We start from the raw sequence: 56506 nt of genomic DNA, 5'->3' as shown, positions 1-56506 counted from the left end.
GCCGAGCGGGACGTCGTACGCGTGCGCCGGCGTCTGAGGGCCGCCGGTGTCCGGCGCCGGCCCTCGACGTCCGGGGCCGGCGGCGCGTGGCCCGAGCTGACGGTCGCGGAGATACGGGTCGTACGGCTCGTGGCCCGCGGGCTGACCAACCGGCAGGTAGCCGAGCACCTCTCCCTGTCACCGCACACGGTGAGTTCCCACCTGCGCAGGGCCTTCACCAAGCTCGACGTCACCTCGCGCGGGGAGCTGACCCGGCTGGTCGAGCAGCGCGACAGCGGAGAGTAGTGGCTTCGTATCCCATAAGGGTGCCGGGGCAATGGACGATTCGTGGGATGTGCCGGCGTCACCGCTTCCTCAAAATGATCAAGAACCGCGGAACGGAGAAGTCCGCGGGAACCCTGGTCGAAAGAGGAACAACGCATGACCGCACGGCTCGAGCGAGCCCGCCCCGGCAGCCCGGAGCTCCAGGCGCTTGTCGACGAGCTCGCGGAGCGGCTCGGCCGGTCCGTCGCCGTCGACGACCCGCTGGTCCGCATGATCTGCACGAGCCGCCACTTCGGCGACGAGGATCCGGTGCGCATCACCACCCTGTTGCAGGGCCGCGCCGACAACGCGGCCATCCGCCACGTCCTCGCCCAGGGCGTGACCCAGTGGTCCAGGCCCGGATTCATCGACGGCCGCGACGATCTCGGACTGCTTCCCCGCTACGTCGCGCCGCTGCGCCGGCGCGGGCACCTCCTCGGGCTGCTCGTGGTGGTCGCGCCCGAAAAGACGCTGCGGGAGCGGGAGATCGCTGCCATCGCGCAGGCCGCGGATGCCATGGCCGCCCAGATGTACGGGGAGCACGTCGCCGCCGACCACCGGAAGACGGACGAGCGGGACCTGGCCCTCGCACTCGTCGGTGGCGACGTCGCCGCACGCACCACCGCGCGTCGGCGCGGCCAGGAACTGGGGCTGCTCGGGGCGGCGGAGCACGTCCTGGTCACCGTGGCCCAGCTGAGCTGCGCGACCGAACTCGTGCGGCAGTCCGAGGCCGCCCTGGGGGCGGCGTTGGAAGGGTTCCGCCAGACACGCTCCGCTCAGGGACTCATCGCGATCGGCAAGGAGCGGGCGATCCTGCTCCAGCTCCGTGACCGGCCACCGGGCCCGGACGAGGTCGCCGCCCAGTCCGCGCGCATCCTCGCCGACCTGCGCACCTTCCTGGACCCGTCGGCGGACCCCGTGATCGGCGTCGGTGGCCGGCACGCCGGCCTGGACGACGCGTGGACGTCGTACGAACAGGCTCTCGTGGCGGCCCGCGCCGCTCGCAGGCTGCCCTCCCTGAACAGCGTCGGCGACTGGGAACTCCTGGGGGAACTCGCCGTGCTGCTGCAACTGCCCGAACACGCCCTGAACACGTCCCTGGTCCCCAAGCCGCTCCGCACCCTGAGCGAGGCTCATGGCGGCGACCGCCTGCGGGAGACGCTGCGGTGCTTCCTCGACCACGCGGGATCGATCCGCGGGACCGCGGACGCACTGGGCATCCACCGCACCTCGCTCTACTACCGCCTGCGCCAGATCCAGGAGATCACCGGACTGGACCTCGACAACGGAGCCCACCGGCTCACCCTGCACCTCGGCCTGCGGGTCGAGGAACTCCTCGACCCGGGCGCCGACCGCGCCGCCTGAACACGCCCTCGTTTCGACAAAGCGAGGAGGATACGCGGCCCGATTCCTACAGCGCGCGGTAGTGCGGGCGGCGAGCCCCATTCGATGATGTCCCGGACGGCGGGAACGGTATACACCGCCTCTGACCAGGGGAGAGGTCATGGAAGAACTGATCACGACGGATGGCGTACGGCTCGCCTACCAGGACAGCGGCGGCGACGGTGTGCCGCTGGTGATGCTGCACGGCTGGGGGCAGACGCAGGCGATGTTCCGCCACCAGACCGAGGGGCTGGCGCCCGGCCGTCGCGTCGTCACCGTCGACTTCCGCGGCCACGGGAAGTCCGGCAGACCGTCTCACGGATACCGCGTCGCCCGGCTCTCGCGCGACGTGCTCGAACTCGTCGACCACCTCGGCCTGGCCCGTTTCGACGCACTGGGGTGGTCCATGGGCGTCTCGGTGTGGTGGAGCTTCATCGACCAGTACGGGACCGGACGGATCCGGCGCTTCGTCGCCGTCGACCAGCCCGCAGCGGTCGCCGCCGTGCCCTGGATGACCGAGCGGGAACAGCGCGAGTGCGGTGCCATCTTCGACGTGTCGGGGCTGCTGTACCTGGGCGCGGCACTGGCGGGGCCGGAGGGCGACACGGTTCTCGCCGACTTCGTGCGCGGCATGTTCTCCGGCGAGCCCGACCCCGAGGTGCTGGCCTTCGTCGCCGAGGAGGTCAGGGCGACCCCCGCCTACGCGGGCGTACCGCTGCTGTTCGACCACTGCGCGCAGGACTGGCGGGACGTGCTGGCCCGGATCGATGTGCCGACCCTGGTGATCGGCTGCGAGGGAAGCCATGTGCACCCCGATTCACAGCGCTTCGTCGCTGAGCGGATTCCCGTCGCACGCCTGCACGTGTTCGCCTCCGACGTGGCGAGCTCGCACTTCCCCTTCCTGGAGAACGCGCCGGCCTTCAACGCGGTGGTGGAGAAGTTCCTGGCCGAGGAGCCGGCGACGGGGGCGTGAACCCCGTCCCGCTCCGCACCGACCCACGGCTAGGAACCCCCATGACCCCCACACTGATGCCACCCGCGCCCGAACAGGTATCCCGGCACGTGCCCGATCCGACTCCGCCCGCCTCCCGTTCGGGGTGGCTGGTCCAGATGCTTTCCGCCATGCCGGACACCGACGACCCCAACCACGTCTACCTCGGCGTCCACGTCCGTGGCTCCGTCACCGCCGTCCACGGGCGTGCCACGACCCTGCTGGAGCCGAACGACCTGGTCTTCTGCGACCCGGCCCGGCGACACCTCCTGCGGTTCGACGAGGACTGCCAGATGCTCTTCTTCCGGGTGCCCCGCTGCTATCTGGGCGTGACGGAGGCGGAACTGCACCAGGTGCTCGGCGTGCCCGTACGCGGCGGGGAGGGGATCGGAGCGCTGGCGTCCGACTTTCTGACCGCGCTCGCCGCCAGGGCCGAGGTGCGCCGGTCCACGATCGGGGACCGGCGTGCCCGCACGGCCGTGCACCTCCTTTCCGTCCTGGTCATGGAACTCCTCGAAGCGGACACGAAAGACGAGGCCGACGACGCGTCGGCGGCCGGCAAGGAGATGCTGTCCCGCATCCGCGCCCACATCGAAGAACACCTGATGGACCCGGACCTGTCCCCGGAGTCGATCGCGCGCGCCCACCACATCTCCGTCCGGTATCTGCAGAAACTCTTCCAGAACGACGGCAGTACGGTGAGCCACTGGATACGCCGGCGCAGGCTCGAATTCTGCCGGTTCGAGCTGGGCCGCTCCCACCGGAGAACCACCATGGCCGCGGTGGCGAACCGCTGGGGGTTCAGCAGCCCCTCGCACTTCAGCCGCACCTTCCGCGGCGCTTACGGCATGAGCCCCAGCCAATGGCAGGCGCTGGCGGCGTCGGCCTTCGCACCGGCCGACGCCGGTGCCCAGGACGGGCGCAGGAGCCCGATACGGAGAAGAGAACTCGCATGAGCAACCCCACCGTCGTTCTCGTGCACGGTGCCTTCGCCGACGCGACCGGCTGGATAGGCGTCATCTCGGAACTGCGCGGCAGCGGGATCCCCGTGATCGCCCCGTCGAACCCGCTGCGGGGCCTGGCGTCGGACGCCGCCTATCTCGCCTCGGTTCTGGCGCAGATCGAGGGGCCGGCCGTCCTCGTGGGCCATTCGTACGGCGGTGCGCTGATCACCGTGGCCGGCGTCGCGGAGAACGTCGTGGGGCTCGTCTACGTGGCCGCCTACGTGCCCCACGAGGGCGAGAGCCTCGGAGAGCTCGACGGCAGCTTCCCCGAGTCCTTGCTGTCCGGCAGCCTGAAGGAGTGGTCGTACCCGCTCCTGGACGGCGACTTCGGGGTCGAGGTCACCATCGAGCAGGCGGCCTACCCCGGCGTCTTCGCGGCGGACGTGCCCGAGGACGTGGCCGGCGTCCTGGCGACAACCCAACGCCCCCTCGCCGCAGCCGCGTTCACCGAGGGCGCGTCGGCGGCGGCGTGGCGCACGAAACCGTCCTGGGCCCTGGTGGCCGGGGCGGACCGCGCGATCAGCCCCGAGGTCCAGCGCTTCGGCGCCGCACGGGCGGGAGCGGTCGTCGTCGAACTCCCGCACGCCTCCCACGCGGTGGTCCTGTCCGAGCCCACACGGGTCGCCGCTCTGATCAGGGACGCCGTACGGGCGACGAGCTGACCGAGGTCATCGCCCCATGAGGGCGTCGCTTCTCAGGGCGTCGCGCAGGTCCTGCAACCCGGTGACGAGGGCCAGACCGGTTTGGTTGATGGGGGAGAGGCGGTCGATGACGGCGCGGCTGCGGACGGTGTCCTCCGCGTTGATGCGTTCCATGATCTGCGCCAAGGTCGACTTCAGCCGGGCCTGGTGTTGCAGGTGATGGTGCTCGACCGCGTCGATCAGGAGCCGGCCCTGGCTCTGGGCGACGCTGTCGAACGCGCTCCGGGCCTGCTTCACCTGTTCATCGATCATGTCCTTGCGCTCCTGGCGCGCCTTTTGGATCTTGGACTCGCGGTCCTTCAGGACGTCGGTGACTTTGGCGATGGCGATGGCGGTGAGGACGGCCGCTCCCGCCGGGACCGCGATGGTGGCGAGACTGAGGCTGGTCGTGAGCCACACGGCGCCGGCGGCGATGGGGCTGGCGACCCCGAGGGTGTTCGCCGCGGCCTGCACCAGCCCGTACGCCGTCAGGGGCTGGCGGCTATCGGTGTGCATGGGGAAGTAACTCGTGTCGAGCGGTTCGGGAGAGACCAGCTGGGCGCCGGTGTCCACTCCGAGATCCGCCCGGATCAACTGCCGGGCGGACGCGTCGAGCGTCTCCAGCTCGCTCGCCCACAAGGTGGCCGGGCCCGTGGGTGACGTCATCCATTGGCTGAACAGCTGGACCTGGAGCACATCGACCTCATTGGCGTGCTCCGCGCTCAGGTTGCCCCGGTCGATCAGGGGGTCCAGTTGCTGGTGCAGTTCCTCGGACAAGCGGGCGAACGGTCCGCGCGCCGTGCGGATCCTGCGTTGCAGCTCGCGCCCGAGGTCGGTGCGGATGTGATCCAGGGCGCGCTCAGCGCCCCCGATGCGGCGGCGCAGGCTCTGCTGCTGGACCTCCAGGTCCTCCACGGCCAGCTGGTGGGTGTCGAGCATGTCGGCGAGCTGGCGCTGGCGGCGGCGTACGAGCCAGCGGGCCTCGTCGGCGACCTGGCGCAGATGCGTGTGTCCGGCGCCGGACTCCATCAGACCGCGCAGGTGATCGCGCAGGGTTTCCATGCCGCTGAGCCGCGCGAGGGTGCCCCCGTCGTTGCCCTGGGCGTTCTGGAACTCCGCCTCGGCTTCCCAGGCGGCCGACACCGGCAGGAATCCGTCTCCGATGAACTGTCCGCCCGGGGCGCCGAAATGCGTACGGAGGTAGGCGTTGTTCGTGGTCAGCACACTCTTCCAGGCGGCCTGCCCCTGTTCGCGCTGGGTCGCCAGGTCGATCCCCGTCAGGACCCACAACACCTTCTTGTTCGCATTGCTCTGCATGTGGTGGGCGTACAGGTCCCGGATGAGCTGCAACTCGTTCGCGGTGAGGGCCGAGGTCGCGTGACTGACGTAGACGAAGCAGTCGGCCCGGGCCCAGGCTTCCCGCATGATGATCTCGTGCTCTTCGATCGGCGACTCCGAGCCCGGCAGGTCGAAGAGCCTGACCGGGAGCCGGGCATGGGAGATGAGTACCTCGATCGACTCCACACGGCGGTTGATGTGCTCGCGGCGCCGGTTGGTCACATCGCCGTCCACCGCCCCGTACGCGCTGACCACCGCGGGCGGCAGGTCCGTACCGATGTCTTCCGCCCGGCCGTCGGTGAACCGCACACGCAGCGTTGCCCGGCCCGGGACCTGGTCGAGGGAATCCTCTTCCACCGGGATCACCGTGCACGGGCACGCTGTGGTCGGGCGTGCCGAGGACGGAAGGACCCCCAGGAACTCCGCCGAGGGCATGCCGTCCTCGTCGGTGATCGGGATGTACTCAAGGCCGCCCTGCAAACCGCTGATCAGGAAGCTTTTTCCCGAGGACTGCCGTCCCAGCAGAGCCACGTTGAGCATGGACGACAGCACGCGTGTACGGAGGGCTTCCAGCCGTGCGGCGTCGTCGGTGAGCCCGTCCGCGTCGGCGAGGAGGTCACGCACCCCTTCCTCGTCGCACAACCAGCGCTCGCACCGGCTCAACAGGTGCTTCAGTTCGTCCCGGGCTTCCTCGACGGGCATCATGCTGTACTTCTACCGCAGGACGCCGCCGCGCATCTGCGAAACCAGTCGAAGCAGCACCATCGGGCGGGGATACGGCATCCGGTGATCACGCGCGACCGACTGCCCTCCCAGGGGACCGCTCCACTCCGTCAGCGTGCCCGCTCCACGCGGCGCTCGTCCCACACCGCTCAGGCGTCTCGCGTACCCGGCCGTCGCTGCCGAACACCAGGTAGCGGTCGAAGGACCGGGCGAACCAACGGTCGTGGGTGACCGCCAGGACCGTCCCCTCGTACGCCTCCAACCCCTCCTGCAGGGCCTCCGCCGACTCCAGGTCCAGGTTGTCGGTCGGCTCCCGGGCCAGCAGCTCCCGGTCGTGCGAGACGAACAGCCCGGTCTTGCCGGTCTCGCCGAGGCGCTCCTCCAGCCACCGTTTGCCCGGGACGTCCAGGTAGTTGTCGGGCTCGTCCAGCAGGAGCACCTGGTCGGGACCGCGCAGCAGCGCCTCCAGGACGAGCCGCTTCTGCTCACCGCCGGAGAGCGTGCGGATCTGACGCCACTGCGCCTTCTCGTACGGCAATCATTTATGTGGCGGTCGACTCGTCCGGGGCGATCCAGGGAACCGTCGCCACCGGGCCCAAGAAGGGCGACGGATCCAGGGAACCGTCGCCACCGGGCCCAAGAAGGGCGACCCGGTGAAGCTCATGCCGCTGTGCGCCAAGTCGCCCGAAGCGTTCGGCTTCATGCTCGACGAGATCCCCCGCCTCTTCGGCAACCTGGGCCGGAAGCTCTACACACATCTTCCGGCGTCTCCCGCGACCACTGCTCTCATGCAAGGGGGCGGATGGCGGCTCGAAGGGCTGATGCCCGCTGCCTACCATCCGGATCTGGTTCCGAGGCAGGAGGAGGTCCTCGCCACGCTCCGCGCCGCCCTGGGTGTGCGGGAGGGACGGGACTGCCTGGCAAAGGGAAATCCCCATTGCGACATGACAGATCCGAAGCCAGCCGTGAGGTGACACATCATCAGTGACGCCGGCCCGGAGCGCTACGAGCGGATCGCGGCACGGTGGCGTGAGGCGTTCGGGGCCCGTTCGCGTGCGACCGCCTCTACGGGCTTTCACACTTCGAGCCGCAACTCCCAGGTGTCCACCGCGTAGTGCACGCCCATGCCGTGGGACTCGTACAGCCGCAGCGCTCCCGTCACGTTTTCCGTGTCGACGCCCAGGCCGACCGTGTCGCGGCCGCGCCGCGCGTACACGGCGAAGGCATGGCGCAGCAGGTAGCTGCCGAGCCCGCGGCCGCGGGCCTGTTCCAGGACGCCCAGGGTGCGGATCCAGCCCATGCCCTCGCGGTCGTCGCGGGTGATCAGGACCGCCGCGTCCCCGATGCCGTCGACGGCCGCGATCCACACAAGGGACCAGTCCGTACCGGTGTGTGGGGCGATCCGGCCCAGCCACTCCTCGTACCCCTGCGGGCGGAAGTCGAAGTGGCGGGCGAAGGTCTCCTGGTGCAGGCGGTGGGCGGTGCGGCGGTCGGTCTCGTCGGCGCAGGGGCGCAGCCGCACCCCGACGGGCGGCTCCGGGACCGGGTCGTTGTCCGGGGAGACCGGGCGGGTCAGCACGTGGTACCGGCGCACCGTGCGCCAGCCGCGCCCGGCGAGCAGCGCGGTGTCGAGGGTGGGGGCCGCGTTGAGGTGCAGGTGAAGGACGGCCTCACGTGCTCCCGCCTCCCCGGCGAGCTCGCGTGAGCGGGCCTCGGCCAGGTCCAGCAGGTGCAGGCCCGCGTCCTGGTGGTCGGGCAGCACGTAGTGGTCGATGTCGACAGCCCCGTCCGCGCTCACGTCGAGGACCGCCGCGTACGCCACGGTGCGCCCGGCCTCGACGGCCACCCACGCCTCGCGCGCTTTTGCGAGGTCCTCCTCGACCTCCTTCAGCGCGGTCTCGGGCGCACCGATCTCGATCTCGTCGACCGCGTTCAGCAGTGCACATACTGCGGGCGCGTCCTCAATCGTCGCGGCCCTGATCCGACCCCCGTCATCCATCCGCCCACTGTCGGCGCCAGTCGGCCCGCGCCGCAAGGCGTTTACCCGCCCCCACCGGTGAACGGGTGCCTGGCGCGCCGGGCGCTTGCAGGCGGACGGTCGAGAAGGGACGCCGGCCGGAACCGGATGTCGTCGACCGGTTGTTGGGGCCGTCCGAAGTGTTGTCGGTCCCACAGGCCGCAGCCGAGGGGCAGCGTTCGAGGTGATGGCCGCTGACCGGGATCCTTACGGCGGGGGGACGGTTTCCAGGCAGCTAGGCAGCTAGGCAGCTAGGCAGCTAGGCGGCCAGGCGGCACTCACGGTGCTGCCCGAACCGTTCGCGCCACCGCGTCGGGCAGCTTCGTCGCGCTGTCGAGTACCGCCTCGGCGAGTTGCGGCGCCGTCAGGCCGACGGCCGTTGAAAGGTCCGCGTCCACGAGGCGGGTGCCCGCGAAGCAAACGCCCTTCATGGTTGCGCCGCGCAGGTCCGTGCCCCTGACGACGGCGCGTTCCAGATGCGCGCCTTCGAGCCACGCGCCGGTGAGGCAGGAATCGCGCAGCCAGCCCTCCTCCAGATGGGCGCCGGTCAGATCGGCCTTCTCCAGGTGGGCACCGCCGAGGCGGACGCGCTCCAGCCGGGCGTTCTGGAGGTCCGCTCCGCGCAGATCCGTACGCCGCAGGTCGATACGGAACGGCTCCGCCACTTGTGGGCGTCTGCCCAGGACGGTCAGCGCTGCCTGGACGGACTCCTCCGGCCGTGCCCGGTCGGACAGCCGCGCGTGAGGCGGTACCGGTACCTGTTCGCGGATGAACGCGGCCAGCACCTCGACCACTGTGGGGTGGTCCTTGACGGAGTCCCGCATGATCCGCTCCAGCGCGTAGATACCGCCGAGCCGCTCGACGGTACGTTCCGAGGCGAGGAGTTTGATGGCTTCCACGTAGCGGCCGGTGACCTGGCCGTCGCGGGCTATCTCGGCCTGCTCGTGGTCGCGTTCGCGGGTGTGGCGCAGCGTGCGGTCGGTGTAGTAGAGGCCTGCCCCTGCGACCGCGCCGGCGCCCAGAGCGACCAATGTCGTACGGAATCCTGTGACCACCACGCCGTCGGCGGGCTGGAGGTCACGGGTGCGCAGCCGATCGCCGTCCAGCCACCAGGGCCCCTGCCACAGCAGCAGGGCATAGCCGACGAAGACGACAGCCAGCAGCACCAGGACCACGGCGCGCCTCCGGCTCCCTTTCATACGCGAAAGCATGTCCCTGCGGCCGGGACGGCATGCCTGCCGAGCCTTCCGACCAAACGGCACATCGTCACGCGATGCGGCGGCACCCGCCTCAGCGGCACCCCTCGCGGAGGGCACGCGTATCTGCCCAATCTGCGCCGCGAGGCTTCCCGTGGAATTCCTTTCTAGAACCAGCCTCTAGCTGGTCACGCCCCCAAGAACCCTCGACGCACCGGATCACCGACATCTCGCGTGGCGCGAATTCGCCCTTGACTTCGTCGCGACAACGCGGTCACGCTCGACCCGGTGTTCGCTGTGGCCGATGAGTCTCACTGACCGGCAAGGACGGCCGCATCGCATTTTTCGGCTCACCTACGGGGGTTGTTGTGCCGAGCTTATCCGACGCTGCCCGCGCAGCGATTCAATTCACCACCGACCAGCGCATTCTCTTCTCTTCGCCAGAGCTTTCCCTGCTCGGAGTCGAGCAGGTGGCAGACTACGCCGTCCTTCCGAGCCAGGGCGTTTGCGATCTCTTACGGGACGGCGACGGGGTCGGCTTCATCGCATTCCCCTTCCGGCGCGGCGAACCCGTCCGGCTCGCCGTCCCCGAACGTACTCTGCGCCTGGCACCAGGCTGCGACCACCGTGCGCTCCTCAATTCCCTGGGGCCTCCGCCGCAGATCAACCGGGCAGCGCGGTCCTATGCGTTACGGCCGGTCGAGCAGCCCGAGGAGTGGTGCGGGAACGTCGCCGACGTGGCCGGTGCCGTACGGCGGGGAGAGCTGCGCAAGGCGGTGCTCGCCCGGCGGGTGGTGGTCATGAGCGACACCGTCATCCAACCGACGCAGGTCCTCGGACGGCTGGCGCAGACCTTCCCCGGCGCCTATCTCTTCTCCGCGTTCGGCCTGGTCGGAGCCAGTCCCGAGCTGCTGCTCTCCAAGCAGGGGCGGTACGTGGAGTCGAAGGCCCTGGCCGGCACCGTCCGCCGCGGCGGTGACGACGCCTCGGACCGCGAGCTCGCCCGCTGGCTCGTGGAGTCACCCAAGAACCAGCAGGAACACCGCATTCTGCGCGACATGGTGCTCGACACGCTCGCACCCCACGCGGTCAACGTACGCGTGGAGAAGGAACCGCAGATCCTCAAACTCGCCAATGTGCAGCACCTCATGACCCATCTGACGGTCGAACTCAAACCGGACCACCCGTCTTTTCTGGAGTTGGCGGATGCCCTGCATCCGACACCGGCTGTCTGCGGCTGGCCGCGCGACGCCGCGTACGAAATGATCGACCGGGTCGAGGATTGGGATCGCGGCCTCTACGGCGGGGCGCTGGGATGGGTGGACGCACAGGACAACGGTTGTTTGTGCGTGACGATTCGGTGCGCCGAATTGGACGGAGCGAACGCTACGGTCTTCGCCGGGAGCGGAATCGTGGCCGACTCCGATCCAGCCGAAGAGCTGGCGGAGACCCGCGCGAAACTCGACGCCCTTCTGCCCGCTCTCATCGCGCCCTGACCGGAGGTGTGCGTCATGGCATCGACCATTGCCGAATTCTCCGGCGTACACGCGCCGGATATCCCGTTCCCGGCCGATAAGCGCACCCCTCTGGACTGGTCCGTCGCTCCCGTCGCGACGCATTCCCAAGGCGGCCCCACCCTGCTGGAGCCGACCCTGCTGGAGCGGCCCCCGCTGGAGCCGCCCCAGCGGGCGGCAGCCGCAACCGGGCGTCTGCGGCTGTTCGTCGCCTGTGACCTGCGAGGAGCCGTGCGCCTGCACGCACACTCCGCCAAGACGCACCAGCGGCTCACGACGTACGACATCCGCTACCCCGACTGCCACCAGCCCTACGACGCGCCCCTGGACCGGGACGCGACACGGCTCGCCCTGGCTGAGGGGGTGTCGCTCAGCCTGTCCGAACCGCCTCCTGACGACAGTGACTTCACCGACGGACCTCCGACACTGTGGATATTCGCGGGCCCGAAGGCACCCCCGGAGCGCCGTCCCGTACTGCTCCTCGACGGCCTCGGCGGTCTCGGCGGTGCCACGTCGGCTCCGACCCCGGCCGCAGACGCAGCAGACCGCGCGGCCGCGCTCCACCGCACCCTCACCGGGATCGGCAGCCTGCAGCCGTTCGGCTGGATGGAGGGGTGTGTACTCGATGCGCTGTATGACCTGACCGTCACGTTTCCCGGTGACGGCCGTGCGCGCACCGCACTCGCGGACCATCTGGCCGTCTACTTCCCCGACGGCACCCTGCGGTACGAGGATCCGCGCGGGCGTCCGGCCGATGACCGCCTCTACGGCATCGAGGCCACACTCCCGTACGCAGTCCTCGCCAAGCTCGATCCCCGCAATCCCGCTCGGGAGCGGGCCGTCGAGGCCTGGCGGGTCCGGGCCGACGACGAGGGTTGCGTCAAGGACGCACCGACGACCGCCGAAGGCTCGTACACCGTCGCCTATCCCATGGCGGCCATCGCGGCGACGGCCGATCCCTCCCTGCGCGAGCCGGCCCTACGGCAACTGCGGCTGCGGCGCGCCAGGTTGTGCACAGGAGACGATCTGCATCTGCGCCTGCTCCCGGACGGCACCCACCTCTACCGCAACTGGGCCCGCGCCTACGCCTGGTACCTGCTGGGCCTGGTGCGGACGCTGACGGAGCTCGGCGAGGGGGCCGATACCGCCGGGCTGTGGGACGAGGCCCGGCGGGTCGCCGCCCTCGCCCTGTCCCGGCGCAACGCCGCGGGCATCTGGGACAGCTACCTCGGCGAGCCGGAGACCGGCGCCGAGACCTGCGGATCCGCGGGCATCGCCGCGGCCCTGGCCCTGGGCACCGAGCAGGGTCAGTTCGAGGCGCGCCGCGAGGGTGCGGCGGCGCTGCGGGCGTGGGAGGTGCTGGCCGGGGATCATCTCACCGAGGACGGCTGGCTGTCGGGCGGTTCACCGTCGAACAAGGGCGGGGAGGAGTTGCAGCGCAGTGGCTACCGCATGCTCTCCGGGGTCGGCAACGGCCTGATGGGGCAGCTCGGCGCCGCACTGGTGCGGCTCGGCACCGTCAAGGACTGGACCCGGCCATGAAGACTCCCCAGACCGCTTCCGAGGGCCGTGCGGGGCTCCGGCGGAGCGCCACCGAGCAGTCGGCCGACAGCGCGAGCGCGTCCCGCGCGGCGGCGGACGCCGGACGCGTCCAGGCCACCTTCGCCGCCACCCTGGTCGACGAGTGGGCACGGTTCGGGGTCACCGACGCGGTGATCTCCCCCGGTTCCCGTTCGACACCGCTCGCGCTGGCCCTCGCCGCCGACGGCAGGCTGCGGCTGCACATCCGGCTCGACGAGCGCTCGGCGGGGTTCTTCGCCCTGGGCATCGCCCGCCGCACCGGGCGGGTCACGCTGGTCGTGACGACCAGCGGTACGGCGGCCGCCGAGCTGCACCCGGCCGTCGCCGAGGCCGACCTCGGCGGTGTGGCGCTGCTGGTGTGCACGGCGGACCGGCCGCCGGAGCTCCAACAGGTGGCTGCTCCGCAGACGATGAGGCAGCCGGGCCTGTACGGATCCGCCGTACGCTGGGCGGCCGAAGCCGGGGTGCCCGAGCCGGACCAGGGGGTGTTCTGGCGGTCGCTGGCCGCGAGGGCGGTCGCCGAAGCCGCCTACGGTCCCGTGGGGCCCGGCCCGGTCCATCTCAACCTCGCCTTCCGCGATCCCCTCGTCGCGGAGCCGGGACCACTCCCGCCTGCCCGGGCCCACGGGCCGTGGCACCGTGTCGTACGCGGTGTGCGTGCCCCGTCCCCGGAGGCCGTCAGCGATCTGGCGGGGCGGGCCGGGCAGCGCGGTGTCATCGTCGCGGGCAGCGGCGCGGGCGACCCGGAGGCGATCCGGGCGCTGGCGGACGCGCTCGGCTGGCCGGTGCTCGCCGACCCGCGCTCGGGCGCCCGTACACCCCACTCCACCACCGTGGCCGCGGCCGACGCCATCCTGCGTGCTCCCGCCGCCCGCGACCGGCTGCGTCCGTCGGCCGTGCTCCACCTGGGCGAGCGCTGGGCCTCGCGCGTCATGGCCGAGTGGCTCGCCCATCCGGCCATCGAGCACCTGACCGTCGACCCCGACTGGCGGTGGCGGGATCCGCAGCGCAGGGCCGACACGGTGTTGTGCGCCGACCCGACCGCGCTCTGCCGCGCCGCCGCCGAGGCCGTGCCGCACCCCGTCCCGTCCGGCTGGCGTGATGCCTGGGCCGACGCCGAGGCTGCCGCACAGCAAGCCCTGGACGCCGTCCTCAACAGCTACAGCGACTGGACCGAGCCACGCGTGGCGCGCCAACTGTGGTCGGCCCTGCCGCCGCACACGGCCCTGGTCGTCGGATCGTCGATGCCGATCCGCCACCTGGAATGGTTCACCGCGCCCCGGCACCGGCCGCCGACCGTCCTGTCCAACCGAGGTGTCAACGGCATCGACGGTGTCGTCTCCACCGCGCTCGGCGCGGCGGCGGCAACCACTGACCCCGTGGTCGCACTGATCGGGGACCTCACCTTCCTGCATGACGCCGGTGCCCTGCTCGGCGCGGCGGACGCCGGGCTCAGCTGCACGTTCGTCGTGGTCGACAACAACGGCGGCGGCATCTTCTCGTTCCTCCCACCCGCCCGGCGGCTGCCCCCAGCCACCTTCGAGGCGCTCTTCGGCACGCCGCAGTCCGCCGACATACCCGCCATCGCGGCCGCGTACGGCGTCACCGTCCGCTCCGCCGGCGACCACCGTCAGCTGGACGCGGTCCTGGCCGAACTCGTCGAAAAACAAGGGGTGTCGGTGATCCACGTCCGCACCGACCGGGAGGCGAACGTCACCGTGCACGAGCGTGTCCACGCGGCCGTGGCCGAAGCGGTCGACGCCGTCCTCGAAGGCGAACGGCTCGGGTGACCGCGTGATCCAGGTTGTGGATGTTGTCGATGGGGTCGATGGTTTGGTGCTGGGCGTGCGGGTCCTCCTGCTCGACCGCCCCGAGTCCCGCAACGCACTGACGACGTCGATGGCCGGGCTGGTCGCCGACGCCGTGGCGGACGCGGCAGCGGACTCCGGCGTACGCGCCCTGGTCATCGCCACCACCGGAGAGGACTTCGGCGTGGGTGCGGACCGGCACGAACAACTGGACGCGGCCGGGCGGGCGCGCAGGATGCGGGCCTTCTCCCGGCTGCACCAGGCGGTGACCGCCGCGCCGAAGCCGGTCGTCGCGGCCGTCGAGGGGCGGTGCGTCGCCGTCGCGGCGGAGCTGGCGGCGGCGTGCGACATCCGGGTCGGCGCCGAAGGCAGCTCCTTCCGCTTCCCGGGCGCCGAGATGGGCATCCCCATCGGAGCCGCCCGGCTGGTGGGTGTCGTCGGACCGGCGGCCGCCAGGGACATCCTCCTGACGTCCCGTTGGGTACCGGCCGACGAGGCGCTCCGCGTCGGCCTGCTGCAGCGCCTGGTCCCACGGGGCGAGGCACGCGCGGCCGCTGTCGAGGTGGCCGCGCAGACCGCTCGCGCGGACCCGTCCACCTCCGCATACCTGAAGCGCCAACTACAGGCACAGGGCGGGGACGTGGAGCGCATGGAATTCGAGCGACGCACGCTGGACGCCTTTTTCGGACCGGGGGAGGGGCAGGACGGGACATGCGACTGACCGGCATCGCGGGGACCACCGCCCTCATCACCGGCGCGGTCGGCGGCATCGGCTCAGCCATCGCCTCCTGCCTGGCCACGGCGGGAGCGTCCGTGGTGGCGGCCGACATCGACGACACGGGTGCCACCGCACTGGCGCGGTCGCTGCGCGGCCAGGGCGCATCGGCTCTCGGGATGCGTCTGGACGTCACCGACACCGCCGAGGTGGAACGGGTCGTGGAGACGGTCGAGCGTACGGTCGGCCCGATCGGCGTTCTGGTCAACGCGGCGGGGGTGCTGGGCCGGGTCGCCGCGCTCACCGCGTACGACGACGCGGAGTGGGAACGGGTCTTCGCCGTCAACGCCCACGGACCGTTCAACTGCATGCGAGCGGTGGGGCGGCGCATGGCTGACCGCCGCGCGGGCCGCATCATCACCATCGGGTCGAACAGCGCCACCATCGTCAAGACCGGCCAGGGGCTGTACGGCGCCTCCAAGGCCGCGGCCCACTACCTCACCAACTGCCTGGGCCTGGAACTCGCCGGGCTCGGAGTGCGCTGCGTCGTCGTGGCGCCGGGCACCACCGAGACCGCGATGTCCCGCGCCAACTGGCATGTCTCCGGGCGCCGCGAGGCACTGCTGCACGGGGAGCCGGACCGCTATCGCGTCGGCATCCCGCGCGGGCGGTTCGCGGATCCGGAGGAGATCGCCTCCGTCGTGGGGTTCCTCGCCTCCGACCAGGCGGCACACCTCACGGTCACCACGGTGACGGTGGACGGGGGTTCGTCCCTCAGACCATGAGACAGCCTGCGACCCCGACACGTACCACCCGACACCTACCGCCCGACACCAGACATCTGTCACCCCACCAAGCGGGAGTATCCGCATGCGCGTCGACCGGATCGATCTGTACGTCATCGAGCTGCGCCTCAACCATGCCTTCCGAGCCAGCACCCACGGCGCCGGCACACTGCGCCACGTGGTGGTGCGAGCGAGTGCCGAGGGGTTGGTGGGCTGGGGAGAAGCGCCGACGCCCGTGGACCCGTACTACACGGGTGAGACCACGGACACGGTGTGGTCCGTCATGCACGACTTCCTCGCGCCCGCAGTCCTGGGACGTGTCTGGGACACCATCGAGGAGTTCGTCGCGCTGTACTCCCGGGTCAAGGCCAACAACTTCGCCCGCAGCGGCATCGAGATGGCCGCCTGGAACCTGCTGGCCGCCGCGACCGGCCGTCCGCTGCCCGACCTCCTCGGCGGCGCCGCCCGCAGTACCGTGGAATCGGGCGTCAGCCTGGGTATGGACCGTGATCTCGGGCGGCTGTGCGACACCGTCCAGCGCCACGTGGACCAGGGCTACCGCCGGGTGAAGCTCAAGATCGGCGTCGGCGCGGACGTGAGCGTGCTGGAGGCGGTACGCGAACGGTTCCCCACCCTGCCGCTGATGGTCGACGCGAACTGCGCCTATACCCTCCAGGACGTCCCCCACCTCCAGGTACTCGACGCCTTCGACCTGATGATGATCGAACAGCCCCTCGCCTGGGACGACTTGACGGACCACGCCGTACTGCAACAGAACCTGCGCACACCGCTCTGTCTCGACGAGAGCCTCAACTCCGCGAAGCGGACGCGCCGGGCCCTGAAACTCGGCAGTTGCCGGGTCGTCAACATCAAACCGGTCCGGCTGGGCGGCTTGCTGGAGGCCAAGCTGGCTCACGACGCCTGTCTGGCGGCCGGGACGCCGGTCTGGTGCGGTGGCATGCACGATTTCGGGGTCAGTCGCGCGGCCAACATCGCGCTGTCCTCGCTGCCCGGCTTCACCCTGCCCGGCGACAACTCCGGCTCGGACAAGTACTTCGACCGGGACATCGTCACCCCCGAGACCCGGGCCAAGGACGGTTTGATCGACGTCCCCGATCAACCTGTCCCGTACGAGGTCGACATGGGTTTCTTGGCGGCGCACACACGGAGGCACGCGCGGCTGACGGCAGACGGTTGATCGAGGAGGGGTTTGACGATGCGGTGATCGTGGAGGGGGCCGACATCTGGCCATGGAGAGGAGTATCGGCGGAGCGCGGTCAGAGACGGCCGCCGCCGTCTTCGAAGAGCTCCCGGACGGCCCTCCGGTCCGGCTTCCCCACCCCCCGCAGGGGCAGCTCGGCCAGCACGCGTACGGCCTTCGGCGCGGCCGCGGCCCCTAGCCGTGCCCGTACCGCACCCGCCAGTTCATCCTCTGCGCCCGCCCCGAGGGCACCCGGCTCCTCGGGCACGACGGCCGCGGCCACGATCTGCCCCCAGTGGCCGTCGGCCAGGCCCACGACGCAGGCGTCGCCCACCCCGGGCTGCTCGCGCAGGACCGCTTCCACCACTGACGGGGAAACCTTCACCCCGCCCGTGATGACCACGTCGTCGGCCCTGCCGAGCACGTCCAGATGGCCGTCCGCACGCCACCGGCCGAGGTCGTCCGTACGGAACCAGCCGTCCGAGAAGGCCCGTGCCGTCAGCTCCGGCTCGCCCAGATATCCGGAGGCCAAAGTCGGTCCGCCGAGGAGTATCGTCCCTCGATTGTCCCCTTCTGCGGGGCCTTCGGCGCCGGCGTGCCGCAGATCGTCGACGACCCGCACGCGTACACCGTCGAGTGGCACCCCGTCGTAGACACACCCTCCGGCGGTCTCGCTCATGCCGTACGTGGTCACTACCCGCACCCCGGCCTCCCGGGCGCGGTCGACGAGCTCGGGCGGCACGCCGGCGCCGCCCAGCAGAACCGCGTCGAAGGCACCCAGGGCGTCGACGGCCGCCCCGCCCGCTCGTAACAGACGTACGAGCTGGGTGGGCACGAGGGCGGTGTACCGGCAGTCGGCCGCACGGAAACGCTCGGCGCGGAACCCGCCGCGCGAATCGTGGACGACAGGTGCGCTTCCCGCCAGCAGCGACCTCACCACCACCTGCAGTCCCGCGACATGGTAGGACGGCAACGCCAGCAGCCAACGTCCCGGCCCGCCCAGCCTGGTGTGCGTCGCCTGCGCGGACGCGCGCAAGGCGTCGGCCGACAGCAGCACGCCTTTGGGGTGGCTCGTCGAGCCGGACGTCCCGACGACGGCCGCCGTTCCGTCGGGCACAGCGGCGGTGACGTCGAACGACGGTGGCGCGGCAGCGGCCGCCACGGGCAGGACCGCCGGACCGTCGCCCTCCAACGCGGCGCCGACCGCCGCGACCAAGGCCGCCGCCGACTCCGGCGACCCGTCACAAGGCAGTGTCACCAACATGCTCGCCGCCCCCACTCGTCGAGCGCCCGAGGTACGCCCCCGGGCCTACCGTACGTGCCGCAGGTCCTGCCACCACCAGTCTAACGGCCCTATGAAATACGGGAGTTGACGGTACGGATGGCACTGTTCAGGATAAGACTTTCGCTTGAGAATACGAGAATATTAATGCCGAGAAGACCGGAAGTGGTGGGCGTCGATGGGTTTACTGATCGCCCTGATTTGGCGGCTGACCGTTGATGAGCCGTTGGGCATCGCCAGTGATCGGTTGGTGTGGCCTCTTCGTCCGAGTGTGACGGATCAGCGCTGGCCGGAGGTGCCTTAAAGCCAAGTTAAGCGCACTGTCACGTTAGCTGTGCGCATCCCGTGTCGCGTCGCCTAATTTCGTAAGTGCGTGTCCGGGACCAATGTCCGGCCCGGAATTCCTCGGCACAGGGAGGCCAATCAATGAGCCCTCAGGACGTCGCCCAGCTCCTCGACCGCAAGCTCGACGTGTGCTTCGGACACGGCGATCAGAACGGCGACGGTGTCCTCGAAAGCGCCGACGCTCTGGCGCTGGCGGCCCGGATCGTCGCGTATATCGGCGAGCCGTTCGGCTCCGACAAGGCACAGGCTCTCTTCAAGGCGTTCGGGCTGTTCTGGCAGCACGTCAGCGCGGCCGTCGACTTCAACCAGGACGGCCGGATCACCCCGCTGGAATGGCGGACGGGGCTGCGCCGCGCGTTCGCTGAGGACGAGGCCGGCTTCACCGAAGGGTTCCGGCCGCTGGCCGAAGCCCTGTGGTCGATCTGTGACCGGGACGACGACGGGACGGTGGACGCAGGGGAGTTCGCCTGCTTCCAGAAGGCGTTCGGCACCTCCGCGGAGAACAGCCGGATCGCCTTCGAGAAGCTCGACCGCGACGGCGACGGCAGCCTGTCCGTCGATGAACTGCTGTCCGCCTGGAAGGAGTACTACACCAGCCCGGACCCGGACGCCCCGGGCAACTGGCTGTTCGGCGACATCTGGCAGAAGGACATCTGGGAGGGCACGCGCGTCAAGCTCTGACGCCGCCCTGTTCGGGCCGACCGCACCGCAGCCCATGCGGTCGGCCGGCCCGTGGGTACGGTCCACGCCCCCTGGACGTCCGATACCAGTCGGTTCACGCGACCCGTCGACACCGCCGTACACCGAGGAGGTTCCGCGGCTCATGCCCAACGTCCCGGCCTGTCCGCCACACGAGCCCGTCGCGGTGATCGGCATCGCGTGCCGTCTCCCGGGCGGCATCGACTCACCGGAGCAGCTGTGGGAACGGCTGTCGAGCGGTGAACCCGTGGTGGGGGACATCCCCGCCGACCGGTGGGCGGAGGCCGCTGCCCGGGGTGGCGGCGCCGCCCGGCGCGTTCTGCACAGCACACCGTCGCGCGGCGCGTACCGGGCCGACATCGCCGGTTTCGACGCCGGATTCTTCGGCATCCCGGCCGACGAGGCGGCGATGATGGACCCGCAGCACCGCATCGCCCTGGAAGTGGCCTGGGAGGCACTGGAGCACGCGGGCGTCCCGGCCCGCGGCCTGGCAGGGTCGGACACCGGCGTCTACGTGGGCGTCGGGGCCGACGACTACGGCCGGCGGGTCCTGGAGGACCTGCCCGGCATCGGCGCCTGGAGCGGGATCGGCTCCTCGCCGTGCGGCGCGGCCAACCGTATCTCGCACGCACTGGACCTGCGTGGTCCCAGTGCCGTCATCGACACCGCCTGCTCCTCCTCCCTCGTGGCCGTGCACACCGCGTGCCAGGCACTGCGCGCCGGCGAGTGCCGGCTCGCTCTGGCCGGCGGTGTGATGCTGGTGGCGGGCCCCGGCCTCGCCGTCACCCTGGCCGAGGCCGGGGCAACCTCTCCGGACGGCCGCAGCAAGCCCTTCGACGCGGCGGCCGACGGGTACGGACGCGGTGAGGGATGCGTCATCGCCGTGCTCAAACCCCTCGCCGACGCACATCGCGACGGCGACCGCGTGCTCGCCGTGATCCGCGGCAGCGCCGTGGGACAGGACGGCCGTACCCCCGGCATCATGGCTCCGAGTGCCGCCGCGCAGGAGGCGGTGCTGCGGTCCGCGTGCCGCGCGGCCGGGATCGCGCCCGGTGACCTCGACTACGTCGAGGCGCACGGCACCGGCACCCGTGCGGGCGACCCGGTGGAGGCGGCGGCTCTGGCCGCGGTCCACGGCGCGGTGCGCGAGCGCGGCGATCCGTTGCTGATCGGGTCGGTCAAGGGAGTCATCGGCCACCTGGAGGCGGCGTCCGGCGCTGCGGGCATGCTCACCTGTGTCCTCGCTCTCGGTCACGGGCGGCTGCCCGCCACACCTGGCGTCGCCGGACCGAGCCGGGCGATACCGTGGGCTTCCGCAGGCCTGCGCCTGGTCACCGAGGAGCGTCCCTGGCCGACGCGCGGTCTGCGGCGACTGGCCGGAGTGTCGAGCTACGGCTACGGCGGCACACTCGCCCACCTGATCCTGGAAGAGCCTGCTGCTCCATCCCCTCAGGCACCACATCGGCCCGCCCGCGGCCTGTTTGCGCTCTCCGGCGCGTCGGCGGCCCATCTGCGCGCGAACGCCGAACGGCTGGCCGGGCATACGGCCGGCCGTCCCCGGCCCGCCCTCGCCGATGTCGGCCGCACCCTCGCCGTACACCGCTCGCACCTCGCGCACCGGGCCGCGCTGACCGCCGGCACCTACGAGGAACTGCTTGCCGCCCTGCGGGATGTCGCCCGGGGCGACGAGGAAGGGACGACTGCGGCAGAGCCCCTGGGGGACGCGGTCTGGGTCTTTTCCGGGCACGGCGCGCAATGGCCCGGCATGGGGCGCACCCTGCTCGCCGAGGAGCCCGTCTTCGCCTCCGTGGTGGACGGGTTCGAGGACATCTTCCGTAGGGAGGCGGGGTTTTCGCCTCGCGAGGCGCTGGAGGCGGCGGACCTCGGGGACACGGGACGCGTCCAGGCCCTCACCGTCGCGGTGCAGCTCGGCCTTGCGGCTGTCTGGCGGTCCTACGGGTTCCGGCCCGCGGCGGTGATCGGCCACTCTGTCGGTGAGATCGCCGCCGCGGCCGTGGCGGGCGTGCTGGACGACTTGGACGCCGTCCGACTGGCCTGCAGACGTGCCGCCCTGGTGCGGACTGTGGCAGGTGACGGTGCCATGGTCCTGGTCCCCCTGCCCTTCGAGGACGCCGAGCAGCGCATCGCGGCGCAAGGTGTGACGGACGTGTGGGCGGCGATCGACGCCTCGCCCACCAGTTGCGTACTCGCGGGCCGGGCAGAGGCACTGGACCGCCTGACGGCCGTCTGGGCAGGCCAGGGGACAGCCACCCGGCCCGTGGCCAGCGACACGGCTTTCCACACGCCGCTGTTCGACCGGCTGACCGGTCCCCTCGAAGCCGGCTGCGCGGACCTGACCTTCCGTCAACCACGGCTGCGGCTGTACACGACCGCGTTGCCGCAACCGCGCGATGACGTTCCTCGCGACGGTGCCTACTGGGCCACCAATCTGCGGGCCCCCGTGCGACTGCGGCCCGCGGTGGAGGCGGCGTGGCAGGACGGACACCACGCCTTCGTCGAGGTGTCCACCCATCCGGTGGTCGCGCACTCGGTCGCCGAGACCCTGACGGACGCGCACACCCGAGGCCGCCCGCACCCGGTCGTCGCTCACACACTGCGCCGTGGCGCCTCCGAACGGGCCACGCTGCTCGCCAACGCGGCGGCGCTGTACCGCGCGGGCGTCGAGCTGGACTGGACGGCCCACCACGACGGGGGCACCCTCACCGACCTTCCTGCCACCGCCTGGCAGCACACGCGCCACTGGGCGGCACTCTCCGAGGCGGGCAGCGCACCCCCTGCCGACCACGATCCGGCCGGGCACACCCTGCTCGGCGAGTACACCGCCGGTCCCGGCCTGGACCCGCTGCACCTGTGGCAGACCAGTCTGGACACCGCGAGCCGCCCCTATCCCGGCGACCATCCCGTGGCAGGGACGGAGGTGGTGCCGGCCGCCGTGCTGCTGCACACCCTCGCACGCGCCACCGCGACAGCCGGCGCGAGCCCCGGCCCGGGAGACCTCGGCTGCCTGACCGGGGTACGCCTCGCCGTCCCGGTCGCCGTGGAAGCGGCCCGCGACGTCCAGGTCACGCTGCAGTCCGGTGTCCTGCGGCTGCGTTCGCGTCTCGCCACACGGCACAGCGGTGCCGAGCCCTGCGCCTGGCTCACTCACACCACCGCCCACGCCACCTCGTGCACCCATGACGCGCTGCCACCGCTCACCGGCCCCGGCCCCGAGGCCCTCGTGGAGGATCCGGCGCTGGTCACCGGCCGGCTCGCGGACCTGGGCGTGCCGTCCATGGGATTCGCCTGGACGGTCAAGGAACTCGTCCGTGCGCAGGGCGCGGCGTACGCCGTGGTCACCGCGCCCACCGGACGGCCGCGCACGTGGGCCGCGCTGCTGGACGCGGCTTTCTCCACTGCCTCGGTGTGTCTGCCGGATCCGCCGCGCCTGCGGATGCCGACGGCGTTGGCCACTGCCTGTCTGGGGGAGTGCGGTGAGGTGCCGGAGGAGGCCGTGCTGGTGATCCGGTTGCGGTCCGAGGCGGACGACAGCGTCGATCTCGACCTCGTGGGCCCCGATGGACGGATCCGCATCCGCATGCGCGGCCTGCGCTACGCCTCCCCAGCACCCGACCGGGCCGGCACCGGCGGCACCCTGTTCGCCACCGAGCGCCGCCCCCTTACGTCCCAGCCCACGGCGCGGCCCCCGGGGCGCGTGGTGGCGGTGGGGTCCGAACCCGGCTTCGCCCGGGCCCTCGGCGCCGACCACCTGCCCGGTCCCGAAGGGCTCCGCATCAGGCCCGGCGACGTGGTTCTGGTCGCGCCGCCGCCCAGTAGCACTCTCCGTCCCGACCGGGCCGCCCTTGAGCAGGTACGGCTCCTGGCGCGCACCGCCGCCACGGTCGCCGAGCACGGCACCCCGGCGGCCCTGTGGGCGGTGACGCGCGGGGCCCGGATACCCCGTGACGCGCACGCGGTGGCCCAGAGCGCCCTGTGGGGCCTGGGCCGCACACTGGCCGGTGAACTGCCGCACCTGTGGCGCGGCGTGATCGACCTGCCCTCCCGCCCGGACCCGGACGACCTGGCAGCCCTCACCGGGCTCCTCAGCAGGACCGGCGTCGAGGACGTCATCTCCGTCGAGGCGGGCACCGCTTGGGCCGACCGGCTCGTGCCGGCCCCGCCCGTCCCGGACGGCGGGCCGCGCTGCCACCCGGACGGCACCTACCTCATCACCGGCGGCCTCGGCGCGTTGGGCCTGCGTACCGCCGCCTGGCTCACCGCACGCGGCGCGCGCCGACTGGTCCTCCTCGGCCGCACCGGACTGCCCGCCCGCCGGGACTGGGACGCTCTGCCGCGCGGCGCACACGCCGACCGCGTCACCGCTGTACGGGCGCTGGAGCAGGTCGGCGCCACCGTACGAGTGGTGGCCGCCGATGTGTGCGACGAGGCAGGCCTGCGCCGGGCGCTGGACCCCGACGCGCTGGGCCTGCCGCCCATCCGCGGGGTCGTCCACGCGGCTGGAGCCACCGCCGGCGGCCTACTGCCGGACGCCGACGAGCCCGTGTGGGACACCGTGATGCGCGCCAAGACAACCGGCGCGCTCGCCCTGCACCGCCTCTTCCCTCCCGGAAGTGTGGACTTCTTCGTCCTGTACTCGTCCGCCGGGCAACTGCTGCACCTGCCGGGACAGGGCCCTTACGCCGGGGCCAACGCCTTCCTCGACGGGCTCGCCCGACATCGCAGGGCCACCGGGCACCACGACACCCTGTCGCTGGCCTGGACGAGCTGGCGCGGTCTCGGCATGGCCGCCGGCACGGAAGCGGAAACCGTGACCGCCGAGCTGCGGGCCCGGGGCACGGACGCCCTCGAGGGTGAGGAGGCTCTGGAAGCGTGGGCGGGCGCGGATGCCGGCCGGCACGGCGAGCTGGCGGTGTTCCGCCTGGCCGAACCCGGCCCCGGACAGGGCCCGGTCTGCCCGACCACGCCCCCGCTCCTGCGCGAACTGCGGGCCCGCACCCGGCCCGGGGCGGCCCCTGCGGAGGCACCCGCGTCCAGCCCGTCCTGGCGACAGCTTCCCGCTGAACGCCGCTACGACGCTCTGCTTGAGGAGATCAGGGCATCGGCCGCCCGCGTCCTGGGCAGCGGGGCCGCCGGCGTCGCCGCCCATCACGCCCTGTCCGACCTGGGGCTGGACTCCCTGCGCGCCGTTGCCTTCCGTACCGACCTCGAACACCGTCTGGCAGTCCCGCTGCCGCCCACCCTGCTGTGGAACCGTCCCACCGCCGCCGACATCGCGACGTACCTGACGGAACTCGCGGAGCAGGCCGACCTGTCCGCCACGTTCCCGCCCGTATAAAGGAGTGATCCGCCGATGACGACCACCCCCGTGCGCGCCCGGCCCCCTCGCCACCCGGACCAGGACGTGCGGCAGTTCGCCGACGACCCGCTGCGCTGGTTCGGCGGTGACCGCGAGGGCATGCACCGGCTGCCGGCGCCCGAGCTGGCCGCCCTCCAGCTCGCGGCGCTGCGGCTGCGCTTCACCGAACTGGCGGACCGGCTGCTGGTGGTCGGCGCGCTCGCCCACGAGCAGCACATCGACGCCATCAGCGCGCTCGACGACGCGGCCCCGCTGCTCCTGCCCCACACCGTCTACAAGTCCTACCCCGCGTCACTGCTGTCGCAGGGCCGGTTCGACCAGCTCACCCGCTGGATCTCGCAGCTCACCACCGTCGACCTCGACGGCCTCGACACGGACGGCTGTGACAGCGTCGACGCCTGGCTGACCCTGATCGACGACCGCACCCGGCTGCGCCTGGCCCACTCCTCCGGAACCTCGGGCACCATGTCCTTCGTACCGCACACGGCGGAGCAGTACTCCCTGCTGTACGAGATCGTGCGGCAGGACACCGTCCCGCCCGGCACGCCGCCGGACGAGCCGGTGCACGTCGTGTGGCCCTCCTACCGCAGCGGGCGCAGCGGCATCGCCCGGCACGCCACCGCGATGTCCGAGCAACTCGCCCGCCACAGCGCCGACCACTTCCACACCCTCGACCCCGGCCACCTCAGTGCCGACCTGATGCTGCTCGCCGCCCGCGTCAAGGCGGCGAGCGGACGGCCGGGCCAGGTGGAGATCCCCGCGGCGCTGCGGCAACAGCGCGACCACTACCTGGCCCGCTGCCGCTCGGCGCCCCAGGACATGCGCCGCTTCACCGCCGATCTCGCCGAACAACTGCGGGGCGAGCGCATCGTCTCGCTCAGCCTGTGGGAGACCTACTACCAGTGGGCCCGCGCGGGGCTGGACCAGGGCATCGACGGTGCCTTCGCCCCCGACTCCGTCCTCATGCCCGGCGGGGGCACCAAGGGCTCGGCGCTGCCACGGGACTGGGCGGCGGACGTGGCCCGGTTCGCCGGAGTGCCGTCCGTACGGCTGTGCTACGCCATGGTGGAACTGATCATGCTGAGTCTGGTCTGCCCGGCGGGCGCCTACCACGTCGAACCGTGGATCGTCCCCTATGTACTGGACCCGGGCACCGGCAAGCCCCTTCCCCGTCAAGGCACCGTGCGGGGCAGGGCGGCCTTCTTCGATCTCACCGCGGACGTCTACTGGGGCGGTTTCGTCACCGGCGACCACGTCGCGGTGGACTACGGGACCTGTCCCTGCGGGCGCACCACAGCCCGCGTGGAACCCGGCATCTCGCGGTTCGAGGACGACGACAAGATCACGTGTGCGGCGACTCCGGAGGCCCTCGACGACGCCCTGGAGTACCTCGCGGACGCCACCCTGTGACCCCGTCGACCTCAAGGATCCGCCCTCATGGCCGCACCCCCGGTTCCCCCTGACACCGCCACCGGCACGCTGACCGTTCCGGCGTACGTACGGGGCACCACGGTCACCGACCGACTCGTCCCCTTCGGCGGCCGGCCCGGTCGCCCCGCCTTCCACGCTCCCGACCCCGTCGCTCTGTTGCCGCACCTGGTCCTGCGCGACCCGGGCAGTCTGCAAGAGCTGCACCGTCTGAGCACCGCCGAGATCATCGATCAACTCGCGGCACTCGGCCCGCTGCTGGCGCTGGACGCCAACCCGTTGCTGCGTGAGGCGTTGAGCACCGCCGCCGCCTGGTCCGACATGACCGAACCGGTCCTGCGCGCCGCCTACGAAGGCCTGCCCGCCCTCTTCGCCCGCGAGGCACTGCACGACGTGGCGGAGCACACCATCGGCACGCGGTTCCTCGACGGCTGGACGCCGGTGCCCGGACGCGACGGACGCCGTGCGGCGGTCCGCGCCGTCGGGGCACGGACGCTCCACGTCATCGCCGGCAATCACCCGATGATCGCCGCGCTCACCGTCATCCGCAACGCGCTCACCCGGTCCGACGCCATCATCAAGACACCGTCCAACGACCCGCTCACAGCAGTCGCGATCGCCCGCACGCTGGCCGACCTCGCACCCGCCCACCCGCTGGCCCGACACCTGGCGGTGGCCTACTGGAAGGGCGGCACCGAAAGCGTCGAGGAGGTCCTCTACCAGCCCCGTGCGCTCGACAAGATCATCGCTTGGGGCGGTATGGCCGCGATGCGGCACATCACCCGCTACATCCGTCCCGGCCTCGAAGTCGTCGCCCTCGACCCCAAGTCCAGTGGCACGGTGATCGGCCCGGAGGGGTTCGCCCACCGCGCGGCCATGGCCCGTACCGCCAAGCTCACCGCCGCCGACGTCGGCGAGCTGAACCAGCTGGCCTGTTTCAACGCCCGGGTCGTGCATGTGGTGACCGGGACCGACGCGGCAGGACTCAGACGCGCCGAGGAGTGGGCTGAACTGCTGCATGAGGAGGTCCAGGCCCTGCCCGCCCACCGCAGCACCCCGGCCCGCCACTTCGACCCGGCACTGCGCGAACAACTGCGCGCCCTGCGCGCCACGGGAGGCCACTGGTACCGGGTGATCGGCGGCCGAGCCGACGAAGGCGCCGTGATCCTCTCGCGCACCGCGGACACCGTCTCCTTCCACAGCGCACTGTCCGGGCGCGTCGCCAACGTGGTCCCGGTCGATACCGTCGAGCAAGCGCTGTCCGTCATGGACTCCTCCACCCAGACCCTCGGCGTCTACCCCGACACCCTCAAAGAGCGACTGCGCGACGTGGCACCCTTCCACGGCGTGCAGCGCCTGGTGCCGCTCGGCCGGGCCACCGACTACCGACCCGACCTTCCACAGGACGCGACCGAACCACTACGGCGCATGGTCCGCTGGATCACCGACGAGGGGTACGACCCGACCGCGCCAACCGGACCGACCGGACCGACCGGATCCACCGGATCAACCGGATCCACCGGATCAACCGGAGGGCAACGATGAGGCACACGGCACCGGCCACCGAGGACACCACCCCCACCGGTTCCGTGCCCGGCTGCCCCCACCTGGCCCGCCTCACCGCCGACTTCGACGCCCACGACCCGTACCTGAGCCCGGACCTCGCCGTCGACGTACACCGGGCGATCCGTACCTCCGCACCCGTCAGCTACTCCCGAGCACACGGCGGCACCTGGATCGTCTCCCGTTACCACGACGTCCGCGCAGCGCTGGCCGACCACGAGACGTTCAGTTCGGCCTCCGGCGTCTTCTTTCCGCGCGCCGCGGGCACGCCCCGGTTCGCCCCGCTGGAATACGACCCGCCCGAGCAGACCCGCTTCCGCACCGCGATGAAGCCGCCGTTCCTGCTGCCCCGGGTCCGTGATCTGCACGGTGCCCTGGTGGACCTGGTCCGCGCGCACGTCACCCCGATCGCCGCACGCGGCCACGGAGACCTGATCGCCGAGCTGGCTGTGCCGCTGCCGCTGGCCGTGGTGGGACTCGCGGTGGGCTTCACCGAGCACGCCCAGCGCAGCATCCGGGAGCTGACCAGCAATACCTGGGCCCGTATGCCCAAGGACGACGGACCCGGGGGCTTCTGGCCGGCGTTCACCGCGCTGTTCGACAGCGAGATCCGCAGAGCACGCGAACAACCCGGCGACGACCATCTCAGCCTCCTCGTCCGGTCAACCTTCGACGGGCGGCGGCCCGCCGGCGACGAGGAACTGCACGTCATGCTTGTCGCGTATGCCATCGCCGGCCACGAGACCTCCATGAACACCCTGGCCCACCTCCTGTGGCAGCTGGGCTCCCGGCCAGATCTCCAGTCGGCGCTCAGAGGGGACCCGAGCCTGATTCCGGCCGCTGTCGAGGAGACGCTGCGGCTGTGGACACCCGTCGACCACGGCACCCGTCTCACCACCCGGCCGACCGTCCTGGGTGGCCACGAGATCCCGGCCGGCGCCAGGGTGGTGCTGTTGACCGGCGCGGCCAACCGCGACCCGGAGGTGTTCCCGGCTCCGGACACCTTCCGCCTCGACCGCGGCAACAACCGGCACCTCACCTTCGGCCATGGCATCCACTTCTGTCTGGGGGCCCATCTCGCCCGCGCCGAATTCGCCCAGGTCCTGCACGAACTCTTCCGGCACCCCGCGTTCACCCTCACCGAGCAGCCGACCCGCTACTTCGAGAACGGACGCCACATCTGCCTGGACCGGCTACCCGTACGCTTCGCCTCCCATGACGAGGGGCAGCAGTGATAATGAATGTCTGGCAGCGCCCCGCCTGTACGAGCAGCCTGCCTAGCTCAGTGCCGAACTGGCGGGGTGAGCGACCGGCCGGCCACCGAGCGCGGTGCCCGGCGGCGAAGTGTTGAACGCGATGTACAGGCGGCGCGGCGGTACTTGCCGAGGCCCTAGCCCCGGCCGGGCGACAGACGTTGGGGCTTGCGGCGTGTACGTCCCCGCGGTAGGCCCCGGATCGCGATCAGAGAACGCACGCTACAGCGACCGCACCCGCTACAGAAACGGCGACCATGACCGAGGCACACGACGCCGCTCCGGCGATTAACCTGACCAAAGTACGGGCCCAAGCCCCGGACCTCGTCAGCCTCTACAAGACGGCAGGTGCCAGCCTGCACGCACACGGCCTGGAGGGGGTGCGTGCCGCGGTGTATCTGGTCCTGGACCGGTCCGGCTCGATGCGGCCCTACTACAAAGATGGCACCATGCAGTATTTCGGCGAACAGGTCCTGTCTCTGTCCGTCCACCTCGACGACGACGGCACCGTACCTGTGGTGTTCTTCTCCACCGACGTCGATGGTTCCGCCGAGCTGTGCCTCGACAACTACCCGGGCCGAATCGACAAGTGGCACGAGAACCTCGGCCACATGGGACGCACGAACTACCACTGGGCCATGGACGAGGTCATCGACCACTACCTTGGGTCCGGCAGCACGGAACCCGCCCTGGTGATCTTCCAGACGGACGGCGGGCCCACCAGCAAGGCCGCCGCCGAACGGTACTTGTGCAAAGCCGCCCGCCTGCCACTGTTCTGGCAGTTCGTCGGCTTCGGCGATCCCGACGACAAGGAATTCGCCTTCCTGCACCGTCTCGACACCCTGGCCGTACCCGCCCGCCGCATCGTCGACAACGCGGGTTTCTTCCACGCCGGCCGCGACCCCCGCTCGGTGGACACTGGGCTGCTGTACGACCAGCTTCTGCAGGAGTTCCCCCAGTGGCTGACAGCCGCACGCACCGCCGAGGTCATCACGTAGGTACGACTTGATCTCTGACGTGTGCGGCGGGGGAGGCCTCCTGCCTGTTGGGGATGCCGCGCGACGGGCGGCGGCAGGAGTGCCCCGTCGCTTGCCCCCATCGTTGCGTGGTCCTGGATAGGCGGCGCCCCGCCCCGCGGTGGCAGGGGTGGTGCTTTAGTTGCAGGCGATGTCGGAGATGGCGTGGTCGGGGAGGTCGATCCTTCCCTTGTACTTGTCCAGGGTGTTGTGAACGGTGTGAGCGTTCTTGAGGGTGAAGCTGTAGGTGGCGCCGGGCGTGCAGTTGAAGGTGAAGTTCTGGGCGTAGGTGGCGCTGTCCCCGTTTGTTGAGTAGGTGTATTTCAGCGCGATGGGCTTCGTGTAGACCCGTTGGGTTGTGCCGTCTTGGGTCTTGGTCAGAATCGCGGCGCCGGAAAGGGTGCAGTCGGTCCGGTCCCATCCGATGGTCTGGCCGATCCAGCAGGTGAAGTTGATGGTCCCGTGGGACCAGCCCTTCTTGCTGGCGGCGAGGCACAGGTTGACTTCGGTGGACGACAGTTGTCGGCGCTGCGCGTCTCCTTCTTGCCGGTACAGGAGCTGGCCGCGGATGCGGGTGTGCCGTCAGAGAAGACCAGAGCGCCGGCTACCAGAGCAAGAGCGGGGACAAGACGAACCAGGTTCGTTTTCGGCACAGGTGGCTCCCAAGGGGTGAGTGGTTCCCCCATGCTACCGGGAGTGATCGGGCGGATTCGCAGAGTAATCGTTTCGGCGGTCTGTCGCTTTTCTAGCCTGTCCAATGCCTCGATGTGACCATGCTGCCCGGGAGCGACAGGGCATGATGGTCGCACCGTGGGCGACACGGTGCAGGTAACGATGCCTGCGGGCCGCAGGGAGTTCACGGTCCTGAAGGTGGATTACATCTCGTCCTGCCAACAAGCTCCCGCGGGAGTGGGTGTGGCGCTCGGTGTGTGCTTCTGACGCGCTGAGCGCCGCGTCTCCGCCGAGAGTCCGTCACAAGCGCACAGTCGCACAATCGGCCGGGCAAGTCCTGGCCGGACACGGACACACTCGCGTTGTAGGTTCCCGGTTGATTTCGCGCCTGGGTGCTCCGCCGGCCAGCCGCCGGCGGCCCTTCGTCAGGCGTCATAATCCCGGTTGAACTCGCCCTCTTCCTCCCGTGCGCCCTCGCTGGCTTCGTCCTGGGCCTGGGAGGCGCGTTCGCTCGCCTCGTCCCTCTCGCTGCCCATCGCGCCCTTCGCCTTGTCTGCGAGGTCGTTGGCCTTGTCCTCGAACTGGTCCTTGGTACCCATGGCCGCTCCTGTGGGTGGGGTCGGACGTGCTGCCCACCAGACTCACCTGGCAGGGGTGATCCTCACCTCGCATTGCGATCACTGGCTCAGTGGATTCACCCGGGTTCAGTACGACAGGACAGCAGCATCGCCACTGAGTCGGGGTGGCTCCACCGCGTAAAACGGAAAGGTGAACGAACGGCGTGAGGCTGCCCGCGTCGGGGGGGGATGGCCGTCCACGCGGACATGCGTACGAGGTCGCCGCGATCAACCTGTCGGTCGACGGCCGCGCGTACCGGGCCGTCGCCATGGCGCACTACGACCATCAGGACGGGTGCCATGCCTAACGCCTGTGCCTATGGTCGGCACTGCCCGATGGGGCGCGCACAGACTGGTATTGCTGGGACGAGCAGGCCATGACGCGGCGGGAACCGGCGCCATGATCGACCTTCCGCCCAGCCTGCGCGTCGGCACAACGCCGGATGATCAGGTCAACGACTTGGGAGCCCGGGCGGCTCGCCACAGCGGATGACCGGTGTGCCGAGCCGCCACGAGTGATACCTACTCCTGCTCGCGCACGACGTTTTCCGCCTGCGGGCCCTTGGGCCCCTGGGTCACGTCGTAAGAGACCTTGTCGTTCTCGTAGAGCTCTTTGAACCCCTGGGTCTGGATGGCGGAGAAGTGGACGAACACGTCCGGGCCGCCTTCATCCTGCTGGATGAAGCCGAAGCCCTTCTCGGCGTTGAACCACTTGACCGTGCCTGTAGCCATCAGAATGCGTCCTTTGCTGCTTCCTACGGCGCGGTTTCACCGCGCCCACCAAGCCTGATCATGGCTTTGACACCTGAACCCTGCCCCGTCGGCGCGCCAGCTCACCCTCATGTTTCCAGCCTTCAGGCGGTGTCGGCGGGTCGGGTCGGGACCTGGGCGGCGGCCGAGCAGGTGGAGATCGCCTATACCCCGCCCCACAGGTCGTGGCTCAATCGCATCGAGGCCCAGTTCGCCGCCCTGCGCCAATGCACCCTCGACGGCACCGGCACCGGCACCGACGGCGCCAGCCACAGACAGCAAGGCTGCCTGCATGATCGGCCGCTTCGGCCGCTACATCATCTGGTGGAACAAGCACGCCGCCGACGAACGCCACCGCGAGGTGGTGAACAGGGCGGACGTTGCCTGATGCTAGGAATTCTCGACGGCGTCGAGGGCGTGTTCTTTGAGGAAAACACCCGCATGGGCTGCTGCTTCTTCCGCAGTCGCGTAGCGCGTCCCATCGGGGGCTGCGGCGGACGCCCCGTCAGCGCCCATGCCTGTCCAACTCCAGTCACCGGAAGGTGTCCGCACCAGCTCGGCAATCCCCCCGAAGAGCGCGAGCGCGCTCCTGCCCGCTGTCGCGGGCGCCGAGCGGCTGACGGCGTCGGGCCACTTCTTACGGGCACCCTGCCGGGTGATGCCCCAGACAGCTCCCATCTGCTCGTAACTGGCACCGTAGGAGCCCGCGGTTGCTGCCGCGTACGCGGTCAACCGCCTGACCTCGGCATCGATCACCTTCCAAGCGGCCAGGACGGACAGCGCCACTTCGATGGGATCCGCGTCCCACATACGCTCCGCGGGCAACCCGGTCTGTCGGGAGCGAATCGCCGAGGCCAGCGGATTCAAGGCGTCGTACAGCGCCTTGTCGAGTTCTGCCTGCTCTTCCGGTGTGATCTCAGAGACCATCATGTGACAACTCTAGTTTACGATGTGGCAGATGACAACCAAAGTTTCCATGGACCTGCGAGGAGATCGCGTCGGCGTCGGGCGCGCACGGGCAAAGGCAGACGCGACGGTCGTGATCACGTACAACCAACCGCCGTTCATGGATCGTTCGAAGCATGCGACCGGTGAAGAGCGAGCAGGCCCACCCAGACCGAACGCGGGCAGCTGCTGGCCGACCGGAGCCCTGGTGCGTGCGTGGCGGCCGGACAGGTTACTTTGCTCGGATGAGTCTTCTTGGTGATGTGGGTGAGCGCGACGGCTGGCGCTGCTGGGTGTGCGACGAAGCGGTCGACCCCGACAAGTCAGTTAACGATCCGCGGGGGCCCAGCGTCGACAGCCGCACCGTCGACCGGAAGGCCAAGGTCGCCGAGCGGCTCGCGCACCGCGGGTGCAACAGCCGCAAGGGCGCGGTCAAGGTGGTCATCGCCTGGCCGGAGCACCTGTACGTAGTCGACCCCGCGCCGCTGATCGCCGTTGGCGACAGGCTGGAGCGCAAGGGGGGCCGCGAGGTGGTGGGCCGCTGTCCGACGAGGAAGGATGCCGAAGAGGCGGCGGATTGGCTGGTGGACAGGTTCTCCCGACTGCTGCCGGGGCTGCCGGTGACCGCCGGCGTCGAGGCGGGCGGCGGCCAGTTCCTCGTCAGTCTGACCACCGGCCGCCGCTGATCGGGGATCACCCCCTCAGCCAAGGACGGCCGACGACGCCCGCGCCACTCGATGAGCAGCGGGTCGTCCAGGAGTCGTCCAGGCGGCGGTTTTCCGGGTCCGGTCCTGCGCGCCGCAGGAACTCCAGGGGGCGGCCGAGGAGAGGGGCTGCCTGTCTCGGGCTGTGGCGGGGGGACTGGCGGGCGGCGTCTACGGACCGTCCGGGACGCCGAGCGGCACGGTGAACCGCGGCTGCCAGCCTTCCTCCGTCAGCACCACCAGCTGGACCGCCGTCGCACGGGTCCGCAGCGGCAGCAGGCTGCCGATCGCAGCGCGGACATGGGCGGCAGCTGTCGGGTCGTCCGTACCCATAGCGACCGTGACATGGGCGGCGGGCTGCGTCCCGAAGCGGCCCCCGTACGGGCGCAACCCGGGCCACTGGGCGCGGAACGCATCGACAATCGGCTGCAGTCCCGGAACGGTGACGGCGACGAAGCCGGACTCTGTCACGACCTCCTCCAAGAGCAGATCAGCTGCCGGGAAACTCGCCGCCAGACGACGCACGCCCTTCTCGTCCTGATCTGTCAGCGCCGATTCCGGCACAAACGGGTAGAGAAGCGAGACGTGAGCCGGCACCCCACGACGCACCAGAGCCGGGTCGATACGCCACGCCGCATCGAGGAGCGGGGTGGCATCCGGCAAGACAACAACGACGGCAGTGGTCCCTGGCTCTGGCACGCCGTCATCATCGCAGGCGAGTCCGCTACTGCGCGCTCGTTGGAGTGGTCGCCAACCTGCCCCCGGGGGCAGCCCTCAACGGGTTACAACCGCATCAGCTTCGTAAGGGCGGGGCAAGCGACCGCGGGTATTGGTGTCCAAGCGCACGGCGACCAGTTGTGATGCGGGGGTGATACCCGCGTCACTGAGCGGCCTTTCGTCGCTCTCCGTACTGTTTCCTCGCGCCCATTCGGACCCCAGGCCCCTGAGCTGCTGATTGCTGCGCTGGTCGATCAGAACCCAGTCCCGGCCGTACCGGAGAGGTGGGACGAAACCGTGGAGGGCGTCTGCCCACAGTGCGTCGAGGAAATCACTCACCGTCTGCGTGCTGAAGAGCGTGCAGCGGAACACATCTCCTGGAGCCCCGGTGATGGGGCTGATGTCGACGGTCAGCGTGCGCTCGGCGAGTGTCTGTTCGGCAGTGGCCATCGCCTCCTCCAGTACGTCGGAGATCTCTGAAGGATTGGCGAGAGCAGTCGGCAGCACGGTCCGCAGGGTGTCGTTGACTACCGCCTGGATGGTCTCGGGATCACGCACAGACCTCCGGCGCATGCCGTCCACATAGGTGTTGATCGGCACGTGTTCGGGGAAGTCCCCGGGCGCGTAGAGCACTTCCGGCCGCTGCCACAGGATGATGAAGAAAACGGTGGAGACCAGGACGGGAAACGACACGGCGAACACCGCGAGCAGCCCTTGAACCCAGCCGCTTGACTGAGCGGCAGCGATACCTACCGTCGTTTCTGAGAGACCCAGGAACAGTGCGATGATCCATAGAGGGTTGAGGACGCGCGGCGGATGCCCCGGTGGCAGTTCACTGGCCATCACACCAGGGTGGCAGACCGGAACGGCCTATGGGACCGCTATGGGTGAGGACCGTGTCGGGGTGGATGGTGAAGACCCGGTCCAGGCCCACGATGGCCAGGATGCGGGCGGTGTTGGCCGGGACGGCCGCCAGGGCGATGTCGCCGCCCTGCTCGATGGCCAGGTTTCGGGCGGCCAGCAGGGCGGTGATGCCGCTGGAGTCGCAGAATTGCAGGCCGCCGAGGTCCATGACCAGGACCTGCCCGCCAGTAACGGTGAGCTGATCCACGGCCTTGCGGAGTTGCGGTGCCGTCGCGTGGTCGAGGTCACCGGTGATCTCCAGTACGGGACCGGTGGCCGCGTCGCGGGTGGTGATGGTCAGCGGGCTCATTTCAGTTCTTCGCTCGCGGGAGTGGTAAGGGAGGCAGGCATGCCGAAGGCGAGGAGCGCGGTGTCATCGTCGAGGCCCGCGCCGAAACCGTTGATCAGTTCCGTCAGGGCGCTGACCAGAGCTTGGGGGCCTGCGGGTGGCCGGCCCGCGGCGAAGGTGCGCAAGGCATCGTCGCCGTACTGTTCGCGTCCGGGCCCGGTGCGGGCCTCGGTGAGTCCGTCGGTGTAGACGAGCAGGGTGTCGCCGGGGTACAGCTGCGTACGGGCGGCGGTGAACTGGACCTTGGGCAGGACGCCGATGAGCATCCCGCCGGGGGTGGGCAGGTAGTCGGCGCTGCCGTCCGCGCGCTGGATCAGCGTGGAGGGGTGCCCGCCGGAGGCCAGGTTCACCTCGACCTGGCCGTCACCGGGGTGCAAGGTGCCGAATATGGCGGTGCAGTAGCGGGTGTCGCCGCTGGTGTACCGCTCGTGCAGCACGGTGTTGAGGGTGGTCAGCACCGTGACGGGGTCGGGGTCGTGCAGGGCAGCTGCGCGCAGGGTGTAGCGGGTCAGCGAGGTGACCGCCGCGGCCTGGGGGCCCTTGCCGCACACGTCGCCGAGGAAGAACGCCCATTGGCCGGCGCCGAGGGGGAAGAGATCGTAGAAGTCTCCGCCGAGCAGGTCCGGGGAGGCTGTGTGGTAGTAGGAGGCGGCCTCCAGGCCCGGGATGGCGGGCAGTTGGGCGGGAAGCAGGCTTTGCTGAAGGACGGCGAGGGCTTCCTGGAGGCGGTCGCGGTCAGCCTCGGCCTGCCGGCGTGCTTGTTCGGCCGCCTTGCGGCTGCGCAGCAGTTCCTTCTCGTAGGCGCGGCGGTCGCGCGCGTCGAAGACAGTGGTGCGGATCAGCACCGGCTCGCCCCCTTCGCTGGTCTTCACCTTCGCGGTGACCAGCACGGGTATCCGCTGTCTGCCGGCGCCTCTGATCTCCAGGGCGATGCCGCTGATCTCGCCTTCCATCCGCAGCGTCGGGGCGAAGTGCGTTTCGTGGTAGAGCTTGCCGCCCACCGTGAGCAGATCGGTGAACCGCATCCGGCCCACCACCTGTGGCCGCTCCAGGCCCAGCCACTCCAGCAACGTGGTGTTGATCTTCGCGATGGTGCCGTCCAGCAACGTCGACAGGTAGCCGCAGGGAGCCTGTTCGTACAGCTCCTCAGCGCTGTCCTCCAGCAGGGAGGTGAATAACGCGTCGGTGGCATCCACGTCGGGCTCCCCGTCCGGGTCCTGATGGGTGGGGCACATCATCGAGTCGATCCGAGGAAGCTGGTGATCGCCGCGGCGGTAGCCTCGGGTGCGCTCAGCTGCGGACAGTGGCCGGTCGCCTCCAGCGTCACCAGTCGGCTTCCGGGGATCGCGGCGTGGACGAAGGCGCCGACCTCGCGGGGAGCGATCATGTCCTGCGTGCACTCCAGGACCAGCGTCGGCACAGTGACCGTCTTCAAATCCTCGCGGCTGTCGGACAGGAACGTCGTGCGGGCGAAGACCTGCGCCATGTCCGGATCTGTGGCGCAGAACGAGGCGGTCAGCTCCTCGCCGAGTTCCGGCCGGTCCGCGTTCCCCATGATGACCGGGGCCATCGCCGCCGACCAGCCCAGGTAATTCGACTCCAGAGACTCCAGCAGTTCGTCGATGTCGTCCGCGCTGAAGCCGCCCCGGTATCCGGCGTCGTCGATATAGCAGGGAGACGGCGCCACCATCACCAGACGGGAGAACCGCTGCGGTGCCTTCGCCGCCGCGAGGACTCCGACCATCGCACTGACCGAATGCCCCACAAAGGTCACATCCCGCAGGTCCAGCTCCTCGCAGACCTCCAGTACGTCGCGTGCGTAGCCCTCCAGTGAGCTGTAGCGCCGCTCATCCCAGGCCGAGGCGTCCGCCCGGCCCGAGCCCACGTAGTCGAAGAGCACCACCCGGTACTCCGCGGCCAGAGCGGGGAGCACCAGTCGCCACATGTTCTGGTCGCAGCCGAACCCGTGCGCCAGCACGAGCACCCGCCCGTCCGTACGGCCGGTGACGGTGACGTTGTTCCTGCTGCGGATATCCATACCGGCCAGTCTCCCACCCCCCTTCCCGGCCGAAGCGGGGGCCTGCCCACACGCTGCTCTCCCGAAGCACTTGTGGCTCCCCATCCCATCGAGGTCAACCTCGACGCCGGCGGAACCCCTTCGATTCAGCATGGCCGCACGGCTGGCCTGCAGGGTGGACAACCCCCACTGCGCACGCGGCGGCGAGTGACCTGTGGTCTACGTTCAGTTGGCAAGCGGCTCACGTGGGTGCGGCCGCGTGACGCTGAAAACGTGACGGTGAAAGAGGTACGCGCATGATGCGACGCATGGCGAGGGCGCTGGGGACGTGCGTGGCGGCCGCGACACTCGCACTCGCAGTTCCTGGCACCGCCTACGCCGCCGACGGGTACCTGATCATCGACGGTGTGGTCCACGAGGAGCCGACCGGCTGCTTCCCGCTGGGGGACTTCGTTCCGCCGGTGGTGTCCAATCACACGGACGCGATCGCGGAGGTGCACTCCGGGCCGGACTGCACGGGAGAGGTCACCTGGCTCGTCTATCCCGGTGAGAGTTACTACCCGAACGGCAGCAGGAGCGTCTTCGTGCTCTGACGTCCCCGCGAACCACTCTGTGGCTGGGTACTGTCCGCCACGTCACGAGCGAGGAACGACAGGACGGGGCTGCCCGCCCTGACCGGTCGGATGGAACGTGCATGTCCGCTCTCCGCTCTCCGCCTCGTCGTGGCTTTGGTCGTCGTGGTCGTCATCCGCCGGGCCGCCGATCGCGAGGGACGGCCCGGCCGTCGTGAAAGTAATGGGCCCCAGGGTGGCCACGGATCGTCGGTTACTTGCGCGTCCGGGCCGCCTCCACCCGCTGGAGGTGGATCACGACGTCGTGCGCTTGAGTCAGCCGGATCTGCGGGGCGTCCGCGGTCCCGGGGTAGGCGGCGCCGATGTTCTTGACGGGGTGCGGCGCGGCGAGCCAGGCGCGGGCCGCTGCCGGGGCGTTGCGCAGGTCCACCACGAAGTCGCGGTACCGAACCCGGTCCAGGGTGTGCTCGGCGGTGCCGGGCGCGGCCGGGCCGACGGTGAAGCGGTGGACGCCGCCGTCCTGGCCGAAGGCGTTGAACGAGCCCTGGCCGAACGTGAGGCCGACACTCAGGTAGCCGCCGCGCAGCTGCTCGCGAAGGAATTCGCCCTGGACCCGCGGATAGGTGGCGGGGGTGTACGTCCTGAGGGCGACGTGGCCGTTGTGGGCGGCGAGCAGGATCTTGTCTCCGGTTCGGTGCTGCCACCAGGCGATGTTCTCCGCCATGATCCGGTCGCGGTGGAGCATGGCGCCGGTGACGCCCCGCGGGTCGTCCAGGTCGAAGGCGAACAGCGTGGTCATCTGGTGGATCGCCGTGGCGTGCTGGACGGCCCAGGCATGCGCGTCGGCGTCGGCGCCCGTGCCGGGCCGCTGCTTGAGCAGGTCCACCGCCCGGCCGGTCCGCTCGGCGAGTTCCTTCCGTTCGGCCATCGGCTTCGACAGGTAGTCGTTGACGTACGTCTCGGCGTCGGTGGTGGGCCGCAGGCCCCGGTACAGCTCCGTGAGCTGCGGCACGAGTTCGGGGCGTGCCGCGGCCGCGTAGGCGTTCACCTTGTCGTACAGCTCGGTACCGGCGAACCCGCCGTCGTCGCCGACGAAGCGAACCGGGTCCTTCGGATGCTTGACGTTGTACGCGCGCATCCACTGGAGCAGATCGCGGTACTCGGTCTGGTTCCACCACCGGTAGGTGCCCTGGAACTCCTCGTCCATGATCTGCTGCAAGTCGCCCTCGCCCCGCAGGAGGTAGGCGTCGAGCCGCAGCCCGGTGCTCCAGGGGGCTTCGAGGGCGAAGACCCGGAAGCCCTTCTCCTCGACCAGGTACCGGAAGACCCGGTGCTTGAGGGTGAAGAACTCGTGGGAGCCGTGGGTGGCCTCGCCCAGACCCACCACCCGGGCGTCCCCCACCATCCGACCGAACGGACGGAGGTCGGCCAGGCCGCCGAGGGGCTCGGTAGTGCGCAGCGGGTGGGCCACCCGGCCGAGGGCCGCCTCGGGGGAGCGGAAGGCGGCCGCCGCGACCCCCTTGGGGCCGGCGGGCGCGGCGGCGTCGGCGGCGTTGGATGGGGCGGTCGGGGCGGCCGGTGTGGCGTCGGCCGTGGCCGATGCGGCGGCCGGGGCGGGCGGTGCGGCGGCGGAGGCGGCCGGGGTGACGGCCAGGATGGCACCGAGTGGGATGAGCAGGGCGGCGAGCAGGGCCTTGGGCGTGTTCATGGGCCCCACTCTCGCCGCGCGGGTCCGCTCCGTACCATCCGCTGCACCCCCCGACCGGCCCGGGGGCTAGCCTCACCCGCCGACTGTGTCGGCCGCAGCGGCCGGCAAGGGGGGCGTGGATCGAGGCTGAGCTGTGCGAGCGAGCCTGGACCGGTTGCCCGACCGCCAACGCCGGTGGACCAGTCACCGGATCGGCCGTCGACCGGAGGCCGTCGACCGGATCTGTCGACGGGTGGGTGCCGAGTGGGCCAGTCGGAGGGAATAGGACTTTGGTCCCGTGTGGAGCGATCACGAACGGATATGCGTATGTCGCCGGTCGTCCGCGTCGGAGCGACCGGCGGACAGCCCTGGGGTACCCCCGTCGGGCTCTCTACGGAACCACCTACAGCAAAGGACGCACACCGTGGGCATCATCGCCTGGATTCTCATCGGCCTCATCGCGGGCGCCATCGCCAAGGCACTCACGCCCGGCAAGGACCCGGGCGGCTGCCTTGTGACGATGCTGCTCGGCATCGTCGGCGGTCTGCTCGGCGGCTGGCTCGGCAAGGTGATCTTCGGTGTGCACTCCATCAATGGTTTCTTCCACCTCTCGACGTGGATCGCCGCGATCGTCGGTTCGGTGATCGTGCTCCTGGTGTACCGCCTCATCACCGGGCAGCGTTCGCGCTGACCGCGACCGGTACTCCGGTTCCCTCCGGCGGGGCGCGGACACGTCACCTGCGGGTGCACGGGCCGTTGCTGAGCGACCGTGTCGTACCTGGATGGGGTCCGTCTCCGCGCCTTTGGCGGTGGCGGGCCCCGTACGTATGCCTTCGCGCACCGCACCGCCCCGCACCGTACGGCACTGCCGGGGCTGGAACGTCTGCTGCCGGAGGGGGCGCCTTCTCCGCTTGGAGGGGGCGCCTTCTCGGCCTGTCAGGAACCGAAGGGGTGCGGAGCACCTACCCCGCGAGGATCCTGGCGGGGTCACTGAGCTGGTCGGGGTTGGCGCCCATGCGAGTACCTGGCCGAAAGCGCCGTGCTGCTGCCCAACGCACCCCGGCCGGCTCTGCGACAGCAGGAACCCGTAGGCGAAGAAACCCGAGGCGTTCGAACGACGGGATTGTGGGCTTGCGTTTGCACGTTCACGATGCGGGGTTCGTTTGCGCCGCACTGGCTGTGGAGCGTGTGCCTGCGCGTGTCATGCCGAGCGTCATCAGGTGGTGGAAGGGGCGGATGACGTTGAAGTAGAGCGGCCCGGTCCACCGGTGGTACTTCACGATGGTGGCCACCTCGAACCGGGCGCAACCGTCTGCCGAGGGTGCGGTGACGATCGCGAGAGAGGCGGTCAGATGGGTGTCGGCTGCTTCCAGGACGATGTACCGGTCGACAGCGGCGTCAGTGACGGTGAAGAAGGCGACCTTGGCGCCGGGGATGAAGGAGATCTCCTCGGGCCGTAGCGGCCGGCCGGCCGGGATGTGGGGATCGCGCAGTCGCAGGAGCCTGGCCAGGACCGTCCTGGCGCGGAACAACACCTTCATCCATCCGGGCTGCCAACTCAAGGCTCCCGCGACGAACTCCCGCAGGGTCGCTTCGGATTCGGTCCGCTTCACGTCCACGTGGTCCGCGCCGGAAAGTATGGAGGCAAGTTCGGGAGTGGCGTCGATGATGTTCATAGTGTGTGTCCTCCTTTGTACGGGGGGGGGAGCAGGGGAGTAGTCAGGACGCCGATTGCTCCAGCAGCGGAAGCAGAAGCTCGTACATGTCACGCAGCTCTGCTTTGGGTAGCGGGGGCATCAGGTGCTCCGCGCCGACCAGCATCAGGTAGAGCATCCTGGCCGTCTGATCCGGCTTGCTGTAGCCGGCCTGTTCGCACAGTCCCCGCAGATATTCGATACGTGTGGCGTCCACCCGCTCCTGCACCCGCGCCGCTTCCGGATCCTGTTTCGCCCAGGCCCGCATCGCTACCCCCAGTGGCAGGCCGGCGTCCTTGGTCGCTTCTGCCAGGAGCCTGCTCAACCTCTCCCGCGCCGGGAGAGATTCGATCGCTTCCAGCCGGTCGATGATCGATGTGGTGAAACTGGCCTCGAAGTGGTCGAGCAGCCGGGTCCGATACTTCGGCATCGATCCGAAGTGGTGGTAGAAGGCGCCCTTCGACATGCTCATGCGCTCACACAGCCGCTCCAGCGTCACCGCCGGCGCGCCCTGCTCCGCCAGCAGCACCAAGCCCTGCTCCAGCCACGCCGAACTTCCTGCGCTCACGCTGTCTCTCCTCACGCCATACCAAAAGGTTTGGTATGGCACTCTAGCAAGACGCGCTCGCGGCAAGTGAGGGAAACAGACGGGTTGGTGATCGAGGAGGGAGCCGCGACCCGGGAGTCCGGCGCCGGGCGCGGGCGCTGATCGGGCGCTGACCCGGCGGGGGAACGGGAACGGCCGGGACGATCCGCGCGCCCTGCGGGCTCCAGGTCGGCGCAGCGTAGCTGCCCACAGGTCGTCCACGCTGACAAGGCGCGTCTGGTCGCGGGGGTGGTCCAGACTGCTTTCGCAGAGCGCTGGTTGATGTCCCACTCGGGGGAGTGGATGGGACGGCCGGGGCGGGGCAAGCGCAGGGTATGGGCGACGATGCCATGACAAGGCAACTCGAGGGAAAGAGCACGGATTACCGCTGTGCGTTCGTCCTGGGCGGAGGCGGGGCACTGGGCGCCTACGAGGTCGGGATGCTGAGAGCACTGATCGAGAACGGAATCCGCCCGGACCTGGTGATCGGAACATCCGTGGGCGCGATCAACGGCGCGGCGATCGCGGCCGAGCCGACGGCGAAGGCCGTGGCGCAGCTGGGTGAGTTGTGGGGGAGCCTGGGCCGCTCGGGCGTGTTCTCCGGCTCGGTTCTCCAGAGCCTTCGGCTCGCCGCCCGGAACCGGACCCACGTCTATTCCTCCGCACCGCTGCGCGAACTCCTGGAAACCTGGCTCCCCGCACGGCACATCGAGGATCTCGCGGTGCCGTTCCAGTGCGTCGCGGCGAGTATCGAAGGTGCCGCCGAACGCTGGTTCACCCAGGGGCCTCTGGTCCCGGCGGTCATGGCCTCGTGCGCGGTCCCGGGGCTCCTGCCGCCGCTCGAAATCGACGGCGAGCACTTCGTCGACGGAGGCCTGATCAACAGCATCCCGGTGGGCCGCGCGGTCGCTGCCGGAGCCCGTACCGTCTACGTGCTCCAGGTCGGACGCGTTGAGCGGCCACTGCAAGTTCCCCGGGCGCCCTGGGAGGTGGCTGCCGTGGCCTTCGAGATCGCCCGTCGCCATCGCTTCACCCGGGACATGACCGATCTGCCTCCGGAAGTCGAGGTACACCTGCTGCCCACGGGAGCGGCGTCCGGCAAGGGAGAGGACCTCGCCGGTCGGAAGTTCCGCCACCGCGACTTCGGCCTCTCCGCGCGGCGGATGGACTTGGCGTACGAAGCGTCGGCCGCCTACCTGGCAGCCGCAGGAAAGCCCCGCAGGGACGCAGCGTCATGAGTCGCGCGGTCGGCGCTCGTGATGTGGCCAGGCGATGCGTCAGCGTGCCCGCACTCGTCGTCCTGATCCCCGTCGCCGGGGCTCTGCTGCTGGTGACGCTGGTGCTGGCGCCGCTGTCGTTGTTCGCCGGACGGTCCGGGCGGGCCTGGCAGCCCCAACGGCTGGCTCTCTATGTCCTCGTATACCTCATCGCCGACCTGGGCGGGGTGCTCGCGGCAGGTGGCGTGCGACTGCGCTGCCTGGGCGGGGGCCGAGACCGCGAAGAGCGTCTGGTGACGCTCAACTACCGAGTGCTGGCGCGGCTGCTGGACTTCCTGGTCACGTGCTCGCGATGGATCTTCTCGCTACGAGTCGAGGTCGACCCGCCGATCCCGCCGATCCCTTCGAGTACGGAACGGCCGGGCGAGGGCATAGTGGTCTTTGCCCGCCATGCCGGCCCCGGAGACTCCATCCTGCTGGTGCACGGTCTCCTCTGCCGCGCGGGCCTGCGCCCCCAGGTCGTCCTCAAGCAGTTCCTCCGCTGGGACCCGTGTCTGGACATCGTGCTCAGCCGCCTGCCGCACTGCTTCGTCCCCCACCGGGCCGAAGCCGGGACCTCGGCGGCCATCGGCTTGTTGGCGGCCGCACTGCGCCCGGGGGAGGCGCTGGTGATGTTCCCTGAGGGCGGCAACTTCACAGAGCGTCGCAGGCGGCGGGCCATCGGCTGGCTCAACCGCACCGGCCAGCTGCGGCGAGCGGCTCGCGCCCGCCATGAGCAGCACGTCCTGCCACCCAGGATGGAGGGATCGCTCGCGGCACTGTCGGGGGCGGGCGATGCCGGAGCGGCGGTCGCCTTCGTCGCGCACACCGGTCTCGATCGGATCGACTCCCCGGCCCGGCTGTGGCAGTCGATCCCCCTGCGGCGGGCGGTCCGCGCCACTTGGTGGAGCGTGCCCGCCCGTGCGATACCGGCCGAGCGGCAGGCCCGTCAGTGGTGGCTGACCGACCAGTGGTCGCGGGTGGACGCCTGGGTCACCCGCGAGTGGAACCGCCCCACCCCGGCACCGCCCGCCGCGCCCTAGGCTGGGGCACGTACGGCGAGTGGGCGTTGGCCCGCAGGGTTGCCGACACCATTGATGGGACCGGCCGTCGGTGAAACCACCGCAGTGGGCGTGCCCCGGGTTTCAGTGAGGGCGGCGGAAGGTGGTCCGGTAGGTCTGCGGTGTTGTGCCGGTGACGCGTTTGAACCGTTCGCGGAAGGCGGTCGCGGATCCAAAACCCGCCTGCACGGCGATACGTTCGACGGGGTGATCACTGTGCTCCAGTAGGTACTGGGCGTGTCGGACGCGTGCGCGGAGCAGCCACTGCAGGGGGGTCGTACCGGTCTGCTCGCGGAAGCGGCGGCTGAAGGTGCGGGTGCTCATGGCGCAGCGCGAGGCCATGGCCTCCAGAGTGAGATCCTCGCCGAGGTGGTCCTGGATCCAGGTCAGCGTCGGTTCCAGAAGTGAGCCGCGAGGCAGCGGCGGGGGTTCGTGGACGATGTACTGGGCCTGGCCGCCTTCTCGCTCCAGGGGGGTGACGGCCAGTCGGGCCGCGTCCGCCGCGACGGCTGAGCCCAGGTCGCGGCGGACCAGGTGCAGGCACAGGTCCATGCCGGCTGAGGCCCCGGCGGAGGTGAGCAGTTGGCCGTTGTCCACGTAGAGGACGTCCGGGCGCACGTCGATGTTCGGGTACTGCTGGGCGAGTTGGTCGGCGGCGATCCAGTGGGTGGTCGCCGCCAGGCCGTCCAGCAGGCCGGTGGCGGCCAGGGTGAAGGCGCCGCCGCAGATCGAGGCGATGCGCGCACCGTCGGCGGCGGCGTCACGCAGTGCCTGGAGAGCCTCGGCCGGGGGCGGCTCCGCGTGCTGTTCCCGGCCGGGCACGATGATGGTGTCGGCACCGGCCAAGCCGTCCAGCCCCCAGGGCGCGCGGATGGTGAACGTCTCGGTCGGCACCTCCGGCCCGGTTCCGCAGACGCGCACCCGGTAGGGACGACGCCCGTCCGGCAGGCGTACGCGTCCGAACACCTCGACCGGGATGGCCATGTCGAAGGCCACCGTCTGGTCCAGCGCAAGAATCGCCACGGTGTGCATCCCTGCAGGCTACGCCCGCTTGCTGCCGTAACACACCGTGCAGGTCATGAAGTTGAGGGTCAGGAAGGCACTGGTCGGCGGAGTGGCGAGAACTCGTTGAGGTGTGTCATTCCAGCCCATGGTCGGGGTGTGTCGTGCCGCCTAGCGTGAGCCGGGCAGTCAGGAACCGAGAGAAATGAGAGTCGCTGATGCTGGCACAGTTCGTCCTCTTCGACGGGTTCGACCCGTTGGATGTCATCGCTCCGTTCGAGATCTTCAGCGCCGCCCAGGCCTTCACCGACCGGGTGACCGTCGAACTGGTCTGTGCGGAAGGGGCCAGGCAGGTACCGAGTGGAATACCCGGCGTCGCGCTGACGGCCGCCGCTCCTCTGGCCCCGGATCGCGCGGACCTGGTCGTTGTGCCGGGCGCGGCCGGCAGGCTCCCGGGGCAGGGCGCGGACGACTCTGCCGAGGATCAGATTCCCGTGACCCTCGGCCACGCGCTGACCACCAAGCTCCCGACGTTGCTGGCCGACGCGCTGGCCGCAGAGGGCACCACGGTGGCCACGGTCTGCGGCGGGTCGCTGGTGCTGTCGATGGCCGGGCTTGTGCACGGCCGCCGCGCCACCACCCATCACCAGGGTCTGGACCTGCTGGGCGCGGGCGGTGTGCACGTGGTCCCGGGCCGGGTGGTCGACGACGGCGACCTGGTCACCGCCGGCGGCGTCACCTCTGGCCTGGATCTGGGCCTGTATCTGCTGGAACGGGAGGTCGGGCCGAAAGTCGCGCTCGCGGTGGAGCACCTGTTCGCCTACGAGCGTCGCGGTGTCGTCTGGCGCGACCAGGGGATTGTGCCGATGTTCCCCGCCGCCGGCGCGCGGTAGCCGCGCTGACCCAAGCTCCTGCTCATGCCGTACGTGCTCGCGGCGATCGTCGCCCCACCACGGAAGTGTGACCCATGACCGCCAACTCCGGATCCGTGCCCGCGTCACGGGGCGTACGCAGGCCGCTGCACGTCTCGGCAACCATCGAACTGGTCAGCCTCGCCGCATTGTTGGTCAACATCGCGACCAGGGATGCCCGGGAGATCGCCGCGTTGTTCGGGCCCGTGCACGGGGTCACCTGGCTTTTCGGCTTGGGGGCACGATGAACGACCGCCTTCCTGGGTTCGCGGCTACGACGGCGCCGACCCTGGCGTTCGTGGTCGCCTACGGTGCCGAGGGGCCGCGGACCGCGCTCGTGGCGGCCACCGTGACCGGTGTACTGGTTCTGGCCGTTGGTCTGTGGACCCGCCGGTACCTCCAGCATGCGGCAGTGGGCGCTCTGCTGGCGGTGGTCTGCGCGGCCGTGGCGGCCGGTACCGGGCAGGCACGGGGTTTCTTCCTGCTGCCCATGTTGCTGCCCGCGGCCTCCTCGGCGGCCTGCCTGCTGTCGGTACTGGCAGGGCGTCCCCTGGCCGGCCTGGTCGCGAACCGGGTCGTGGGCGGCCCACCGAGCTGGCGGTCGCAACCGCCCCTGCACCGTTTCTATCGCTGGATGACGGTGTACGTCGGCTTGGTGTGCCTGCTGAGTCTGGGTGCGCAGGCCGCCCTGTACAGCCGTGCGGAGGTCGCCTGGCTCGGTCTCCTCCACGTCGTCATGGGAGCGCTGTGGCCCGGGATCACTGCCGCCACTCTGGCCCTGTCACGCATGGCCGTGACCCGTCACCGCGACCCGGGCTGTGAGCACTGACGCTCTTCGCGCGGACACCGTTCCAGCCACCCTCCAGCGTTCTCACCATGGCGCACTCTCGGGCGCGCCATGCTCGGGCCCGGACGAGGTCCATGGCGACCACCCGCCCGACCACCAGGGCGCCGTCTCCTTCACCCCGGACCGGCTGAAGGACGCGAACGTGCTGTTCGCCCTCCGTGTCGGTCTGCCCGACGTGGAGGTCTTCACCCGGACCCGCGACGACGGCACCGTCGACGGATATCTCCACGACGGTCGCTCCTCGTGGGCCACCCTCAGCCAGGCGGGATCCGGAGTGACCGAAGCTGCTCAGCGAGGCCCGCGTCGCCTGGCCGAGGAAGCCATGCGCGCCCTCCAACTGTGGGCACAGCACGGCTGCCGTCGCCGTTCGCGAGCCCGGCACGGGGGGTTTCCCGCCGGCGTCGTCAGAATCGCACGGCGCCGATATCGCGGACGGTCTGGGCGAGGGCGCGGATGGCTTCGTTTTCGGCGTCCCTGCGCCACACCAGTGCGTAAGGGATGGTTCCCATGTCGGGGACGGGTACGAAGCGCACGTGGGACAGCGCGGACCAGTAGCGGGTGACGTGTGAGGGGAAGGGGTGGACGATCTCGCCGGTGATCACCAGGTGGATCAGTTCGTCGGCATTGGTGACCTGCTCGACACGCTCCAGCGTCTGGCCTCGGGGCGTGTAGAACGGCAGGTAGCCGTCCTCCCAGTAGTCGGGCATCTCGGGGGGCATGGCATGGGCGAAGTCGGCCAGGGCCTCGACCGGCACGACGGTTCTGTCGGCGAGTTCGTGGACCGCGGAGACGGCCAGGACCCGACGGTCATGGAAGAGGACCGGGCCGACGGTGATATCGGGGTCGTCCACCGGCAGCCAGGTGATGAACACATCCATGTCGCCGTCGCGGAGCCGTCCGAACGGGTCGACATAGGGGGCCCTGCGGATCTGCAGCTCCCACTGGGGGTGCCGAGCCTGGAACGTCTTCCAGAAGTGGTGCAGATCCGGGACGTTGAACGGCATCATGCCTACGCGCAGACGTTCGGTCTTGCCGCGGGCGGTCATCCGGGCGCGTTCGAGACTGTCCCGCAGATTGGCGTAGACCGGCAACAGGTCGGTACGCAGCTGGCGGCCGAGTGCGGTCAGGCGGATCTGGCGGCGGTTGGACCGGTCGAACAACAGGCCCCCGAGTTTGCGCTCCTGACGGCCAATCGACTGACTGACGCGTGCCTGGGTGAGGTGCAGCCGTGCGGCCGCACGGCCGAAGTGCAGTTCCTCCGCCAGCGTCAGGAATATCTCGATGTCACGTACTTCCACGTGTAGCCGACCCCCGTCATAAGCCTGAGTTATCGGATCTTACTGATCTTCGACGTTGATGGGCGCGGCGAGACGCTGAAGGATCGACACACCACACCCGGCGAATTGCGTGCGCCCGGGCACCTCACCTCTCGGACCCGGGCACCTCACCTCTCAGACAGGAATAGCGCACATGCACACCCCAGCCGACACCGCCGGCCGCGTCTGGTTCATCACCGGCGCGAGCCGGGGCCTCGGCCACGCCTTCGCCGAAGCAGCGCTGATGAGCGGCGACCGCGTAGCGGTCGCGGCCCGCACCACAGCCCCGTTGGAGGCGCTTGCGGTCGCCCACCCCGGTAAGGTCCTGCCCCTCGGGGTGGACGTGACCGATCGCGACGCGGTGTTCGCCGCCGTCGCCGAGGCGGTCGGCCACTTCGGCCGGCTCGACATCGTCGTCAACAACGCCGGAATGCTGGCGATGGGCATGGTCGAGGAGTTCACCGAAGCCGAGGCCCGGGCCCAACTGGACCTCAACTTCTTCGGCGCGCTGTGGGTTGCCCAGGCCGTCATGCCGGTCCTGCGCAAGCACGGCTCCGGCCATCTGGTGCAGGTCTCCAGCATCGCCGCGCTGGGCGGCTTTCCCAGTTCTGGCCTGTACAGCGCCAGCAAGTTCGCCCGGGAAGGTCTCAGCGATGGACACCTGGGCGGCGTGGGAGCACGTCAGCCGCGCCGTCGAACACGCGATTCCCGCACCCGCCGTCACGGATGCCGGGCCCGGCTCGCAGCGAGAACACGATGGACCGGGTGCCCCCGGGCCGGGGCCGAGCCAGGTCCTGCCGGCCGTCGGAACTGTCGGGTGCCGGCATCAGGACGGCATGTGCACCGGTGGGTAGACCGGCTGCCCGGCAGGGCGGCCCGCACCGAGCGCAGCAGACGGATCACTCCACTTCCGAGGGGGTCGCGGCATGTCGTCGTTCCGTACCACGGCGGAGGTCATCCACCGCTTCAACCGTGCCTTCATCGACCATGACGCTTCCTCACTCGCCGACCTGATCGCCGACGACTGTGTGATGGAGGCGAAAGAGCCGGCCCCGGAAGGGGCCCGCTACGAAGGCCGCGCCGCGTGCCTGGAGTTCTGCCGGGCACTCGCCGAGGACCGTAGGGGCCGCTTCGACCCGGAGGCCGTGATCGTCACCGGCGAACGGGCGACCGTCCGCTGGCGCTACCGCTTCGGTGACGGACCGGCCGACTCGGTCCGGGGCGTGACGCTCGTACTCGTACGCGATGGGCTGATCGTCGAGTCCCTCGGTTACGGCAAGACCGCCGGCGACCTCCCACCTGCCGGGGCCGGAATCAACCAAGAGCAAAGGACGTCCTGACATGCGCGTGTTGTTGGCCGCGTACGGTTCGCGCGGAGATGTGGAGCCGATGCTGGCGCTGGGGGCGGCTCTGCGCGCATGCGGTGTGCGGGTGCAGGTATGCGCCCCGCCGGAGTTCGTGGAGCCGCGGGATGAGGGCGACACCCCCGTGGTGGCGTTCAGCCATTCGTTGCGCGCGATGGCGGCCGACGTGGTCACGCGGGCGACGGAGGACCGGCCGACGCAGGGCCTGTCCGGGTGCGTGGCCGGGATGGTCGCCGCGACGTACGACTCGGTTGCGGTCGCGACGGCGACTGACGGATGCGACGTCGTGGTGGCGGCCGGGCCGATCCCGACGGCAGCCGCCGCGCGGGCGGTCGCCGAGAAACTGGGCGTCCCTTACGTGTTCGTCACCTACTCCCCGGCCCATCTGCCGTGGCCGCACCACCGGCCGCTCGCGTGGCCGGGGCGGCTGCTCCCTCCGGAGGCGACGGACGACCGGGTGCTGTGGGACGTGAACGGTGAGCGGGTGAACGCCTTGTTCGGCGAGGGGATCAACACCCAGCGGGGGGCGATCGGCCTGCCGCCGGTGGACGACGTCCGCGACCAGGTCCTCACCGGGCGCCCGTTGCTGGCGGCGGATGCGACCCTGAGTCCGGGGCCGCGGCCGGCCGGTCTCGACGTGGTGCAGACCGGTGCGTGGATACGGCCGGACAACCGCCCGCTCCCGGCGGACTTGGACGCGTTTTTGAAGGCTGGCACACCACCGGTGTACGTGGACTTCGGGACCATGCCCGCCCGTGACGGTGACGCCCGGGGCACTGCTCGGGCCGCTGTCCAGGCGATCCGCGCGCAGGGCCGGCGCGTCGTCATCGGTCGCGGCTGTTTCGACCTGGCGGTGACCGACGGCCAGGGCGACTGCTTCGTTGCCGACGAAGCCAACTTGCAGGCACTTTTCACGCGGTCCGCCGTCGTCGTGCACCACGGGGACCCGGGCACCACGACGACGGCAGCCCTGGCCGGGGTGCCGCAGGTGGTGGTACCGCAGACGGCGGACCAGGCTTACTGGGCGAGCCGGGTGGTCGACCTGGGCATCGGCGCAGCGCACGATGGACCGGGGCTGACGTACCCGTCCTTGTCGGTCGCGTTGAGGACCGTCCTGAACCCCGGGACCCGGGCGCGAGCGGACGCCATGGCGGTCGCGATCCGTACGGACGGGGCGGCGGTGGCCGGGAGGTTGCTACGCGAGATGGTCGGCCGAGGAAGGCCACTCGTGGCGGCATGAAACGCACAGGGGCGTCCACCCGAGAAGCTGAGCCGCGCCGGGCATCGCAGGTGGTGCCCGAGGTGCCGGGGCTTCGGAAGGGGGGTACGGCCGGGGCGCGACCGGATGCCACCTGGGCAAGGGACAGCGGGGTCTGCGGCACGCGCGTTTTTACGGTGCCGCGTGGGGCAACTCGCTGCATCCGGCGAAGTGGGCGTCCGGCTGTGGCCCCACCAAGGACGAAGCAGGGACGGATCTCTGGCAGGCCGCAGACGTTCGGATCCGTCATATCAATGTTCACGCAGATCACATCGGCACATCGGGGGAGACGCCAATGCCTGTGGAGGCGGCAAAGCGGATGTGGACACGGGCGTCGGGCCGTGAGGTTCCGGCGGCCGAGAGGTTCGACTGGTTCACCGAGACGGTGTGCACGGACCTGTTGCCCGTGGAGATCAGAACCGATCGGACGAATGACTTCCACGCCGACATCGGGTCGGTCGAGCTGGGCGCGCTCACGGTGTCGACGCTGGAGTTCTCGCCCGTATGGTCGCGCCGTACTCCGGCGCACATCAGGCAGGGTGACCCCGAGCAGTACCAACTCGCACTGGTTCAGGGCAATGCGATGAAAGCCTGCCAACTCGGCCGGGACTCCGGCCCGGTCGTCGACGGCTTCATCGTCACCCATACCTCGGGCCCGTTGGAGTGTGACACCGACCGCGCCGGTGGACCGGTCCGCGCGATCGTCCTCCACATCCCGCGATCGGAGCTTCCCCTGCGCGCTGGGCGCGCCGACCACCTCGTCGCCCGTCGGCTTCCCCGCACCGGCCTCGGCGCGGTGATGGCCGACTTCCTGACGAGCCTGTGCGACAACGGTCCGGATTGCCGGAGCGAGGAGCTGCCGGCGCTCGGGCGGGCAGCCCTCGACATGGCCACGGCCTACCTGGCCGAGCAGCTCGGCGTCCTTGAGGAGACTGGGCCCGAGGTCCGTGCCCGTGCTCTCCTGGAGCGGGCCAAGGTCTTCATCGAACGCAACCTGGATGATCCCGACCTCACCCCCCAGGCGGTCGCCGACCACCACCACATCTCCTTGCGCGGCCTCTACGCGCTGTTCGGGGACGAGCCCAAGGGTGTCGCCGCCCTCATCCGGACCCGCCGCCTCGAGCGCTGCCGCGCCGATCTCGCTCGGCCGGAGCTGCGCGCGCTGCCCATCCAGGCGATCGCCGTTCGCTGGGGCCTTTCCAATGCCACCGTCTTCGGCCGCGCCTTCCGCCAGGCCTATGGCCTGACCCCCGGCGAGTACCGCCGCCTTGCGCTGGGCTCCGGCTCTGCACGCGTCGTCGAACGATTCTGCACGCTGCGTCGACCATCGCTCCTTGAGCGCGCCTAGATTCTGTTTCCGCAGGTGAGGCGGAAAGCACCACCTGCTCTGGACAACGAACAAAGGGGATTGGACGTGAAGGTACTCGTCCTGGGTTCCACCGGATACATCGGGTCGGCCGTGGTGCGGCGGCTCGCGGCGGAGGGCCACCAGGTGGTCCACTTCGCGAAGGACGCCAGCCGTACACCGGCCGACGCCCCGGTGGTGGTGGGTGACCTGAGCGACCCGGCCTCGTTGCGGGCCGCCGTCACCGATGACATCGACGCCGTGATCAACCTTGCCACGCCGACCGGCGACGAGGCAGTGGACGCGGCGGCCGTGGACGCGCTGACCGAGCGGCTGCGCGGCTCCGGACGAGCCTTCGTCTACACCAGCGGCGTGTGGGTGCTCGGCGCCACCGGCGACGCGCCCGTCGACGAGGAGGCGCCCACGAACGCCATCGCCATCGTCGGCTACCGCCCGCGGATCGAGCAGCGGGTCCTGGCCGCGGGCGGGGACGATGTACGAGCCGTCGTTGTGCGGCCCGGCATCGTGTACGGCCGGGGCGGCGGTATACCTGGGCTGATGACCGGATGGGCGCGTGAGCACGGCACCGGCCGTTACGTCGGGTCGGCCGCGACCCGCTGGCCGATGGTGCACGTGGATGACCTCGCTGACCTGTTCGTGCTGGCGGTGACGAAGGCCGCCTCGGGCAGCGTGCTGCACGGCGTGGCACACGAGGCGGTGCCGGTCGCGGCGCTGGCCGCGGCCGCCGATGTCGCCGCGGGAGGTACCGGCCGGGCCGAGCCCTGGCCGCTGGAGCAGGCGGCCGAGGCCGTGGGCGCTCCGTTCACCGAGGCGCTGGGCCTGAACCAGGTGGTGTCCGGGCAGCGTGCCGTCACCGAACTCGGCTGGCGGCCCAGCCGTCCGTACGTCCTGACCGAGCTGACCGAGCTGACCGAGCTGACCGAGCTGACCGAGCTGGCCGGAGGCGACCGTGGCTGACCTCACCGGTTCGACGCTGCCCATCTGCCGCACCTGCGGCACGCAGTACGCCGCCCCGCGCCCCGACTGCCCGGTCTGCCTGGACGAGCGCCAGTACGTGGGACGCCACGGCCAGCAGTGGACCAGCCTCGCCGAGTTGCGCGCCGAAGGTCACCAGGGCCGCTTCGAGGAGCAGGGTCCGGACATCGTCGGCATCGGCTGCACGCCGGAGTTCGCCATCGGCCAGCGAGCCCTGCTGCTGCGTACAGCCGCGGGCAACGTTCTGTGGGACTGCGTGCCCTACCTCGACGACGCGATGATCCAGGAGGTGCGGAAGCTCGGCGGCATCAGCGCGATCGCCATCAGCCACCCCCACTTCTACTCCGCCATGGTCGACTGGGCGCACGCCTTCGATGCCCCCGTCTACCTGCACGAGGCGGACCGCGACTGGGTCGGCCGCCCCGATCCCGCCCTGCGCTTCTGGAGTGGACAGACCCACCGGCTGACCGAGGAACTGACGCTGATCAACCCGGGCGTCCACTTCCCGGGCAGCACCGTCATGCACCTGAACACCGACCAAGGCGCCCTTTTCACCGGCGACATCGTCAACGTCGGCCCCGACCCCCGCTGGGTCAGCATCATGTACAGCTACGCCAACCACGTTCCCGAGCGCCCCGACGCCGTCCGGGCCGCAGGCAAACTGCTCGCCGGTTACCGCTTCGACCGGATCTACGGTGCCTGGTGGGACCGCGTCGTGGCCGCCGAGGGCAACGAGGTCCTGGCCCGGTCCATCGAGCGCTACCTGCGCTTCGAACAGGCCCTGCCGACAGAGAGCAACACATGACCGCCCCACAACACGCATGACATCGTGACCGCTGGGCATCGGGGTGCTGACGGTGCAGGGGGCGGCCCAGCCACCCGCGATCGCGGTCACGGCACGGGCCGACAGGGGTACCTGGAAATCACCCCAGTAGGTGATCCGACTGCATCGACGCCCAGGACGCCCCGGGTGCCTTCGAGTTGTGGAACCGGTGGGTACCTGCCACTTCGGCGGATACCCCACCCGCACATTCATTTATCCGCTCTGTTCATGGCGTGTGCCCGTCCTGGCATTTGCCGGGCCGGGCACATGCCCTCCAGAGCCGGCCGCGTGTGCTGCCCCTGTGCCGGGCCGTGTGGCGGCTCCGGAGTGGCCCCGAGAGGTCACGGGTCGGGCCGGGGGTTTGGCGTCGCCGTAGTGCGGCTGGAGCGGAACGGCCCTTGTCCGGCCGTGGGGGTGGGTCAGTACAGCGGGCAGCCCTTGGGCATCTTGCCGAAGTCGGTGAACGCGTACCCTGTGTCGCCGCCCTGTGTCTTGGTCTTCAGCTGGGGCGCCCAGCCGGACGGCTGGAGGATCTCGGCGTAGATACCGGCCGACTGCGGGAGCGCGGGACGCGCCCGGTTGAGGGTGCCGAACCGGGTGATCTGCGTGCCGTCGGCCTCGTCATGGAAGGTGACCGAGGGGCCCTTGGGGCTCATAGTCATCCGCGCCTCGGTGCCCGCGCCGATGTCCTCGTGCTGCAAGACGGTGCACTGCTTCACGACGAGGGCCTCGTCGAGGGAACAGCCGTTGGGGAGCCTGGGGAAGCTCAGCAGCCCGTAATCACCGTCCCTGCCGCCCTGGGTCTTGGTGAGCAGCTGGGGCGTCGAGCCGTAGGGGTTGAGTATCTCCTCCTCGATTCCCGCTGACTGCGGGAGCGCGGGACGGGCACGGTTGAGGGTGCCGAACCGGGTGATCTGCGTACCGTCGGCCGCGTCGTGGAAGGTGACCGACGGGCCTTGCAGACTCATCGTCAGCCGGACGTTCGTGCCCGCGCCGATCGAGTCGGTCGTGGTTACGGTGCACTGGGCGGCGGACGGGGCGGCGGAGGCGGTGCGGGGGCCGTGGGCCGTGGCCGCGAACGCCGCCGTCGGAAGGAGAGCGGAACCGGCGAGTGCGGTGACAGCGAGGCCGGCACGGAGGGCGTAACGCAAGACAACTCCTGTGCGTGGAAGTACCGATAGAGACAACACCTGGTACACCGCGTGCGCCACACGGGGCAGCGGTCGCCTTCTGTCCCGGCCGGTGCCGAAAGACAGTAGGGGAAGAAGCGGTGTAAAAGTGAATCTAGAGGGACACACACAGCGGACCCGTCCCCTCCACGTCACGGAACGGTCACTGCCACCGGAACAGCGTCTTCGGCGAGGCCCCGAGGCTGACCGGCCCGGCCATGGTCGCGGTCAAGTGGACCGGTTGCGGTCAGTTGGTGGCCGTCAGCGCCTCGCGTGCTGCGGTGAGGATCTCCTCGGAGAGCGGCGAGCCCTTGGTGGCTCAGGACAGGACGAGTGCGCCGAACATGGTGCACAGCCGGATGAGGCCGTCCTGGTCCTCGGTGGTGAGCCAGTCGGCGAAGTCGCCCACTCCCTGGGTGTAGACGCGGCGGGCCTCGCTTTCTCCGTCGCCGCGGGCCATGTCGGTGGCGAGCGCGGCGACCGGGGCACCCGTCTGCCGCGTTGTCGCGGCCCAAGCAGTACCTCGTCTTCACCGACACCGAACACGGCCGACGCGAAGCACGCGCCTTCATGGGACGGCTGAAGGAGCGCACAAACCACCGCGACGAAGCCATTTCGCTGACGTCGTTGCGCGCCCAGCTGAAGGCCATCCACACGTGGGGCCTCCAGCCGCCGGCCGACCTGTCCCGCATCCGCCAGCCCGTCCTGGTGGCCAACGGCGAGAGCGGCCGGATGGTGCCGAG

51 protein-coding genes and 3 pseudogenes (2 of these 54 cut by a window edge) are annotated in these 56506 nt (G+C 70.3%); 34 read left to right on the top strand and 20 right to left on the bottom strand.

The genetic code is table 11. From position 1 onward, the window contains the following. The 5 genes from ABZ404_RS26395 to ABZ404_RS26375 all read left to right on the top strand — a co-directional run. On the top strand, positions 1 to 285 hold the end of the coding sequence (locus ABZ404_RS26395) for an AAA family ATPase (RefSeq protein ID WP_358833801.1). Its footprint begins 2547 nt before the window's first position; 285 of the gene's 2832 nt are visible here — the last part of the coding sequence; the start codon falls outside the window, past its left edge; it ends in the stop codon at positions 283 to 285. Positions 286 to 420: 135 nt separating this feature from the next. Then, on the top strand, positions 421 to 1668 hold the full coding sequence (locus tag ABZ404_RS26390) for a helix-turn-helix domain-containing protein (protein WP_358833802.1): 1248 nt from the start codon (positions 421 to 423) through the stop codon (positions 1666 to 1668). A 139-nt stretch (positions 1669 to 1807) separates the two neighbouring features. After that, complete coding sequence (locus ABZ404_RS26385; RefSeq protein WP_358833803.1) at positions 1808 to 2659, top strand: alpha/beta hydrolase; 852 nt, start codon at positions 1808 to 1810, stop codon at positions 2657 to 2659. A 41-nt stretch (positions 2660 to 2700) separates the two neighbouring features. Next, a complete protein-coding gene (locus ABZ404_RS26380) occupies positions 2701 to 3633 on the top strand; it encodes a helix-turn-helix domain-containing protein (protein ID WP_358833804.1) in 933 nt (310 codons plus the stop codon). Further along, positions 3630 to 4343 (top strand): alpha/beta hydrolase, encoded by a 714-nt coding sequence (locus ABZ404_RS26375; RefSeq protein WP_358833805.1) that lies wholly within the window; start codon positions 3630 to 3632, stop codon positions 4341 to 4343. The genes ABZ404_RS26380 and ABZ404_RS26375 overlap by 4 nt, the downstream gene beginning before the upstream one ends. 6 nt (positions 4344 to 4349) lie before the next feature. On the opposite strand, the gene ABZ404_RS26370 is transcribed toward ABZ404_RS26375, so the two are convergent. Both ABZ404_RS26370 and ABZ404_RS26365 read right to left on the bottom strand, forming a co-directional pair. Further along, on the bottom strand, positions 4350 to 6404 hold the full coding sequence (locus ABZ404_RS26370) for a dynamin family protein (RefSeq protein ID WP_358833806.1): 2055 nt from the start codon (positions 6402 to 6404) through the stop codon (positions 4350 to 4352). A gap of 128 nt (positions 6405 to 6532) precedes the next feature. Then, positions 6533 to 6957, bottom strand: a pseudogene (locus tag ABZ404_RS26365) (ABC transporter ATP-binding protein); the annotation flags it as partial. Between the two features lie 118 nt (positions 6958 to 7075). Between ABZ404_RS26365 and ABZ404_RS26360 the strand changes: the two are divergent. Beyond that, positions 7076 to 7396 (top strand): hypothetical protein, encoded by a 321-nt coding sequence (locus ABZ404_RS26360; RefSeq protein ID WP_358833807.1) that lies wholly within the window; start codon positions 7076 to 7078, stop codon positions 7394 to 7396. Positions 7397 to 7497: 101 nt separating this feature from the next. Here ABZ404_RS26360 and ABZ404_RS26355 read toward each other — a convergent pair whose 3' ends face one another. Next, positions 7498 to 8421, bottom strand: coding sequence for a GNAT family N-acetyltransferase (locus ABZ404_RS26355; protein ID WP_358833808.1), 924 nt, complete (start codon positions 8419 to 8421; stop codon positions 7498 to 7500). A 296-nt stretch (positions 8422 to 8717) separates the two neighbouring features. Next, complete coding sequence (locus ABZ404_RS26350; protein WP_358833809.1) at positions 8718 to 9638, bottom strand: pentapeptide repeat-containing protein; 921 nt, start codon at positions 9636 to 9638, stop codon at positions 8718 to 8720. A gap of 365 nt (positions 9639 to 10003) precedes the next feature. Between ABZ404_RS26350 and ABZ404_RS26345 the strand changes: the two genes are divergently transcribed. The 6 genes from ABZ404_RS26345 (at position 10004) to menC (ending at position 17236) form a co-directional block, all read left to right on the top strand. Continuing rightward, a complete protein-coding gene (locus ABZ404_RS26345; protein WP_358833810.1) occupies positions 10004 to 11131 on the top strand; it encodes an isochorismate synthase in 1128 nt (375 codons plus the stop codon). 15 nt (positions 11132 to 11146) lie between these two features. Next, the gene (locus ABZ404_RS26340; protein ID WP_358833811.1) at positions 11147 to 12691 is read left to right on the top strand and encodes a glycoside hydrolase family 88 protein; all 1545 of its coding nucleotides are present in this window, start codon (positions 11147 to 11149) and stop codon (positions 12689 to 12691) included. After that, positions 12688 to 14520: a 2-succinyl-5-enolpyruvyl-6-hydroxy-3-cyclohexene-1-carboxylic-acid synthase gene (menD, locus tag ABZ404_RS26335; RefSeq protein ID WP_358833812.1), complete on the top strand. Its 1833-nt coding sequence runs from the start codon at positions 12688 to 12690 to the stop codon at positions 14518 to 14520. Before ABZ404_RS26340 ends, menD begins: the two co-directional genes overlap by 4 nt. Before the next feature lie 55 nt (positions 14521 to 14575). After that, positions 14576 to 15259, top strand: coding sequence for an enoyl-CoA hydratase/isomerase family protein (locus tag ABZ404_RS26330; RefSeq protein WP_358833813.1), 684 nt, complete (start codon positions 14576 to 14578; stop codon positions 15257 to 15259). Beyond that, positions 15250 to 16038, top strand: coding sequence for an SDR family NAD(P)-dependent oxidoreductase (locus tag ABZ404_RS26325; RefSeq protein WP_358833814.1), 789 nt, complete (start codon positions 15250 to 15252; stop codon positions 16036 to 16038). Before ABZ404_RS26330 ends, ABZ404_RS26325 begins: the two co-directional genes overlap by 10 nt. 85 nt (positions 16039 to 16123) lie before the next feature. After that, positions 16124 to 17236 carry an o-succinylbenzoate synthase gene (menC, locus tag ABZ404_RS26320; RefSeq protein WP_358833815.1) on the top strand — a complete coding sequence of 371 codons (1113 nt, stop codon included), beginning with the start codon at positions 16124 to 16126 and terminating at the stop codon, positions 17234 to 17236. A gap of 79 nt (positions 17237 to 17315) precedes the next feature. On the opposite strand, the gene menE is transcribed toward menC, so the two are convergent. Beyond that, positions 17316 to 18503 carry an o-succinylbenzoate--CoA ligase gene (menE, locus tag ABZ404_RS26315; RefSeq protein WP_358833816.1) on the bottom strand — a complete coding sequence of 396 codons (1188 nt, stop codon included), beginning with the start codon at positions 18501 to 18503 and terminating at the stop codon, positions 17316 to 17318. Between the two features lie 444 nt (positions 18504 to 18947). On the opposite strand from menE, the gene ABZ404_RS26310 reads away from it, so the two are divergent. The 6 genes from ABZ404_RS26310 (at position 18948) to ABZ404_RS26285 (ending at position 30184) form a co-directional block, all read left to right on the top strand. Next, positions 18948 to 19547, top strand: a complete 600-nt coding sequence (locus ABZ404_RS26310) for an EF-hand domain-containing protein (protein WP_358833817.1) — start codon at positions 18948 to 18950, stop codon at positions 19545 to 19547. Between the two features lie 142 nt (positions 19548 to 19689). Beyond that, positions 19690 to 24921: a beta-ketoacyl synthase N-terminal-like domain-containing protein gene (locus ABZ404_RS26305; RefSeq protein WP_358990949.1), complete on the top strand. Its 5232-nt coding sequence runs from the start codon at positions 19690 to 19692 to the stop codon at positions 24919 to 24921. Positions 24922 to 24936: 15 nt separating this feature from the next. Next, positions 24937 to 26352, top strand: a complete 1416-nt coding sequence (locus tag ABZ404_RS26300; RefSeq protein WP_358990946.1) for a hypothetical protein — start codon at positions 24937 to 24939, stop codon at positions 26350 to 26352. A gap of 27 nt (positions 26353 to 26379) precedes the next feature. Continuing rightward, positions 26380 to 27915, top strand: a complete 1536-nt coding sequence (locus ABZ404_RS26295) for an acyl-CoA reductase (RefSeq protein WP_358835205.1) — start codon at positions 26380 to 26382, stop codon at positions 27913 to 27915. Then, positions 27912 to 29168, top strand: a complete 1257-nt coding sequence (locus tag ABZ404_RS26290; protein WP_358835206.1) for a cytochrome P450 — start codon at positions 27912 to 27914, stop codon at positions 29166 to 29168. Before ABZ404_RS26295 ends, ABZ404_RS26290 begins: the two co-directional genes overlap by 4 nt. A 275-nt stretch (positions 29169 to 29443) precedes the next feature. Further along, the gene (locus ABZ404_RS26285; RefSeq protein WP_358835207.1) at positions 29444 to 30184 is read left to right on the top strand and encodes a VWA domain-containing protein; all 741 of its coding nucleotides are present in this window, start codon (positions 29444 to 29446) and stop codon (positions 30182 to 30184) included. Positions 30185 to 31299: 1115 nt separating this feature from the next. Here the strand turns inward: ABZ404_RS26285 and ABZ404_RS26280 are convergent. Together ABZ404_RS26280 and ABZ404_RS26275 are read right to left on the bottom strand one after the other, a co-directional pair. Then, positions 31300 to 31473 (bottom strand): hypothetical protein, encoded by a 174-nt coding sequence (locus tag ABZ404_RS26280; RefSeq protein WP_358835208.1) that lies wholly within the window; start codon positions 31471 to 31473, stop codon positions 31300 to 31302. 540 nt (positions 31474 to 32013) lie between these two features. Next, a complete protein-coding gene (locus tag ABZ404_RS26275; RefSeq protein WP_358835209.1) occupies positions 32014 to 32223 on the bottom strand; it encodes a cold-shock protein in 210 nt (69 codons plus the stop codon). A 105-nt stretch (positions 32224 to 32328) separates the two neighbouring features. On the opposite strand from ABZ404_RS26275, the pseudogene ABZ404_RS26270 reads away from it, so the two are divergent. Beyond that, a pseudogene (locus ABZ404_RS26270) lies at positions 32329 to 32629 on the top strand (hypothetical protein); the annotation flags it as partial. A 2-nt stretch (positions 32630 to 32631) separates the two neighbouring features. Here the strand turns inward: ABZ404_RS26270 and ABZ404_RS26265 are convergent. Beyond that, on the bottom strand, positions 32632 to 33171 hold the full coding sequence (locus ABZ404_RS26265; protein ID WP_358835210.1) for a hypothetical protein: 540 nt from the start codon (positions 33169 to 33171) through the stop codon (positions 32632 to 32634). 260 nt (positions 33172 to 33431) lie between these two features. Here ABZ404_RS26265 and ABZ404_RS26260 point away from each other — a divergent pair, with 260 nt between their 5' ends. After that, positions 33432 to 33872, top strand: coding sequence for a hypothetical protein (locus tag ABZ404_RS26260; protein WP_358835211.1), 441 nt, complete (start codon positions 33432 to 33434; stop codon positions 33870 to 33872). 189 nt (positions 33873 to 34061) lie between these two features. On the opposite strand, the gene ABZ404_RS26255 is transcribed toward ABZ404_RS26260, so the two are convergent. The 5 genes from ABZ404_RS26255 to ABZ404_RS26235 all read right to left on the bottom strand — a co-directional run bounded on the left by ABZ404_RS26255 (position 34062) and on the right by ABZ404_RS26235 (position 37897). After that, on the bottom strand, positions 34062 to 34553 hold the full coding sequence (locus ABZ404_RS26255; RefSeq protein ID WP_358835212.1) for a 2'-5' RNA ligase family protein: 492 nt from the start codon (positions 34551 to 34553) through the stop codon (positions 34062 to 34064). Between the two features lie 111 nt (positions 34554 to 34664). Next, positions 34665 to 35450: a hypothetical protein gene (locus ABZ404_RS26250; protein ID WP_358835213.1), complete on the bottom strand. Its 786-nt coding sequence runs from the start codon at positions 35448 to 35450 to the stop codon at positions 34665 to 34667. Next, complete coding sequence (locus ABZ404_RS26245; RefSeq protein WP_358835214.1) at positions 35440 to 35820, bottom strand: STAS domain-containing protein; 381 nt, start codon at positions 35818 to 35820, stop codon at positions 35440 to 35442. The genes ABZ404_RS26250 and ABZ404_RS26245 overlap by 11 nt, the downstream gene beginning before the upstream one ends. Beyond that, positions 35817 to 37094, bottom strand: a complete 1278-nt coding sequence (locus ABZ404_RS26240; protein ID WP_358835218.1) for a SpoIIE family protein phosphatase — start codon at positions 37092 to 37094, stop codon at positions 35817 to 35819. The genes ABZ404_RS26245 and ABZ404_RS26240 overlap by 4 nt, the downstream gene beginning before the upstream one ends. Continuing rightward, on the bottom strand, positions 37094 to 37897 hold the full coding sequence (locus tag ABZ404_RS26235; protein ID WP_358835215.1) for an alpha/beta hydrolase: 804 nt from the start codon (positions 37895 to 37897) through the stop codon (positions 37094 to 37096). The genes ABZ404_RS26240 and ABZ404_RS26235 overlap by 1 nt, the downstream gene beginning before the upstream one ends. A gap of 287 nt (positions 37898 to 38184) precedes the next feature. Here ABZ404_RS26235 and ABZ404_RS26230 point away from each other — a divergent pair, with 287 nt between their 5' ends. Continuing rightward, positions 38185 to 38469: a hypothetical protein gene (locus ABZ404_RS26230; protein ID WP_358990943.1), complete on the top strand. Its 285-nt coding sequence runs from the start codon at positions 38185 to 38187 to the stop codon at positions 38467 to 38469. A gap of 232 nt (positions 38470 to 38701) precedes the next feature. Here ABZ404_RS26230 and ABZ404_RS26225 read toward each other — a convergent pair whose 3' ends face one another. Further along, the gene (locus ABZ404_RS26225; protein ID WP_358990940.1) at positions 38702 to 40156 is read right to left on the bottom strand and encodes an erythromycin esterase family protein; all 1455 of its coding nucleotides are present in this window, start codon (positions 40154 to 40156) and stop codon (positions 38702 to 38704) included. A 403-nt stretch (positions 40157 to 40559) separates the two neighbouring features. Between ABZ404_RS26225 and ABZ404_RS26220 the strand changes: the two genes are divergently transcribed. Continuing rightward, positions 40560 to 40826 carry a GlsB/YeaQ/YmgE family stress response membrane protein gene (locus tag ABZ404_RS26220; protein WP_358834712.1) on the top strand — a complete coding sequence of 89 codons (267 nt, stop codon included), beginning with the start codon at positions 40560 to 40562 and terminating at the stop codon, positions 40824 to 40826. A 454-nt stretch (positions 40827 to 41280) separates the two neighbouring features. Here the strand turns inward: ABZ404_RS26220 and ABZ404_RS26215 are convergent, their stop codons facing one another. Both ABZ404_RS26215 and ABZ404_RS26210 read right to left on the bottom strand, forming a co-directional pair. Beyond that, positions 41281 to 41811 (bottom strand): DUF2867 domain-containing protein, encoded by a 531-nt coding sequence (locus tag ABZ404_RS26215; protein WP_358834713.1) that lies wholly within the window; start codon positions 41809 to 41811, stop codon positions 41281 to 41283. A gap of 43 nt (positions 41812 to 41854) precedes the next feature. After that, a complete protein-coding gene (locus ABZ404_RS26210; RefSeq protein WP_358834714.1) occupies positions 41855 to 42397 on the bottom strand; it encodes a helix-turn-helix domain-containing protein in 543 nt (180 codons plus the stop codon). A 353-nt stretch (positions 42398 to 42750) separates the two neighbouring features. Between ABZ404_RS26210 and ABZ404_RS26205 the strand changes: the two genes are divergently transcribed. After that, positions 42751 to 43653 carry a patatin-like phospholipase family protein gene (locus ABZ404_RS26205; RefSeq protein WP_358834715.1) on the top strand — a complete coding sequence of 301 codons (903 nt, stop codon included), beginning with the start codon at positions 42751 to 42753 and terminating at the stop codon, positions 43651 to 43653. A gap of 44 nt (positions 43654 to 43697) precedes the next feature. Further along, positions 43698 to 44714, top strand: coding sequence for a 1-acyl-sn-glycerol-3-phosphate acyltransferase (locus ABZ404_RS26200; RefSeq protein ID WP_358834716.1), 1017 nt, complete (start codon positions 43698 to 43700; stop codon positions 44712 to 44714). A 102-nt stretch (positions 44715 to 44816) separates the two neighbouring features. Here the strand turns inward: ABZ404_RS26200 and ABZ404_RS26195 are convergent, their stop codons facing one another. Beyond that, positions 44817 to 45764 (bottom strand): helix-turn-helix domain-containing protein, encoded by a 948-nt coding sequence (locus tag ABZ404_RS26195; protein ID WP_358834717.1) that lies wholly within the window; start codon positions 45762 to 45764, stop codon positions 44817 to 44819. 188 nt (positions 45765 to 45952) lie between these two features. Between ABZ404_RS26195 and ABZ404_RS26190 the strand changes: the two genes are divergently transcribed. The 3 genes from ABZ404_RS26190 to ABZ404_RS26180 all read left to right on the top strand — a co-directional run bounded on the left by ABZ404_RS26190 (position 45953) and on the right by ABZ404_RS26180 (position 47474). After that, complete coding sequence (locus ABZ404_RS26190; RefSeq protein ID WP_358834718.1) at positions 45953 to 46627, top strand: DJ-1/PfpI family protein; 675 nt, start codon at positions 45953 to 45955, stop codon at positions 46625 to 46627. 74 nt (positions 46628 to 46701) lie between these two features. Continuing rightward, positions 46702 to 46893 (top strand): hypothetical protein, encoded by a 192-nt coding sequence (locus ABZ404_RS26185; RefSeq protein ID WP_358834719.1) that lies wholly within the window; start codon positions 46702 to 46704, stop codon positions 46891 to 46893. Beyond that, positions 46890 to 47474, top strand: a complete 585-nt coding sequence (locus ABZ404_RS26180; protein ID WP_358834720.1) for a DUF3159 domain-containing protein — start codon at positions 46890 to 46892, stop codon at positions 47472 to 47474. Before ABZ404_RS26185 ends, ABZ404_RS26180 begins: the two co-directional genes overlap by 4 nt. 422 nt (positions 47475 to 47896) lie before the next feature. Here ABZ404_RS26180 and ABZ404_RS26175 read toward each other — a convergent pair whose 3' ends face one another. Continuing rightward, positions 47897 to 48790 carry a LysR family transcriptional regulator gene (locus tag ABZ404_RS26175; protein ID WP_358834721.1) on the bottom strand — a complete coding sequence of 298 codons (894 nt, stop codon included), beginning with the start codon at positions 48788 to 48790 and terminating at the stop codon, positions 47897 to 47899. Positions 48791 to 48962: 172 nt separating this feature from the next. Here ABZ404_RS26175 and ABZ404_RS26170 point away from each other — a divergent pair, with 172 nt between their 5' ends. From ABZ404_RS26170 to ABZ404_RS26145, 6 genes are all read left to right on the top strand, one after another. Beyond that, positions 48963 to 49799 carry an SDR family NAD(P)-dependent oxidoreductase gene (locus ABZ404_RS26170; RefSeq protein ID WP_358990937.1) on the top strand — a complete coding sequence of 279 codons (837 nt, stop codon included), beginning with the start codon at positions 48963 to 48965 and terminating at the stop codon, positions 49797 to 49799. Continuing rightward, complete coding sequence (locus tag ABZ404_RS26165; RefSeq protein WP_358834722.1) at positions 49735 to 50148, top strand: nuclear transport factor 2 family protein; 414 nt, start codon at positions 49735 to 49737, stop codon at positions 50146 to 50148. Before ABZ404_RS26170 ends, ABZ404_RS26165 begins: the two co-directional genes overlap by 65 nt. A gap of 1 nt (position 50149) precedes the next feature. Then, positions 50150 to 51412, top strand: coding sequence for a glycosyltransferase (locus ABZ404_RS26160; protein WP_358834723.1), 1263 nt, complete (start codon positions 50150 to 50152; stop codon positions 51410 to 51412). A 313-nt stretch (positions 51413 to 51725) separates the two neighbouring features. Continuing rightward, positions 51726 to 52778: a helix-turn-helix domain-containing protein gene (locus ABZ404_RS26155; RefSeq protein WP_358834724.1), complete on the top strand. Its 1053-nt coding sequence runs from the start codon at positions 51726 to 51728 to the stop codon at positions 52776 to 52778. Between the two features lie 66 nt (positions 52779 to 52844). Next, positions 52845 to 53753, top strand: coding sequence for an NAD-dependent epimerase/dehydratase family protein (locus ABZ404_RS26150; protein ID WP_358834725.1), 909 nt, complete (start codon positions 52845 to 52847; stop codon positions 53751 to 53753). After that, entirely contained in the window at positions 53746 to 54576 is an 831-nt protein-coding gene (locus ABZ404_RS26145; RefSeq protein ID WP_358834726.1) for an MBL fold metallo-hydrolase, read from the top strand. Before ABZ404_RS26150 ends, ABZ404_RS26145 begins: the two co-directional genes overlap by 8 nt. A gap of 437 nt (positions 54577 to 55013) precedes the next feature. Here the strand turns inward: ABZ404_RS26145 and ABZ404_RS26140 are convergent, their stop codons facing one another. Further along, on the bottom strand, positions 55014 to 55745 hold the full coding sequence (locus ABZ404_RS26140) for a hypothetical protein (RefSeq protein WP_358834727.1): 732 nt from the start codon (positions 55743 to 55745) through the stop codon (positions 55014 to 55016). A 265-nt stretch (positions 55746 to 56010) separates the two neighbouring features. Continuing rightward, a pseudogene (locus ABZ404_RS26135) lies at positions 56011 to 56272 on the bottom strand (TetR/AcrR family transcriptional regulator); the annotation flags it as partial. On the opposite strand from ABZ404_RS26135, the gene ABZ404_RS26130 reads away from it, so the two are divergent. Next, positions 56265 to 56506: the 5' portion of an alpha/beta hydrolase gene (locus ABZ404_RS26130; RefSeq protein WP_358834728.1), read on the top strand. It continues 148 nt past the right edge of the window; 242 of the gene's 390 nt are visible here — the first part of the coding sequence; it begins with the start codon at positions 56265 to 56267; the stop codon falls past the right edge of the window. The pseudogene ABZ404_RS26135 and the gene ABZ404_RS26130 sit on opposite strands and share 8 nt — an antisense overlap.

The sequence above is a fragment of the Streptomyces sp. NPDC005878 genome, from assembly GCF_040629815.1.
In the GTDB taxonomy this organism is placed as follows: Bacteria; Actinomycetota; Actinomycetes; order Streptomycetales; family Streptomycetaceae; genus Streptomyces.
The sequence above is the reverse complement of the archived record's forward strand: the minus strand, read 5'-3'. Positions and strand labels throughout refer to the sequence as shown.

Bases quoted from the DNA above. Each gene is read 5' to 3' on its own strand.
- ABZ404_RS26370 (WP_358833806.1), bottom strand. From the start codon at position 6,404: ATGATGCCCGTCGAGGAAGCCCGGGACGAACTGAAGCACCTGTTGAGC.
- ABZ404_RS26205 (WP_358834715.1), top strand. From the start codon at position 42,751: ATGGGCGACGATGCCATGACAAGGCAACTCGAGGGAAAGAGCACGGAT.
- ABZ404_RS26230 (WP_358990943.1), top strand. From the start codon at position 38,185: ATGGCGAGGGCGCTGGGGACGTGCGTGGCGGCCGCGACACTCGCACTC.
- ABZ404_RS26260 (WP_358835211.1), top strand. From the start codon at position 33,432: ATGAGTCTTCTTGGTGATGTGGGTGAGCGCGACGGCTGGCGCTGCTGG.
- menC (WP_358833815.1), top strand. From the start codon at position 16,124: ATGCGCGTCGACCGGATCGATCTGTACGTCATCGAGCTGCGCCTCAAC.
- ABZ404_RS26285 (WP_358835207.1), top strand. From the start codon at position 29,444: ATGACCGAGGCACACGACGCCGCTCCGGCGATTAACCTGACCAAAGTA.
- ABZ404_RS26275 (WP_358835209.1), bottom strand. From the start codon at position 32,223: ATGGCTACAGGCACGGTCAAGTGGTTCAACGCCGAGAAGGGCTTCGGC.
- ABZ404_RS26185 (WP_358834719.1), top strand. From the start codon at position 46,702: ATGACCGCCAACTCCGGATCCGTGCCCGCGTCACGGGGCGTACGCAGG.
- ABZ404_RS26195 (WP_358834717.1), bottom strand. From the start codon at position 45,764: ATGCACACCGTGGCGATTCTTGCGCTGGACCAGACGGTGGCCTTCGAC.
- ABZ404_RS26180 (WP_358834720.1), top strand. From the start codon at position 46,890: ATGAACGACCGCCTTCCTGGGTTCGCGGCTACGACGGCGCCGACCCTG.
- ABZ404_RS26325 (WP_358833814.1), top strand. From the start codon at position 15,250: ATGCGACTGACCGGCATCGCGGGGACCACCGCCCTCATCACCGGCGCG.
- ABZ404_RS26280 (WP_358835208.1), bottom strand. From the start codon at position 31,473: ATGGGTACCAAGGACCAGTTCGAGGACAAGGCCAACGACCTCGCAGAC.
- ABZ404_RS26290 (WP_358835206.1), top strand. From the start codon at position 27,912: ATGAGGCACACGGCACCGGCCACCGAGGACACCACCCCCACCGGTTCC.
- ABZ404_RS26215 (WP_358834713.1), bottom strand. From the start codon at position 41,811: ATGAACATCATCGACGCCACTCCCGAACTTGCCTCCATACTTTCCGGC.
- ABZ404_RS26160 (WP_358834723.1), top strand. From the start codon at position 50,150: ATGCGCGTGTTGTTGGCCGCGTACGGTTCGCGCGGAGATGTGGAGCCG.
- ABZ404_RS26380 (WP_358833804.1), top strand. From the start codon at position 2,701: ATGACCCCCACACTGATGCCACCCGCGCCCGAACAGGTATCCCGGCAC.
- ABZ404_RS26265 (WP_358835210.1), bottom strand. From the start codon at position 33,171: ATGATGGTCTCTGAGATCACACCGGAAGAGCAGGCAGAACTCGACAAG.
- ABZ404_RS26235 (WP_358835215.1), bottom strand. From the start codon at position 37,897: ATGGATATCCGCAGCAGGAACAACGTCACCGTCACCGGCCGTACGGAC.
- menD (WP_358833812.1), top strand. From the start codon at position 12,688: ATGAAGACTCCCCAGACCGCTTCCGAGGGCCGTGCGGGGCTCCGGCGG.
- ABZ404_RS26155 (WP_358834724.1), top strand. From the start codon at position 51,726: ATGCCTGTGGAGGCGGCAAAGCGGATGTGGACACGGGCGTCGGGCCGT.
- ABZ404_RS26385 (WP_358833803.1), top strand. From the start codon at position 1,808: ATGGAAGAACTGATCACGACGGATGGCGTACGGCTCGCCTACCAGGAC.
- ABZ404_RS26245 (WP_358835214.1), bottom strand. From the start codon at position 35,820: ATGAGCCCGCTGACCATCACCACCCGCGACGCGGCCACCGGTCCCGTA.
- ABZ404_RS26350 (WP_358833809.1), bottom strand. From the start codon at position 9,638: ATGAAAGGGAGCCGGAGGCGCGCCGTGGTCCTGGTGCTGCTGGCTGTC.
- ABZ404_RS26300 (WP_358990946.1), top strand. From the start codon at position 24,937: ATGACGACCACCCCCGTGCGCGCCCGGCCCCCTCGCCACCCGGACCAG.
- ABZ404_RS26305 (WP_358990949.1), top strand. From the start codon at position 19,690: ATGCCCAACGTCCCGGCCTGTCCGCCACACGAGCCCGTCGCGGTGATC.
- ABZ404_RS26190 (WP_358834718.1), top strand. From the start codon at position 45,953: ATGCTGGCACAGTTCGTCCTCTTCGACGGGTTCGACCCGTTGGATGTC.
- ABZ404_RS26295 (WP_358835205.1), top strand. From the start codon at position 26,380: ATGGCCGCACCCCCGGTTCCCCCTGACACCGCCACCGGCACGCTGACC.
- ABZ404_RS26170 (WP_358990937.1), top strand. From the start codon at position 48,963: ATGCACACCCCAGCCGACACCGCCGGCCGCGTCTGGTTCATCACCGGC.
- ABZ404_RS26310 (WP_358833817.1), top strand. From the start codon at position 18,948: ATGAGCCCTCAGGACGTCGCCCAGCTCCTCGACCGCAAGCTCGACGTG.
- ABZ404_RS26340 (WP_358833811.1), top strand. From the start codon at position 11,147: ATGGCATCGACCATTGCCGAATTCTCCGGCGTACACGCGCCGGATATC.
- ABZ404_RS26250 (WP_358835213.1), bottom strand. From the start codon at position 35,450: ATGGCCAGTGAACTGCCACCGGGGCATCCGCCGCGCGTCCTCAACCCT.
- ABZ404_RS26240 (WP_358835218.1), bottom strand. From the start codon at position 37,094: ATGTGCCCCACCCATCAGGACCCGGACGGGGAGCCCGACGTGGATGCC.
- ABZ404_RS26355 (WP_358833808.1), bottom strand. From the start codon at position 8,421: ATGGATGACGGGGGTCGGATCAGGGCCGCGACGATTGAGGACGCGCCC.
- menE (WP_358833816.1), bottom strand. From the start codon at position 18,503: ATGTTGGTGACACTGCCTTGTGACGGGTCGCCGGAGTCGGCGGCGGCC.
- ABZ404_RS26225 (WP_358990940.1), bottom strand. From the start codon at position 40,156: ATGAACACGCCCAAGGCCCTGCTCGCCGCCCTGCTCATCCCACTCGGT.
- ABZ404_RS26375 (WP_358833805.1), top strand. From the start codon at position 3,630: ATGAGCAACCCCACCGTCGTTCTCGTGCACGGTGCCTTCGCCGACGCG.
- ABZ404_RS26165 (WP_358834722.1), top strand. From the start codon at position 49,735: ATGTCGTCGTTCCGTACCACGGCGGAGGTCATCCACCGCTTCAACCGT.
- ABZ404_RS26390 (WP_358833802.1), top strand. From the start codon at position 421: ATGACCGCACGGCTCGAGCGAGCCCGCCCCGGCAGCCCGGAGCTCCAG.